Origin of the sequence: Caballeronia sordidicola (assembly GCF_001544455.2) — a bacterium.
In the GTDB taxonomy this organism is placed as follows: domain Bacteria; phylum Pseudomonadota; class Gammaproteobacteria; order Burkholderiales; family Burkholderiaceae; genus Caballeronia; species Caballeronia sordidicola.
In genome coordinates this window covers 287546-343647 of sequence record NZ_FCOC02000003.1, presented here as the reverse complement: position 1 = coordinate 343647, position 56102 = coordinate 287546, and the positions used below count along the sequence as shown (strand labels likewise).

The following is a 56102-nucleotide window of genomic DNA, read 5'->3' as shown; positions in this document are numbered from 1 at the left end:
AAATTAACTGCAATTAACCCGATGGTATTATCGGAAATAATCGCGCACTTCCTCTTATCTTCTCTTAGCCGATGGATACGAATCTTTTGAGCCCAGCCGGGCAATCGTCAACAGACCCCGGCCGCCGGTCGATGCCTTCGAGAAACAGCACGTGCCCGCATGACGTCGCAAGCAAACCGGCCGGCGGCTAAGCCTGCGCCCGTTTCCCCAACCTGACGCAACAACCACGAATTCCCATCAAGCTTATGTTGCGTCTGCGAGATATTCAGCGCGAATCGAGAAAGGTAGCAGGACGCCATTCCAAAGCGGCGTCCGGATTGCTCGACTTCGTCGCGCGCAATCGTCCTGTCTGGATGGTGTCGTTTGCGATGAACCAGGCGGATCTGTCGGAAGGGCTGCGCGCCGCTTTCGCATCCACCGTCATGCTTCTATTGGGCAATCTCCTGCATATGCCCGAGTTCTCATGGGCGGCCATCGGCGCATTCTGGACGTGTCTCGCGGATGCGGCGGGATCCAACCGGATGCGCTTTGCGTCCATGAGCGGGTTCGCGCTGTTATCGACAATATGCGGAGGACTGACCGCCTACGCGTCGGGTTCGACTATCGTTGCCGCGGCCGCCGCTGTTTTTGTATTTTCAGGCTTGGGCGCGCTCGCGCGGATCTGGGGTTCGGCGTCGGCGCAAGTCGGGATTCTTGCAGCAACGGCGTGCGTGGTGATGGTGGACCGGCCCATTCACGGCTCCTCTGGAAGCCTGCGGTTCCTCGCTTTGTATATGGTCGGATGCCTGTTTGCGACCGTGCTCAGCTTTACAGTCTGGCGCATCCATCCGTTCGGAGGGAGCCGCACCGCCATGCGTTCGACCTATGCGCGGCTCGCCGATATGGCAAGCGACGCCGCCCGCCTGATCAAAACCGAGCGCACCGGATTCCAGGAATGGGCATCGCACGCGTCGCGGTATCGAGGGCAGGCGCGCACCGCCATAGAGACAACCCGGAAAGCGCTTGCGCGGGTTCCTCCATCGAAGGCAGACAGGCGTGACACCTACAGCAACCTGCTCCTCGCGCTCGCCGACAGCGAACAGATCTTCGCATACCTCATTGCCGTCACCGATGCCTGCGAGCGCGGTCATCATCGTCTGCCGAATGCGAAACGCGCCGCGCGCGCACTGGAAGCTTTCGCCGAGGTCCTGTTGCGTCTTTCCCGCGCAATCGCCGACAAACCCTGGGAGCCAAACCGCCGCCAGCGCGACCGGCTCAACTCGCTTGCGCGGCAACTGGAAACCGCGCTGGGCGAGAAAATCGCACTTCGATTCGACGTCGACTTCAGCGAACTCGAACCCGCGCCAATCGCGCAGGTGTCCTGGTGGAACACAGCGGCATTGAACCTGAAGCGCGGCCTAGAAACCTTGAAGGCGAATGCGTCGAGCGGATCTATCGGCGCGCGGCACGCGGCGCGTGTTGCGACGGCCGCGACCATTGTGTTCATGACGGTGCGCCTGCTCCACCTTCCGTTCGGATACTGGGCGACCATGGCGACGCTGCTGACCTTGCAGCCGTCCATTGCAACGAGCTGGCCGCGCAGCATGGAGCGCGCGGCGGGCAGCATATTGGGCGGACTGCTCGCGGCCGCGATTGGTCTCGCGGTCCATTCGCCCGTGGCGATCTCGCTGGTCGTGTTCCCGCTGGTGTGCGCGACCATGGCGCTCAGACCCGTAAGCTATAGTCTCTTCGTGCTTTTCGTTACGCCCGCATTCGTATTGGTCGCGGACTTCGCGGCGCCCGACGGCGCTGAACTTGGCTTCGCAATCACGCGGCTCGCGAACAACATGCTTGGGTGTGTGGTGGCCTTGCTTGCGACCTTCCTGCTCTGGCCAAGCCGGGAACCGGCTCGCTTCAACCAGCACCTGAGCGAAGCGATCGCGGCGAATTTCGATTATCTCGCGGAGTCGCTCGGAAAGTCGAAAAGCGATGAACTCGAACTCGAGCGGCTCAGGCGCGCCGCCGGCCTCGCAAGCAACAATGCGGAAGAAGTGCTCGCACGTCTGCGGCTGGAGAAACTCGATACATCCAGCGGAGACCGCACCGGGTCGACCGCGCTTGCGCTGCTGCGCCGGGTAGCGGGAACAGCGACTCGCGCACGTTCGTTCGGCGCGGGCTTGACCGCAAATGCGCCGCTCGCGGAATGGATCAGGAAGGCAGCCGGGAGTATGGAGGCCGAATTGTCCGGTGATCCACAGCCTCATCCGGACGCGGCCTATCCGAAAGACGGCCTGTCGTTACTCGAAGCCGATGCGGTCAATCAGGTCATGTTGCTGCGGCGCCTGCTCAGCGAAGCTGGCCGGATGTGAAAGAGCGAATGGAGCGGCGCGGTGCCGTTCTATCAGCCACTTCCTTATAGACGATGACCCCTAAATGAGGGATTGCCTCGCGGAAATCGTCGGCTTATGTTTAGGTCATGCGCCTTTCTCGCCGCGCATCCGGACGCGCAAGCCGCCCGGGCAAAATTTGGTGCGGTGTTCCCGCATCGCGTTGCCGCCGCATGGTTGTCATTGTGCGGATAATTCAACGCCTTCAATAAAAGCACGGACTGTCGCGCGGAATGCGCACGATGCTCGGGATTCGTTTGCTCCGAAGAATCGCGGCATCCAGCGGTTGCCGCATATTGCGGGCACCGGCCATCGAGCATTATCGATCGGGGGCCAACGGCTTCGAGTACGTCTCACGGACGTCATGAAACACGTTGCAAGGGAGCGCATGATGCTAAGCAAACCGGTCCGCGCAAGCAGGCAAATCGACGGCATGTCGATGTCCGCGGAATTTAATCGCGATACTGGGCGCCTGCGTATCCTCGATGGCGGCACGGTGATAGCAGAATGGTCCCGCCTCATTCATGGTTCGCGATCGCTTCCGTTGCCGGATACAGCACGTGGGGAACACGCCCTAACGAGAAAGACCTTGCCATGGTGATCGAGGATTTCCTGCTGCAGCGAGGCGGCGCTCGCGCGCTCGTGTTCCGGTGAGCGCCCGTTCGTGGATCAATAACATGGCCAAGGTCATCGCGTGCCGGGCATTGTCCCTGTCCTGTTGGGCGGCCTGAGGTTGGAACTTTCCGTGGTCCTCGTGCCATTGCTTCTCATGCTGCTGATGACGCCGTCCGTCCCTTTGCTGAGACCCGTGCTGGTTTGCGAGCGGCTGCCCGTGACGCTCGGGCTCGGCATCGTTGAACCGGGAGCAGCGGGATTGGGCATGAGCGCCGGACTCGCGCCGTCGGCCAGATTGCCGCTCGCCTGCGCATGAACACCTGCTGACATGCCTGCAATCAGCATCGATACAAAAATCTTCGCCGCGACTTTCATCATTTACTCCACTAATGCCATGCAATGAATGGCCATCCACTCATTTTCTATGAGCCGTGGAGAATGACTATGTTCCCGACTAATTGCGTCCGGGCGGTTCGCGAACCCGATCCCGCGCGTTTTCCCTCGGATTCGTCAATGGCCGTTCCGCTGTAATATCGAACGAGCGTTGGGCGCCGAAGGTCGTACACCGGGAGCGCCTGCGTTTTTCCGAACGCGCCTAAACCGCGACTAAACCTATTGGAGACGCACATGGCAAAGCCCGAGTACAGCGACCCGTTCAGTCAGTTTGCCGCGATGTTCCAGCAATACAAACTCCCCGGATTCGATGTCCAGGCAATTCTCGATGCCCGTCGCAAGGACGTCGAGGCGCTTGCGGCCGCAAACCGGGTTGCATTCGGTGGCATGGAAGCGCTTCGGGACAAGCAGCTTGAAATCCTGCGTCGCGCACTGGGCGATTTCCAGACCATCGCGCAGCAGTTCGCCGCGTCGCCCGGCAAGGCCACGACTAACCCGACAGAGGTCGTGCAGAAGGCGCTGCATCAGGCGCTGGCCGACATGCAGGACATTGCGCAGAAAACGCAGCAGGCGCAAACCGAGGCTTACGCGATCGTGACGAAGCGGATTGAAGAAGCGGCCAAGGAACTGAAGTCGTCGATGGAGCAGCAGCAAAAGTAAGCAGGCCTTTGGCGCGATCTTTCACGGCCGCCATGAAAAACGCCTCCCGGATTTTCATCACGAGAGGCGTTTTTTATTCAGCAGACTTCAATTACAGTGCGGCGTCCTTCAGCTTCTTCAGCGGGCGCACCTTCAGGCGCACCGACGCCGGCTTGGCAGCAAACCACTTGTCTTCGCCCGTGAACGGGTCCTTGCCAAAGCGCTTCTTCTTCGCCGGCACGTCTTGTGCGACGACCTTCAACAGGCCCGGCAACGTGAATTCCTTAGCACCTTTCTTGTGAATCGATGCCAGCAGCGTTTCTTCAAGTGCTGCCATCAATGCCTTCGCTGCCTTCGGCTCGACGCCCGAACGTTCTGCCAGATGAACGGTCAGCGATGCCTTGGTGAACGAGTCCTTGATGGGTTTCAGCGGAGCGGCCACAACGGCTTTTTTCGCTGCAGGCGCCGCTGCCTTCTTCGCTACCGGCGCAGCTTTCTTGCTGGCTGCCGTTACTTTCTTGGTAGCCGGAGCTGCTGCTTTCTTCGCAGCCGGAGCTGCGGTCTTCTTCGTGGTTGTTGCCATGAGTTCCTCGCTTGTAGTCAAAAGTTGCCCAAGACCTTTGCCTTTGCGCCGTCACCGACTAACGCAAAGGTACAAATCCTCAGGTTGGGCGCCAGCGTAACAACACCGCCTTCAAGACGCAACATCCCGGACCATAAATTAAAGGGTTTTTTGCATGAAAGTCACGAAACCGGGCACCTGTACCTCACTTCGTGGACGCAGATCCAGCAAAACCCTATCGAAAAGCATAGGTGACGTCCTTCAACCAGTATTCAAGTTGTGAGCAAACGCGACCGCATTCGATCGCCAACCTTGCGGGTCCCACCGTAATGAATGGTTACGTCCGTCTCGCTGAACGCGATCAGCACTTTTGCAATTGAAGCGCGCGTGGCATAGTGCGGCCACGTTCACTACAGGAGGTCCCAATGCCTACGATCGACGAGCTTCGCGTGAAAATAACGAAGCTACAGACTCAGGCTGACGCGTTGATTGCAAAAAAGATGCAGGCGGCAGTCGATCAGATTCGAAAGATCATGCTGGAACACGGCCTGACCACCGACGATATCGAACAGAAAGCAAAGGCAAGACGCGAAGCGAAAACGGCTCATGGCAGCGTTGCCAAAGCACCGTTGAAAACAAGGCGGAAAGCCGCAGGCAGTCTGCCGGGCAAGAGTGCGCCGAAGTATCTTCATCCGAAGACGGGTGCAACCTGGACCGGTCATGGCCGTGCGCCGGCGTGGATCGCCCAGGTCAAGGACCGTTCGAAGTTCCTGATTTCAAACGCAGCCAGTGCGGCCGACGGCACCGATGCCACCGCTAAGCAAGTCCGCGCGCCGCGCAAGAACGCACAAGCGAAGCCCTCGGCAACGGGCAGCGCCGTAGCGAAGAAAGCGGTTGCAAAGAAAGGCGTGGCGAAGACAGTCAAAGCATCGAGCAAGAGCGCACCGGCGAAAAAAGCCGCGCGCAACCGCTCTGTCAAAACCCCGCGCGCAAGCCAGAAAGCAATCTAGGTAACGCCGGAAACGGTAATCGATGGGGGCCGCGTGTCACGTGCCGCCATCGGTTTTTCCATCAGCGATGTGCAATTCCGGTTGTTGGCCTTGTATCGTCTAATGCCTGAGGCCGCGCGAACCCGACATTGAATTGCATCCGCCGGAACGTGACGCGTTGTTTCAGGCACGGCGCTTTCAAACCCAAAACGAATTCCCAACGGAGCTTGGCATGGAAGCCGACGCAAAGGCATCCGGACACACCGCGCCGAACCTAAGACGCTCGGACGCAGCCGATAAAACCGCGTGGAAGATACTCGTCGCATCGGCGACCGGCTACGCCATGGATGGGTTCGACCTGCTCATTCTCGGCTTCATGCTGCCTGCCATCGCGCTTGAATTGCATCTCGGCGCGCAGCAATCCGGGGCGCTGGTTACGTGGACGCTGATCGGCGCCGTTGCGGGCGGCATTGTGTTCGGCTCGTTGAGCGACCGGTTTGGCCGCGTCCGCGTGCTGACGTGGACCATCATGCTGTTCGCGGTGTTCACGGGCCTATGCGCGTTCGCACGGAGCTTCTGGGATCTGCTCGCGTATCGGACCATCGCGGGTATCGGGCTTGGCGGCGAATTTGGTATCGGGATGGCATTGGCGGCCGAAGCGTGGCCGGCGAAGTATCGCGCGCGGGCGTCGTCGTATGTTGCGTTGGGCTGGCAGGCAGGCGTACTCGCGGCGTCTTTGCTGACGCCGCTGCTATTGCCGCACATTGGCTGGCGCGGCATGTTTTTACTCGGCGTGGCGCCGGCGATCATTGCCTGGATGGTTCGGCGCTCGCTGCACGAACCGGAAGTCTTTGTTCGAAGCGCGATGAAGCTCGAACGCAAGCCGAACGCTTTCAAACTGCTCGTCGCGAATGCCGCCACGACCCGCGCGAGTATCGGCATTGTGATCCTGTGTTCCGTCCAGAACTTCGGCTATTACGGCATCATGATCTGGCTGCCGACTTACCTCGGAAAGACGCTCGGCTTCGGTCTGACCAAGTCGGCGCTCTGGACCTCGGTCACCATTGTCGGGATGATGATCGGCGTCTGTCTCTTCGGTCAACTCGCTGACCGCATGGGCCGCAAGCCTGCGTTCCTGTTCTTCCAGGCAGGTTCCGTCGTGATGGTGATCTTCTACTCCACGCTGTCGACACCCGGCACCATGCTCTGGGCCGGCGCGGTAATGGGCCTCTTCATCAACGGGATGATCGGCGGCTATGGTGCGCTTATCTCCGAAGCGTATCCCACTGCGGCTCGCGCGACGGCACAAAACGTGTTGTTCAATATTGGACGGGCCGTCGGCGGATTCGGACCGGTTATCGTGGGCGGACTGGCTGCGTCGTATTCGTTGCACGTCGCGATTGCATCGCTCGCGGGCATTTATGTTCTCGACATGCTGGCGACGCTTTTTCTCATTCCCGAACTGAAGGGCGTGGATCTGAATTAATTCCGCGCCATTCATTTCGATACTCAATCGAACGCATAAGCGACGCCCGCGCCATAAGTGATCTGATTGCGGTTACCGCGCTGCGTCACAATAGGACTGTCCGCTGCCGAACCCGATATTCGCTGGTAATAGATCATCGCGCCGCCGAACCAGTGTTTATTGAACTGATAGATCGCGGCGAGCCATCCTGTCATCTGTTCGAGTCCGCCCGAAGGACTGAACGCGGGCAGTCCACTGCGCGCGGAGTCCTCCTGCGTGACCCCGAAGTAGACCTGGTTGAACCCCTGGCTGACCCAGCTCGCGCCCACTCCGGCGCCCGCGAAAACCCGCCGGTACACCGGCATCCAGAAGCTGCCATTCAGCGACACGCGCGCGCCTGTATAAACCACGCCCGCGTTGGTCACAACCGTCACCGACCCGCGCAGCCGATACGGCACGGTCCCCACATGCTCATACTCATAGCCGACAAACCCGCCGCCTTCCACTGTGGTGTGGACCTCGTGAATCTGCGAGACGACCGGGTCATCGACATGACTGCGTCCCAGCCGCAGCGAAACCGCAGGACCGTATTGCAACCCTGTAACCCCGCCAAGATCGAACTGTGCGTACGGTCCATACAATTCGAACAGGCGTCCGCCATCGGTCACGTATCGCACGCCCGGCACAGCGCCGACAAAGCGATCCTTGCCGCCCGCGTAATCGGTCGTGGAGCCAAGGCCGCCGCCCACCATGCTCGGCAGCATGCCTGGAAGATCCACGGCCGCGGCCCGGCTTGCCTGAGCCGAGATCAGGCAGCAGATCATGAGGAGGAACCGCGGGTCGTCGAGCTTCGAGTAAGCTTTCCGCTTATGCATTTGCGAACCGTTAAATGAGGATCAAGGGCGCAGAGACCCGGCATTTTTCTTGGAAGGATTTTCGGAAAATGCACCCGCGCCGTATTCGTTTCGCAACCGGAAACTCAAGCACAAGTCGATGTGCAGCCCAGCGCTCATTCAGCGCTCCGTCAGCACTAACCCCGCCCGATGCGGCGAACCCGGACGACCGATATCAGAAACCCGGGGCGAACGCAATCAGCGCAGGGCGCGCCATTGCAATGCGCGAGGTGCGTCAGCAAAGCAGAGATATGACGCTGCGGTCGAACGACCGCAGCAAATTGGAAGGGACAAGAAAGCCGCTGGCCGGAAGGTTCCGGCCATGTCGAAAATACCAAGGCAAATGAACCGATTCACGCTCGATGCAAAAAAGCGCCTTTGATTCTCGTCCAGAAGCCGGCAAATCGATGTGCTGAAGGAGCGAACTGAGACGATGCGGTATCGGGATAAGAAAGCCGTTCCTGACGATCCCGCACTTGCGAGACAAGCAAGCCGATGTACATGGCGATTCTCCCAGCGTAGTAGTTTTCAGCACACGGCAGGCAGACTGCCGCCCATGTGATCCGCACATCACGCGCGGCATCACAATACCGCGCGCTTACCTAAGCCTGTTCAACTCAGCATCCCAAACTACTACTGCCATGAAAATTAATTTACCTGTAGGCGATCAGCCCCGGGTACCTCGAGCGTGTTCCATCAGACGCGGGTGGAAACACGCACCAGCAGCCATCGTCATGACGAAAGAAAAGCAGCGCACGCGGCCCGCGCGGCAAAGCCGTTTCGACACATACATACCGTCGCCGGCCTACACGCGTACGGCTGAATTCAGTAACACGAACAGGAGTCGACAAACCCGGCGCAAGCCATTTTTCGACCTGGGTCCGCAGCGAGTGCTCATGCGTGGATTTCATATGCCGCTCCCACAAATGATTCTTGGCTCACCTTCATCAGCCGTATTTATGACGCCTGGCGTCTTGCGGCTGACGTCCTCAGGCGTGCTTTGCATCATCGTGCTACTGGCCGCCGCCGCTCTCAGTGCGCTACACCGCGCGAGATTCCTTAAATCCGCAAGTTGAACAACGAGTTGCTTTGCCGTTCTACGTTTCACAGGACCTCCCGCGACGCACCAAAAACTTGAGAAAGCACTTTAACTCTATGCTTCGATTGCTTGTCATGGTGCGGTCTTAGGCAAAATCGCAACAGTTTTTTACGATGATCCTCCGGAAGCGCCGCATAGACACCTACGGTGAACGCTGCCTTTGCTGGTTTATCGGCCAGACGGCCGGGAGACTTGAGGAGAGAAATCGCGACCTATGCGCCCACCGGGTTGAAGGGAGTTTGCAACCAATCGACAATAGCTCGACGCTGCCCGGCGCCAGGTTGAGGCGCGCAGGAAATCCACCCTGTCGAACCCGGAGTCCCTCATGAGACCACGCGTCGAAGCTTTTCACGATCCCGCGACTTCAACCATGACCTATGTGGTGTACGAAGCTCCGGGTTCGCCGTGCGCGATCATCGACGCGGTACTCGACTACGAACCGGCTTCCGGACGGATATCCAGCGGCTCGGCCGATCGCGTGATCCGCTTCGTGACCGCGCAAAACCTGCAAGCGCAATGGTTGCTGGAGACGCACGCGCACGCCGATCACATTTCGGCGGCCGCATACATCAGGAAGCAGCTAGGCGGCGCTATTGCCATCGGCGAGCATATTCGTTCTGTACAACGCGCGTTCGAGCGCATCTTCAATCTGGATGCACACGCGTCCTCGGGCGCCGCACCTTTCGATCACCTTTTCGTCGATGGCGACAGGTTCCAGGTCGGAACGCTGACGGGTAAGGTCATGCACGTGCCCGGCCACACGCCGGCAGATGTGGCTTATTTGTTCGACGGCATGGCATTCATGGGCGATACGCTTTTCATGCCGGACGTGGGCACCGCGCGATGCGATTTCCCCGGCGGCAATGCGCACACGCTTTACGAGTCGACTCGACGCTTGCTGAGCCTGCCACCGCAGACGCGTCTTTTTGCATGCCATGACTACCCCCCTGAGGGCCGCGGCACGCGTTGGGAGACCACGGTCGCCGAGCAGCGCGCGGACAACATTCATGTGCGCGATGGCATTACCGCCAGCGAATTCGTCGCCATGCGCACGGCACGCGACGCCACGCTGGCGCAACCGGCATTGATCATCCCGTCCATACAACTCAATATTCGCGCTGGCGAATTCCCGCCCGTCGAAACCAACGGGACACGCTATCTGAAGCTTCCAATCAACGTGTTCTGATGTGGGCTTGACGCGTGTGAGAAAGGAGTCGAATTCACTTCATTCAATTTCGTAGCTATCCGAAACATGTCTTGAGTAATGCAAGGAGACGGTTTTTTACCAAATTGGGAGACTGGCCCCTTATCCTCGGCGATCCTCAAGTGAAGCTTCACCAAACTCATTTATTCACCTCGCTTCAGATCGGGACGCCAGTATGAGAAAAAAACTTGCAACAATCCTTCCTATCGTCGCGACTGCGTCCATTGCACACGCACAAAGCTCGGTGACCCTGTACGGAATCGTGGAGGACGGGGTCGATATCGTCAGCAACGTTCGGGGCAACCGCCTGTTTCAACTCGCTTCCGGCGTGACGGCCGGCAGCCGTTGGGGCGTACGCGGCGCTGAAGACCTCGGCGGCGGCCTGTCGGCGATCTTCCGCCTGGAAAGCGGCTTTAACATCAACTCTGGCCGGCTCGGCAGCGGACTTGCGTTTTCGCGCAATACATACGCGGGTATCGAAAGCGCGCAAGCCGGTACGGTGACCCTTGGCCGCCAGTGGGATTCGATCGTGGATTTCGTCGAGCCTTATAGCCTCAACGGGAATGTCGGCGGCTATTACTTCGCGCACCCGAACGATATGGACAACACGGACAACGGCTTTCCTATTTCGAATGCCGTGAAATACCGCAGTCCAACCATCGCGGGTTTCACCTTCGGCGGACTCTATTCGCTAGGCGGCATCGCGGGACGGTTCTCCGACAACGCCACGTTCAGCGCGGGCGCAACCTACGCCGCCGGTCCGGTCAGCGCAGGCGTCGCCTATTTGCGCATCAATGATCCAGGGGTATCGACGCAGGGTTACCAGAACTATCCCGGCTTCACCAATGCAGTGTATGGCGATTATCTTGCGGCTGCGCGAGCACAACGCGTGTTTGGCGTGGGCGCTTCATATCAGGTGCTCGAATCGTTGCGACTGCTTGCCGATTTCACGAATACCCTCTTCCAGCAAGGCAGCGCAGGCCACGATGCAACCTTCCAGAACTACGAAGTATCGGGCATCTACATGCCAACGCCGGCAGTCACCATCAGCGCAGGTTACACGTATACGACCGGCCGCGATCACGCAAACGGCGCCCAGCCGAAATACAACCAGTTCAACCTGACCGCTGAATATGCGTTGTCGAAGCGGACATCGGTCTACGCGCTGGGCGTTTACCAAAAAGCAGCCGGCGACGCGAACGCCGCGCAGATTGCAGGCTTCAATCCTTCGAGCAACCAGAAGCAGGCGGTGGGCCGCGTGGGAATTCGCAGCACGTTCTGATCAATGCAAGCGGGCGCTTAAAAGCACCCGCGCTCGTCTAATCGTCCGATACGGGTTATCCCACCCCTACATTCCGTCTCCGCCATGCCGTAAATGAGTCAGGCATAGCGCTCGGCAGCGCCCAACGCCGCACATTCAACGCGGTTCAACATAGGCGACGGCGGTAGACATGAAAAAGATGAATTTGAATCAGAAGCTCGGATCGATGATCGCCGTGCTTTGGCTGGGACTTGTCGCGATCGGGTTTATCGGGGCATGGCAAAGCCGTTCCTCAACCATCGAGGATCGACGCGATCAACTGAAAGCGCTGGTTGCCCAAGGCGCCACCATGACCGCGCATTTCCAGAGTCTCGCCGCAAACAAGACCATGTCCGAAGACGACGCGAAAAAGCGTGCGCTCGAGGTCCTCGCGTCCATGCGATACGGCACTGATGGCTATATATCCGTCAACGACTCGCGCCCGGTCATGATCATGCATCCGATCAAACCGGCGTTGAACGGCCAGAATCTCGCCGGTTTCGCCGATCCGGCGGGCAACAAGCTCTTCGTCAACATCGTCAACGCCGGTAACTCGACGCCCGAAGGCGGCTTCATCAATTATTTATGGTCGAAGCCTGGCAGTGACAAACCCGTGCCGAAAATGAGCTTTGCCACACACTTCGTGCCGTGGGACTGGTACATCGTGACCGGCATGTACACCGACGATATCCAGAGTGCGTTCTACGCAAGCGCGTTGCGCTGGTTTGCGATTACCACAGTGCTCGGCGTGCTGGCGTCGCTTGCCATGCTGCTGGTGCTGCGCAGTATCAAGCGCGAACTCGGCGGGGACCCGTCAATTGCTGTCGGCGCGGCGCAACGCATTGCGCGCGGCGACCTGACCACGCACGTGCCGCTCGCCGCAGGCGACGCCCATAGCTTGATGTACGCGCTGAGCGAAATGCAAAGCGGCCTGGTCGAGACCGTCTCGCGGGTGCGCGCCGGGACCGAGAACATCAATGTGGGCGCATCGGAAATCGCCGCCGGCAATACGGATCTGTCGCAGCGCACGGAACAGCAGGCCGCCGCGCTCGTGCAAACGGCGTCGAGCATGGACGAGATGACCGCGAACGTGAAGCAGAACGCTGACAGCGCCACGCAAGCCGCCAAGCTCGCGGGCGAAGCCGCCGATGTCGCCCAGCGCGGCAGCGGCGTGGTGGAAGAAGTGATCCACACCATGACGCGCATTACCGAGAGTTCAAAGCAGATCGGCGACATCATCGGCGTGATCGATGGCATTGCATTCCAGACCAACATCCTTGCGTTGAACGCGGCCGTCGAAGCGGCCCGGGCAGGCGAACAAGGGCGCGGCTTTGCCGTCGTGGCGGCTGAAGTGCGCAGCCTCGCGCAGCGCTCGGCAACGGCTGCGAAGGAGATCAAGGCGCTGATTGGCACGTCGACCAATACGGTGAAAGAAGGCGCGTCGCTGGTCTCGAACGCGGGCGCAACGATGAGCGAGATCGTCAGTTCCGTGCGTCGCGTGAATGAGATCCTCGATGAAATCAGCCACGCGTCGAACGAGCAAAGCGCGGGGATCGAGCAGGTGAACCGAGCGGTTGGCGAGATGGATCAGGTCACCCAGCAGAACGCGGCGCTGGTTGAAGAGGCGGCGGCGGCAGCACATTCGCTGAAGGATCAGGTCGATGTCCTGCGCGAAGCAATCGGAAGTTTTTCGTTGCCGGCTTGAGCGTGGGATGCACATGGCAGGGTAACGTCATGTGCATCATTCCCGTTCCCAGAATCCCTCATGCACCACGGCCGCCTCATCCTCGATCAACGGCCCGACTACAGTCACCTTCCGCTGTCCGCGCGCAAATACTTCCCGGCACGGCAGCGAGAACGTCGGATTCTCGGGATGATCGCCGGTAATTTCAAGCAGACGCCGCTCCGACATCGCGTACACAACGCGGCCGATACTGCACCAATAGATCGCGCCCGAACACATGCAGCATGGTTCGGCGTTCGTGTAGAGCGTGCATTTGAGCAACTGCTCCGGCGAAAAGTCCTTCGCCGCCTGCGCTGCCACGCGCAACTCGGCGTGCTGCGTGGGATCGCCCAGTGGCGGCATTGAATTGTTCCCGGCTCGCGCGACAACATGGCCGTGTTCATCGGCTATAAGCGCGGCGAACGGATGCCTTCCTTCGTGCCTCGACTTTTCTGAAAGCGCGATCACTTCCCGCAGCAACGCCATGTCGCGTTCGTTCGCGTCGTTGTTCATGACCTTGTTTCCTTCAGCCGCGCATCGGATGATCGAGGAAAAAGCGCATCATGACCGCGCTTGCGTCGGGGCCGCCTGCGTCGGTGTAGGAGCCTCGCGCGCTTCCTCCCGCCCACGCGTGCGGCGCGCCGTGGATAAGCCACAGTTCGGCATCCACGCCGTCCGCCGATTTGACCCGCTCTACCGTGCTCTTTCGCTTGCCGGCTTCGTCGCGCGTGGCTTCATCGAATACGACGGCTTGCCCGCCGTACGCACGCAATAACTCGGCAGCGTTCGATGGATGCACGGTTTTATCGGCGTCGCCGTGAAACACGATCAGCGGCCGCTTCGGCGTTTCCGTATTCCGGGCGCGCGCTGTCTTGCCGCCACGCATGGCCGCAAGCGCCGACGGCAGATCGTGCGCGGAACCCGCCGCGAGCCCGGAGTGCACACAGGCTGCCGCGTAGAGTTCGGGATAGGCGCGAATCATGATGGCAGCCATCGCGCCGCCTGCCGATAAACCCGCCACGAATACACGCGCCGGATCGACGGTGTGCTTCGCCATCACGTCGCGCGTAATGCCCGCGATCAGCGACGGCTCTCCGGCATCACGCCGCTGATCCGCCGGCTTGAACCAGTTCCAGCACTTCGACGTGTTCGCTTGCTGCGGCTGCACCGGATACACAACGATGCAGCCCTCGCGCTCGGCCAATGCGTTCATTTGCGTGCCCGCGGCGAAGTCGTCGGCATCTTGCGTGCAGCCATGAAGCATCACGACAAGCGGCACTGGCTGGCCGTTGTACTTTTGCGGCACGTACAGCTTGTAGGTACGCTGACCCGCCGCGTTCGCATAGGAGTGCGTGCCGAACGTACCGGGTGCCTGCGCCGACTTAACTGGCGATACATCCGCCGTGGGCGCTTGCGGGACCTGTCCTTTCAGCGCGCGTTGCAGCGCCGCGGTCGCTTCTTGTGGACCGTGCGTGCGCAGCAGCTTCATTGTGTCCTGCATCGAGTGCAGGAATCCTTCATCGAGTTTCATCATCTTGTCCAGTTATAGAAAGAAGAGCGGTGTGTAGGGCGCTCAAGCGATCCGGCCAGCCAGCGCCGCTTTCACGGCGGGCGAAGCGTGGAACGCCCCGAGCACGACAATCGATGCGATCGTCTCCAGCGCAAGTTCCGGCGTGACATCGGAAGCAATGCTGGCGAGACCCAGCACCTGGATATCGAAACGCTCGCCCGCGTCACGCGCAGCTTCCAGATCGCGCTTTGAAAAGTGCTGCATGCCGAGCACCAGTGCGCGACGCGTGACCGTTTCGTTCACCACTTGCGCGTGGGTCGCCAACTGATTACGGATCGCAGTCCGAATCAGGTCTGTACGGTTTGAGTAAAACCCTTCTTCGACCAGCAAATCGATCTGCCCCAGGTCGATGGGACCCAGATTGATCGTGATCTTCTCGGTCTCGCCGCCTTTTGGCCGAACCACTTCAAGTTTTTGCATTACCTAAATCCATCCAGATACCATCCATATAGATGGTTATAGGCTGGTTTTTGCACCGCGTCAAATTTTTTCGGCTTTTTTAACGTAAACAGGCAGATACACCGTCCCGGGAACAGCCAATGCTGAAGTGAACCTCGTAGTCCCATTTTTCTTCGCGGCGAAGTCGCCGCAAGTCGCCAAAGCATTGCAAATGCTTTGAGATCCGGGCGCCCTTGGCTGGGTGTAACGCGTTCAATAGTGCGTTGCCGTCCGGAGCAACCAACATGTCCAATCTGGTTTTTTCATCGCGACGATTCGCGGGCGTGCGCACGCCTTTCGACAACGCGATGCGAAGCCTCGACCCTTTGCTAAGGAGATTTACCCATGTTCGTACATAACAAACGCCTGCAATACACCGTTCGCGTCGCAGCGCCAAATCCAGGCCTCGCGAATCTGATGCTCGAGCAGTTCGGTGGTGCACAAGGCGAACTCGCGGCCGCGTGCCGCTACTTCACGCAAGCAGTCAGTGAGGATGATCCGGCCCGCAAGGACCTTCTGTTCGATATCGCCACTGAAGAGTTGAGCCATCTCGAGATCATCGGCTCGATCGTGGCCATGCTGAACAAGGGCGCAAAGGGCCGCCTTGCCGAAGGTGTGGAAGAAGAAGCGGAGTTGTACCGGTCGCTGACGGCGAACGGCAACGATTCGCACATCACGTCCCTGCTTTATGGCGGCGGCCCGGCGCTGACGAGTTCGGCGGGCGTGCCATGGACGGCTGCCTATATAGATACGATTGGTGAGCCGACGGCCGATCTTCGCTCTAATATTGCGGCTGAAGCGCGGGCGAAGATTGTCTACGAACGCCTGATCAATCTCACCGACGACCCGGGCATCCAGGACACGCTCGGCTTTCTGATGACGCGGGAAATCGCGCATCAGAAATCGTTCGAGAAGGCGCTGCATTCCATCCAGCCGAATTTCCCGCAAGGAAAGTTGCCGGGCAATCCGGAATTTACAAGCGTGTACTACAACATGTCACAAGGCACGGAGCCGGCTTTGCGCGGACCGTGGAATGAAGGCGGCGACTGGAAGTTCGTCGAAGATCCGCAGCCGGCAGTCGATGGCGGTGATGGATTGGCGACCGTGGGTGTATCGGCGGAAGAAGTCGACGTGTTGCAGGCCATGGCCTCGCGCACTGCGTCGGATCTGAATTCGGATCCGACGACCGGTGCGGATCTCGGGGCGGGACAGGCGAAGGTGCTTTAAGCAGGAAGAGGCCCTTCCAGCGCTAGCTGGAAGGGCCTTTGAACATCTGCTGCATGACACGCGAATTCTCTGCGACGTCTGTTTCAGCTAAGAACACGATATCCATCCGCCATTTCACAGCCCGCAAGGCTCTCTCCCGGCAACAGGGTTTAGTATTACGCATACCGAAAATGCGCCGTCGCCGAACACGCATGCGCGCTTGGCGCAAATAGCCCGGGACAAATGCGATAATTCCAGGCTATGCCCAGCTTCGGAGAACCTCAATGAGCCGCCTCGACAACCCATTCCACGATCAGGAAGCCGGCCGTGCCGACGCGACCCAGGACACAACACGCATCGACGACGTCCGCATCGGCGCTGTACGTCCGCTGATCTCGCCTGCCCTGCTACAGGACGACTTGCCCGTCACGCCAGCCGTGCAGGCACTGGTTGAACAAAGCCGTGTCGAGATCGCCAATATCCTGCAAGGCCGCGACGACCGTCTGGTCATCGTGGTTGGTCCGTGTTCGATCCACGATCACGATCAGGCGATCGAATACGCACGCCACCTGAAAACGACCGCCGACGCGTTGCGCGACGATCTGCTGATCGTCATGCGCGTCTATTTCGAAAAGCCGCGTACAACCGTGGGCTGGAAGGGATATATCAACGACCCGCTGCTCGACGGCACATTCCGCATCAACGAAGGCCTGCGCCGTGCGCGCCAGTTGCTGCTCGATATCGGCAACATGGGCCTGCCCACCGGCACGGAATTCCTCGATCTGCTCAGCCCGCAATACATCGCGGATCTGATCGCGTGGGGCGCCATTGGCGCGCGTACGACGGAGAGCCAGAGTCATCGACAACTCGCGTCGGGCCTGAGCTGCCCGATCGGATTCAAGAACGGGACCGACGGCGGCGTGCAGATCGCGGCGGAGGCAATCGTGGCGGCAGCAGCAAGCCATGCGTTCATGGGCATGACCAAGATGGGCATGGCCGCCATCTTCGAAACGCGCGGCAACGCGGACGCGCACGTCATCCTGCGCGGCGGCAAGAAAGGCCCGAACTACGATCGCGAAAGCGTGGCTGCGGCATGCGCCGCGTTGAAAGACGTGGGCTTGCGCGAGCAGGTGATGATCGATTGCTCGCATGCGAATTCGGGCAAGTCGCATCTGCGCCAGGTTGATGTGAGCGAGGACATTGCACGGCAATTGACCGATGGCGACAAGCGGATTATTGGCGTGATGATCGAAAGCCATTTGGAAGAAGGACGGCAGGATCTGAAGCCGGGCGTACCATTGCGCCGTGGCGTTTCCATCACCGACGCATGTCTTGCGTGGACGCAGACCGAACCCGTCCTGCATGGTCTGGCTGCTGCGGTGCGTGAACGTCGCAAGCACTGATTGTTCGATGCGCCGAAGTGACCTTCGGCGCATTGCATACCGCAGCACAAGAGGCTGCGCACCGGTTCCGTGTGCCTCTCCTTCTCGAACCTTTGCTACGTATTTCGCGCGACGCGTTGTGAAAACACGGGCATATCTGCGACTTCACAAGCAAATTCATTCGGCATAGACTGGGCCGCATAGACCCGTCACATCGTCAATTCACCGCTCCTGGTTCAATCGCCAGGAACGGCGAGCCGCCTTGCATCAAGCATGTTTCGTAGTGGTGTGCAGATCGACCGGCCCGGCCGGTTGAGTTCGTATCCAACAACGTAAGCGAGGCGACACCGATGGCCGATACCAGTTACATGGCGCGCAAATCCGTCGAGGATATCGTCAAGAGTGCTGACGGCGGCGAACGTCCACTGGCAAAAACGTTAGGCGCGCTCAGTATCACGGCAATGGGCATAGGCGCGATCATCGGCGCTGGAATCTTTGTACTCACCGGCACGGCCGCCGCTCAGTTCGCAGGACCAAGCATTATTCTGTCGTTCGTACTTGGCGGTATTGCGTGTGCGTTCGTCGGGCTGTGCTACTCGGAACTCGCGGCCATGCTGCCCGTCTGCGGCAGCAGCTATACCTATACGTACGCCACGCTGGGCGAGGTGTTCGCATGGATCATCGGCTGGGACCTGATACTCGAATACGCGATGGGCGCCGCCACCGTCGCGGTCGGATGGTCGGGTTATATCGTGAGCTTGCTGCATAACGTCGGCTTAACCATACCGCCGCGCTTTGCCGCCGCGCCCGGAACGATGGTGAAACTCGCCGATGGCACGTCGGTCTCGGGCATGGTCAATTTGCCGGCCGTGTTCATTGTTGCCGCGCTCACGCTGATGCTGGTCATGGGCACCAAGGAGTCGGCACGGCTCAATAACGTGATGGTCGCCGTCAAGTTGATCGTGGTGGTGGCGTTCCTCGCGCTGGGCGTGTTCTTTGTGCATCCGGCGAACTGGCATCCGTTCATTCCGCCCAATACCGGCGAGTTCGGCAATTTCGGCATGAGCGGAATCCTCCGCGGCTCGGCGGTGGTGTTCTTCGCGTTCATCGGTTTCGATGCGGTTTCCACCGCTGCGCAGGAGGCACGCAAGCCGCAACGCGACATGCCTATTGGCATTCTCGGATCGCTCATCATCTGCACGATCCTGTATATCGCGGTAGCCGGCGTGTTGACGGGGCTCGTACCTTATGGCGAACTGAACGTGCCCGATCCAATCGCCAAGGGCGTCGACGTAATCGGACTCACGTGGTTCTCCATTCTCATCAAGATAGGCGCGCTGACAGGCTTGACGACCGTGATCCTCGTGCTGCTGTATGGCCAGAGCCGCATCTTTTTCACCATGTCGCAAGACGGCTTGTTGCCCGGGCTCTTCGCGCAGGTTCATCCGCGATTGAAGACGCCGTACCTGAGCCAGACCATGATTGGCGCGGCCGTTGCCGTTGTCGCGGCCTTTACGCCGATCAGCGTGCTCGGCGAGATGGTAAGCATCGGGACGCTGTTCGCGTTCGTACTAGTGTGCGGCGCGGTGATCTACCTGCGGCGCAGCGACTCGGACGCGAGCCGGCCATTTCGCGTGCCGGGCGTGCCTGTCGTGCCGATCCTCGGAATCCTGTTCTGCGTGTTGCTCATGACAGGCTTGCCGCTCGTCACGTGGATGCGTCTTGTCGTCTGGCTGGTGATTGGACTCGTAATCTATGTTTCTTACGGACGCAATCATTCGCGGCTACGCCATCCCGAAACCCACGTTCAATAACGCCGCACCGAAACGCTCAGGCAGGCAGGATATTCGATGCCTGCTTGCCCTTCGGACCCTGGCCAATGTCGAAGCTGACCTTCTGGTTCTCCAGCAGCGTCTTGAACCCTTCAGTCTTGATCTCCGAGAAATGCGCGAACAACTCTTCGCTGCCATCGTCCGGCGTAATGAACCCAAAACCCTTTGCGTCGCTAAACCACTTCACTCGTCCGGTCGGCATGGCCGTCTCCTGGCTGCAAAAAGGAGGAACGGTAGCACGCAATGCTCGCGCGGTTGCGTACGAATGCGGTTCAACCGGCGAAATTTTGCCAGTGCTTGTCTGATCGTTGCGCGCATCGACCGGGTTCAGACAGGTCCAATACCTTGCATCAGCAATGCGACGGCATGCGGCGAGACATTATCGCGCCTGGGCTTCCAGCCGCGCTCCTCGGCCCACTTGTAGTTCGCGGCGAGAGGCAACAAGGTGAGCCCGAACAATGAAACGAACAAGAGCGACGGCTCCAGGTGCGGGTTAAGCTTGCCCTCCTTCTGCCACTGTTCAATACGCTCGATCGACGCCTTCTGGTTTGCGTCACCGAAGCGCTCGGCTATGCGCTGGCGCAGCAAACCGCCTTCGCTGATCACCTCCCGGATCCACAGCGTCGCGAACCATGGATTTTGTTCCGCCACTGCCACGAGTCCTTCCACAAAAGCACGCAGCGCTTCTGCCGGTTCGGCATTCGAGTCGGCAAACGCCGAGCCGAGCCTCGCACGCAGCGGCACGAAACGCTCGTCGATAAGTACGTCCAACAATTGTTCACGGGTCTTGAAATAGTAATGGACCATCGCAGGCGTGACGCCCGCCTCCCGCGCGATTGCACCGAGCGTGGTTTCCATGATTCCGCGTCGCGCGAACAGTAACAATGCAACATCAAGTAGCAGCGCGCGCGGTTCACCATGGTGCACGCCAGTCGGCCGGCCGCGCCGGCGCACAGGCGTGTCGGCGTCGGCGGAGATATTACTTCGAGGAGTTTCGGTAACATTTTTAGTCATCGTCGCAATTGACCCAAGGAAAGACGTCGCCTAATATTAACTTCAATATTAATTAATTCAGGCACTCGAATGGAAACCATGCAACCTACTGTTGCGCTTCCCGCTGCTGAGCGGCCACCCATCCGGCTGCTTTTCACGGCGCTGCTGCTTGTCATGCTGCTCGGCGCACTCGACCAGACCATTGTGTCGACGGCGCTCCCGACTATCGTGGGCGAGCTCGGAGGACTTGAAAGCCTGTCGTGGGTGGTGACCTCGTATCTGCTGAGTTCCACTATCGTGGTCCCGCTGTACGGCAAGTTCGGCGATCTGTTCGGCCGCAAGATCGTGATCCAGGCGTCGATCCTGATCTTTCTGGCGGGCTCCATCCTGTGCGGCATGGCGCAGGACATGACCCAGCTGATCGTCCTGCGCGCGTTGCAGGGGCTTGGCGGCGGCGGCCTGATGGTAGTGACAATGGCAGCCATTGCCGATGTGATTCCGCCTGCGGAACGCGGCCGTTATCAGGGCTTGTTCGGCGGCGTGTTCGGCGTGGCTACGGTAATCGGGCCGCTGCTGGGCGGGTTTATCGTCGAGCATCTTTCATGGCGCTGGATCTTCTATATCAACGTGCCGCTGGGCGTTGTGGCGCTGATCGTGATCGGGCTGGTGTTCAAGCCGCATGTGGCGCATGTGAAGCATAAAATCGATTACATGGGCGCGGCCTTTCTGGCTACATCGCTCACTTGTATCATCCTTTTCACCAGTCAGGGCGGGACTTTGCTGCCCTGGAGTTCGCCGCAACTCTGGTTCACGCTGGCGCTTGGAATCATCACGCTGGGCGGGTTCATTCATGAAGAACGTCTCGCCGAAGAACCAATTATGCCGCTTGGCCTCTTCAAGGAGCGTACTTTTGTATTGAGTGGACTGATTGGTTTTATCGTGGGCTTCTCGTTGTTCGGCGCGACCACTTTCCTGCCGCTTTATCTTCAGGTGGCGAAGGGCTCGACACCGTCGCAAGCCGGCCTTCAGATCCTGCCCATGATGGCCGGCGTGCTTTCAACTTCCATCATCAGCGGGCGGGTGATCAGCAGGATTGGCAAGTACCGCTGGTTTCCGGTCTGCGGCACGGCGCTCGTGGCGCTTGCCATGTTCCTCCTGTCGCGGCTCGAACTGGCAACGCCGCTTCACACCATGTACCTGTATATGCTGCTGCTCGGACTCGGGCTTGGCATGGTCATGCAGGTTCTTGTCCTGGCGGTGCAGAACGCGGTGCCGTTCAAGCATATTGGGGTGGCGACATCTGGCGCCACGCTGTTCCGGTCGATCGGCGGGTCTGTCGGCGTCGCCACGTTTGGCGCGATTTTCTCGAACGGCCTGCAAACGCGGCTCGCCGATGCACTTCCGGCCGGAATGGAAATGCCCGGTTCAATGCGGCCAGCGATGGTCCAGCAGTTGCCCGCAATGGCCCGCGATATTTATCTCAACGCGTTTGCAGGATCCATGCACGTTGTGTTTCTGGTGGCGAGCGCCGTTGTGCTGCTGGCGTTTGCACTGTCGTGGTTCATGCAGGACAAGCCGCTGCGGAGATAATGGCAATGCCTTGAGTGCGCCGGCTTTCCTTCGATCCGAATTCATTTGGTTTAAGCTGACGCACTTTCAATAGAGGAATGCCTGCCACATGAAGCTCAAGCACATGATCGTTGTCTCGACGCTTAGCGCCTTCGCCGTCATTTCAGGCGAAGCGTTCGCCGAGACTTATCATTTTGGCGAAGGACAATCGTCCATGTCAGGCGGGGGAAATGCAACGCACCGCTCGTCCGCGCCCAAGCACAAAAAGCCACGCAAAACGCGCAATACCGCGTCCAGCGCCAAGGGCACGTACTCCCAGCCGTGACCCGATGAGGGATGCGTACCTCCGCATTCCACGCCATCGATGACGGGAAAGCATGCTCATGAGCTTCGATGAAAAAATACTGAACGGCATGGGCGTCTTGAGCGCAATCGTCAACAGCGGCAGTTTCGCCGCGGCGGGCGAAGCGCTCGACATGTCGCAATCCGGTGTCAGCCGATCCGTTGCGCGGCTCGAAGCGCGGCTCGGCATCAGGCTCTTCGAGCGGACCACGCGCTCCGTGACACTCACCGACGAAGGCCGCCGTTTCTACGAGCAGGTCGTGCCGTTGCTCAGCGGGCTTGAAGAAGCGGCGGCATCGGCGTCGCGTGGCGCGAACGCTGTGCGCGGACGCTTGCGTGTGAATGTCGATCCGTTTTTTTCGCGCCTGTTTCTAGGGCCGCGGCTTGGCGCGTTTGTCGAGAAGTATCCTGAACTCCAGCTAGACCTGATCACGCGAGACCAGCTCGGCGACATGATCGCAGACGGTTTCGATCTCGCCGTCCGGTTCGGTGAACCGCGCGAGTCGACCTTAATTGCGCGCAAACTGCTGGATACGCGGATTATCACGGTGGCGTCGCCCGCGTATATCAAGAAACATGGCCGGCCTCTCGCGCCTGCTGATCTCGAACGCGAGCCGCATGCATGCATCAATTTTCGCGATCCGGAAACGGGCCGGCCGTTTCCGTGGGAGTTTCATCGCGGCAAGAACAAGGTCGTCATCAAGGCGCGCGGGCGTCTATGCGTAAACGACGTCGGCACCATGCACGGCGTGTGTCTTGCAGGTCACGGGATTGCCCAGGTGCTGGCGCTCGGTGTCGAGCAGTTGCTTGCCAGCGGCCGGCTGGTCGACCTCTTTCCCGATTGGGCCGACGAAACCTTTCCGCTTTATGCGGCGTATCCGTCGCGCCATCATCTGCCCGCGAAAGTGCGCGCGTTCTTTGATTTTCTTGTGTCGATGACCGGAGCGCCGCTCGGAGATCACGCGTAGGCGCGCCCTCAATAAGCTTGCAAAACGACGCCATCCTCAAGCGCCTGAACGGGCCGAATCATGAGTCGGTCACCGCCCTTTGACCTGCCTGCATTCACAGTAAACACCGACACGGTCCCGCTCAGGCGTATCGCCTGTTCATCGAGCGACTGCGCCGCGGCCGCCGCTTCTTCGACCAGCGCCGCGTTCTGCTGCGTGGCTTCGTCGATTTGGCCGATCGCCTGATTCACCTGCTCGATCCCATGGCCCTGTTCGTCAGACGCCGCCGCAATCTCGCCGACGATTTCAGCCACGCGCTTGATCGCGCGCTGCACCTCGGCCGTCGATCGCCCAACCTCTTCAGCCTGCAACGAACCCGAATGAATCGTTGCAACCGAGCGCTCGATCAGATCCTTGATCTCCTTCGCCGCGACCGATGATCGTTGCGCGAGGCTGCGCACTTCCGAGGCTACCACCGCGAAACCGCGTCCCTGCTCGCCCGCCCGCGCCGCTTCGACTGCGGCATTGAGCGCGAGGATATTCGTCTGGAATGCAATGCCTTCAATCAACGTGGTGATCTCGGCGATCCGCGCGGAACTCGACGCAATCTCGCTCATGGTGCCGACCATGCGCTCCACGGCGACGTTACCTTCGTCCGAGATGCGCGTGGTGCTCACCGCCAGCGCGCTTGCCTGCTTCGCGCTGTCGGCGTTGCCCTGTACCGTGGCCGTCAGTTCATCGAGGCTTGCGGCGGTTTCCTGCAAGGAAGCCGCTTGTTGTTCGGTGCGGGCCGACAAATCGATGTTGCCCGCGGCAATCTGCTTCGATGCAACGCCGACCGCATCGCTCGACACTCTCACTTCGCTGACAACGCCGGCCATGCGCTCGAGCAGGCTGTTCAGCGCGGCCGCCGTATGTCCGATCTCGTCCATGTGATCCACCTCCGCCTGCTGCGAGAGATCCAGCGAGGTGCTGATGCGCTGCAGCGTTCCTTGCAATCGGCCAAGTCCGTGGCTGATCAACCGGTAAAGCTGGCTGCCGAACAAGCCCGTCACCACCAGCGCGCCAATCACGATCGCGAGCATCAGGCCAAAGGCTGTCTTGTAGGCCGCAGCGTTCTCGTCGCGTATTGTCTGTCCTCGTTCGATGTTGTAGTTCAGGTGCGCATGCAAGCCGCCATTGAGCGCAACCGCCGCTGTATGCACCGCGCCGCCGTCGTGCAGCATGGCGAGCGCGCCATCTTTATCGCCGCCTCTGACCTTGTCGAAGAACGCGGTGCGCGCAGTCCGGTATGCGTTGATGTTCGCCCTGTCCGCGTTCAGCATTTGCTGATCGCGAGCGTCGGATATTCCGCGCGATTGATACTCGGCCACGTGTGCGTCGAAGCGCTTGTCCGCATCGGCGATTTCACCCTGGATCTCGCTGCGGCTCACGTCATCGATGCCGTCCACCACATAGCGATACACGTTCAGACGCATGTCGGCGACGTCATCGAGCGTCATCGATATGGATTTCAAACCCGGGATCGTATGCGTCTCCAGTCCTTCTATGCGCTGATAAGACCCATGAAGCTGCGAAAGCCCGTAGCCGCCCACGAACGCCAGAGCCAGTAACGCTACCCCGAGCGTCAACACCAGCCGTCGAACGATAGTCATGTCGTTTTTCTCGTTGAGTTGTGACCATGCAGACTCGTGACGCGCTGTCACGGGCCATGCCTCACGTGTGTTTACGGGCCTTGTTTTAAAAACTTGAGGCTTTTTTCACCCGCTGGATTGAAGCGATGCACGACCTTTTGAAGTCCTTTCCGCGCTAACGTATTTGAGCGCCGATTTATTCCATCGCCCAGGAAATAAAAAGCAGGCCGGAAACTATTTTTGGGCGCATGGAATAACCCCGCGGCGCTGGCTGTTAAAGCGCCTCTCAAGGCTGACAAGATCGCCTTTTAGTTAGGAATCTATAAGAAAAATTTCTACCCTGTTTCCACGGAAATATTTTGGAATAAATAGTTTTATACGCGCGTTCAGAGTGAGACGTTCGGACGCTTGAAGGAGACAGGCAAGCCGCTGCGGAGGCAGCGGTCGCTCATCTCCGGCGAATCCATGTCGTCGGTTGGCCGCGCTTCAAGACGATGAAGCAAGCCGGCGAACACCACTCATACCGCGAGAGGAAAATTCCAATGAAACTGAAGCAGAAGCTTGCCTTGTCCATGATGCTGGGACTCACCGTTGCGACGCTGGCGGCATGTGGCGGCAGCGATTCAAATTCGAACAACAACAGCACCACGCTGACGGCGCCGTTCAAGACCACGCTGCTCGTATCCGACGGCAGCACGCCCGCGGCGCACGCCGACGCCAACCTGCAAAACGGCTGGGGCATCGCGTTCAATCCGACCGGTGTGATGTGGGTGTCGGACAACACCACGAGCAAGTCCACGCTGTATGACGGCAATGGCGTTCCGCAGTCGCTGGTCGTGACGATTCCGCCGGCGGCAAACGGACGCCCAGGCGGTCCGACGGGCATCGTATTCAACACGACCACCGACTTCCAGATCAGCGCCAGCGGCAACACGAGCAACGCGCTGTTCTTGTGGGCGACGGAAGCCGGCACGATCGCTGGCTGGTCGCCCAAGGTGTTGCCGACCACGGCCGTCATCGCTTTCGACGACGCCGCTGGCGCCGCGGTCTACAAGGGTCTCGCGATCGGCAACAACGCGACGGGTAATTTCCTGTACGCGACCGACTTCCACAACAACAAGGTCGATGTCTTCGACAAGAACTTCGCCAAGGTCCAGCTTGCCGGCAGCTTCCAGGACCCGGCGTTGCCTGCGGGCTTTGCGCCGTTCGGCATCAACGTGACGGGCACGACAGTCACGGTGACGTACGCGAAGCAAGGCACGGATGGCCGCAAGCAGGTCAACGGCGCGGGCAACGGCGTGATCGATACCTTCGATACCGATGGCCGGTTCATCAAGCGCATTGCCTCGGGCGGCGCGCTGAACTCGCCGTGGGGTATCGCGATGGCGCCCGCCAACTTCGGCGCGGCCAGCAACGACCTGCTGATCGGCAACTTTGGCGACGGCACCATCAATGCGTTCAATCCGACGACTGGCGCGTTCATTGGCGCGTTGACGCAGGCAGACGGCACGCCGATCAAGCAAACCGGCATCTGGGGCATGTCGTTCGGCAATAACGCCGCGAGCCAGCCGACCAACACGCTGTTCTTCGCTGCAGGTCCGAGCCCGACGACCGGCATTTATGGCCGTATCGATGCGCAGTAAGCAGGTGATATAGAGAGAAGCGCCCGCCGCTACCTGACCCGTGGCGGCGGGCGTGCGTGCATGTGTGTGAAACTTCACGAAAATCGCACCGCACAAATAAGCACCAATTTATCCGCACAGGCTGAACAAGCCCGCCAATCAACGCTCTTGAGATTTACTATCGGGGCTTTCACTAACTCCCAGATTTTTTTGGCTTGGTAATCTGCTGCGATTCTATTGCGGACACAATCCGCGGAATGTAAGCCGTCCGGCGAGAGACTTCGCGCCGGACAAACCCGGGCACCATCTGTCCGGGATGTACCGACCACCTTTGGAGTAAAAACAGTGAAAAAACTGCTCGCGGCTTTGACGATCTCTCTGCTTGCCGTCACATCGATCACCTCCGTCACCGCCAATGCGAAGGATTACTCGACCATCCGTTTCGGCGTCGACGCCAGCTACGCCCCTTTCGAATCGAAAGGTCCGGATGGCAAGCTGGTTGGTTTCGATATCGATCTCGGCAATGAAATCTGTGCGCGCCTGAAGGCGAAGTGCGTATGGGTGGAAAACGATTTCGACGGCATGATTCCGGCTTTGAAGGCCAAGAAGTTCGACGGCGTGCTCTCGTCTATGTCCATGACGCCGCAGCGCGCGGAACAAATCGCGTTCTCGAGCAAGCTTTTCAACACCCCGACGCGCCTGATCGCCAAGAAGGGCAGCGGCATCTTGCCGACGCCTGAAGGCCTGAAGGGCAAGACCGTTGGCGTGGAACAAGGCACCATCCAGGAAACCTACGCCAAGACCTACTGGGCGTCGAAGGGCGTAACGGTTACGCCGTACCAGAACCAGGACGGCGTGTACGCCGACTTGCTGGCCGGCCGCCTTGACGCAGCGCTGCAGGACGCGGTGCAAGCCGATGTGGGCTTCCTCAAGACCCCGCGCGGTGCGGGTTATGACTTTGTCGGCAAGGATCTGGTCGACGAAAAGATTCTTGGCAATGGCGCGGGTATTGGCCTGCGCAAGGAAGACACCGACCTGAAGGCGCAGATCGACAAGGCGATCGCCGCGATCATCAAGGACGGCACGTACAAGAAGCTCGAAAAGAAATACTTCGATTTCGACGTGTACGGCGGCTGATCGATACCTGAGCAGCGTGTAAAAACGGGCTCCGCAACACTGCGGAGCCCGTTTTGTTTTAGCGGCACATATGCGCCGCATGCGGCAACCCGTCTTTTTTCGGCTAAGATCGAACGTCTGGAGCAGGCGATGCCGAGTTGCACAGCCTTGGCTTGCGCGTCGCCCCGCTCTCCTGAACATGCCGACACCACTCATCGAAGCGCAAAGCCTTAAAAGCGCCTTGCGCGTCCGACCACCATGCAAACCAAAACGCACACTCTGATTTCGCCATCGCTTGGCACCACCCGCAATATCCTGAGCTTTCACTATGGCGCGGGCGGCGGCGAGAAAATCTACATTCAGTCCTCGCTGCACGCCGACGAACTGCCGGGCATGCTGGTCGCGTGGCGCTTGCGCCGTCAACTCGCCGAACTGGAAGCCGCGGGCAAGCTGCGCGGCGAAGTGGTGATCGTGCCGGTGCCGAATCCTATCGGGCTGAACCAGAACATGCATGGCACCTTGCTTGGCCGGTTCGAGCTCAATAGCGGCCATAACTTCAACCGCAATTTCCATGATCTGGGTGCGCTGATTGCATCGCGTATTGAAGGCCGGCTTTCGGGCGATATTCAGGAGAACAAGCTTGCCGTACGCGAGGCGATGCGCGCCGCGCTTGACGAGCAACATCCGCAGACCGAACTCGAATCGCAGCGTCTTGCACTGCAAAAGCTATCGTATGACGCCGATGTCGTGCTCGACCTGCATTGTGATCTCGACGCCGCGCTGCACATTTACACCAATCCGGACATCTGGGATGAAGTCGAACCGCTCGCGCGTTATCTGGACTCGAAGGCGTCGCTGCTCGCGTTGAATTCGGTGGGCAATCCCTTCGATGAAATCCACAGCTTTTGCTGGTCGGACTTGCGCGCGAAGTTTGGTGATCGTTTTCCGATCCCGAACGGCGGCATTTCGGTGACAGTGGAATTGCGCAGCCAGCACGACGTATCGTATGAATTCGCCGATGCCGACGCGCAGGGGATCATCAATTACCTGATGCATCGTGGTGTGATTGATGCGCCCGCGCCTGCCATGCCGGTTCTGTCTTATCCTGCTACGCCGCTTGCCGGCGCTGAGCCGATTGTGGCGCCGGCGAGTGGCGTGCTGGTGTTTCGCGCCAACGTGGGCGCTATGGTGAATGCCGGCGAGGCCGTGGCGGATGTTGTCGATCCGTTGAGCGATAGCGTGACCACGCTCTACAGCACGGTCAGTGGTGTTTTGTATGCGCGACAAATTGCGCGGTTTACGACCGCCGGGATGGAGGTGGCGCGGATTGCCAGTGCTACCGCGTTTCGGACGGGGTCGTTGTTGTCGGCGTAGGGGGATGCTGGCGCGGAGGTTTTTTGGGCAGATGGGTCCTGCTTTTTAGATCTTCGCGCGGTTTGTCTTAGTTGATCTTTCTAGCACTATTAGCCACTGTCCGTGGCGGGACTTCATTTCTTTTTCCAACGGCGAAAAAGAAACGAAGCAAAGAAAACGCCTTCCAACCGCTAATTCTTAAAGAGACCAAGCGTGCAATTACATCTGCTTGGGACTTCAAAAGAACGCTCAGCGCATAACCCCGCACAGTCGAAACCCTCCCGCTCCGTCCACGGTTACCCACACGCTTCGCCACCAGTGTAAGTAGCCTTCAACAGGAAAGCGCGGCGCGCGACGGGGTGTTCGACCGAACTGGTTCTGTGGGGTTGTGTGCTTGCCCGAGGGCGCTGGTGGCGAAGCGTGTGGATGTCGGGATATGGAGGGGAAGGGTTTCAGGTGTTGGTGGTTATGGCGGCGAGGGTTCTTTTGAAGTCCCAAGCAGATATCAGTGCACGCTTGGTCCACTTAAGAATTAGCGGTTGGAAGGCGTTTTCTTTGCTTCGTTTCTTTTTCGCCGTTGGAAAAAGAAATGAAGTCCCGCCACGGATAGTGGCTAACAGTGCTAAAAAGATCGGCTAAAACGAAACGCGCGAAGCCCTAAAAAGCAGCAACCCGGCATTGATTCCCGGCCAACACCATCTGCTCCAAATAACGAACAACGAGCAACGAGCGCTCAGCAATAAAACCACCCAACCCCAAGACACTCCGCGAAACAAACCCACCCCACCCCGCTCCCGCTGGAACGCCCCTTGCGCGCGTCACATTGTCACTCACAAAAGGAGTCCCGACATGACCGCAAACCCGACCAATACAAACTACGCCGGCCGATCCCAGGAAGAACGCCGCGCCCAGCGCAAGGGCGAAAAGCAGCGCGCTCAAGAGCAACCCGGCGGCCCCATGGCCGAACCAGGCACCGAACCCGACCAGCACAACAGTTCCGGCAAGCTATCGAACGAAGGAAAAAGAACCTGGCAAACCGGTTCAGGCATCGACGGCGGCGGCAAAACCGGTACACCCTGAAAAGAGAACCCGACATTGCGCCGGGGTCTTGTCAAAGGAAAAACGTGGAACAATGACGGCTTCATGACTTTGCTACAAGCATCTGGAGCCTTCAATGAGCGCCACGCGCAACAAACCCGACGCGTCCCCAGACATCCACGCTGATGAACTCAGCCACGCCGATCGTCCGAGCCGCGAAGAAGCCGAAGCCGCCGTTCGCGTGCTGATCCGCTGGGCCGGCGACAACCCTTCCCGCGAAGGCCTCGTCGATACCCCCGCACGCGTGATCCGGTCCTACGAAGAGTTCTTCGCGGGCTACGCGCAAAATCCAAAGGACATCCTCGCGCGCACGTTCTCGGAAGTGCAGGGCTACGACGAAATGATCGTGCTCAAGGACATTCGCTTCGAAAGCTACTGCGAACACCACATGGTGCCAATCATCGGCCGGGCACACGTGGCCTATCTTCCACGCGAGCGCGTGGTCGGCATCTCCAAGCTGGCGCGGCTCGTGGACGCATTCGCGAAACGCCTGCAGATACAGGAAAAGATGACCGCACAAATCGCCGATACGCTAGAAGAAGTCCTTCAACCGCTAGGCGTGGGCGTGATCCTGGAAGCCACGCATCAATGCATGTCCACGCGCGGCGTGCATAAGGCAGGTGCGTCGATGGTCACATCGCGCATGTTGGGCACCTTCCGTGACGACCCGTCCACGCGTCGCGAATTTCTCTCGATCGTCGGGCATTCGAGCGGCTTCAGCGTATCGAATACCTGAAGCCCCGAGGCGCAAAACGGGTCTCCAAACCTCAGGCGCTGCGACCTTCATCGGGCGCAATGCCCTCGCCCACTTCGCGGATTTTCCCCTGCGAGACGCTGCTGCCTGGCGGCACGCTATGGGTCAGCCAAACATTGCCGCCAATCACCGATCCACGCCCGATGGTCACGCGCCCAAGAATGGTCGCGCCCGCATAGATGACCACGTGGTCTTCCACGACCGGATGCCGCGCGTTGCCCTTTACAAGCACGCCGTCATTGCCAGCCGGAAAGCTCTTCGCGCCCAGTGTAACGGCCTGATACACGCGAACATGTTCGCCAATCACCGCGGTCTCGCCAATCACGACGCCCGTCCCGTGATCGATAAAAAAGCTCGGTCCAATGGTCGCGCCCGGATGAATGTCGATACCTGTCGCCGAGTGCGCAATCTCGTTGATAAAACGCGCGAGCAGCGGCACGCCGAGTTTATGCAATGCATGCGCCAGACGATGATGCGTCATGGCCCAGATACCCGGATAGCAAAGCAGGATTTCGGTAATGTGCTGCGCGGCCGGATCGCCGGTGAACGCCGCCTGGATGTCGCTCACGAGCAGCGCACGGATGCCGGGCAACTGCGTGCCGAATTCGCGCGCGAGTTCGAACGCGTGCGTGCCAAGCTCGGCGTCGCTGAGGTCGTGATTTTCAGGCAGGAAACGCAATGCGCGCCGGATCTGTTCGGCAAGCAGGCGCAAGGTGCTTTCAAGCGTATGCCCGACGTAGTAATCCACGCTTTCCGCGGTCAGGTCGGCGGCTCCGTAATGCGTCGGAAACAGCGCGGAGCGCAAGCCGTTGACAATCTTGACAATGGCTTCACGCGAAGGCAATTCGCGAATGCCAAGCGGATGCCGCGTGCGATGCAATTGTTCGCGCGACGCGCGCAAGTCGGCCACGATCTTGTCGAGGCCCCATTCGTGGGAAGAAGCCAAGGCTTCGGGGGAAACGGTTTTGGGCATGTCTTGGGGCTTGAGCGGAGTACGCCATGACGGCACGTTCTAATGAATGCCCCGAGATTAACCGTTTTTTCGCCAATACGCCGGACCTGCGGCACGCGGAATTCCGCCACAACGGGCCGGTCTGTCCCGCACGTTCAGGACGGCGGGTCCACTTTTACGTGACTGGCGTCGATCCATCGGACGGCCCAGTCGCGGGCATGGGCGATGGCTTCATCGGCATTGCCAAAGCGCAGATCCGCTGGAAAAAAACGGTTCGCGACGAGTTCGCCATCGCTTGACCGGGAGATGACGACGTACGGCTGAAAACAACCGTCGCCCTGGCGGGCCGGCGCGCAATTGAGTAGATATCCACGATGTGAAAATGCATCGTCATATTGCATGAATCACCCCCATCTTTTAAATGCCCCGCTGGATTCGCGATGGTCGTCTCCTGCTCGCTCATGCGCACAAGCCGTTACGGCGGTGGCCGTCCGGAAACGCGCGCTGGCCCGGCGAACAACAAATCATACTCTTGCGAAATGGCATGTTCGACTGAAAAAAATCGATCAGGCTTAGAACATTTACTGATGATTTATCCCGTTGTTTATTCCCCGCGATAATCAGCGCTCTGGCGCGGCACATTACGAGGCTTCCGGAATACTTCTTGCGTCCTATACTCGGGTTAATCAATTCGAGGCGGAGCGAAACATGAACAACGCACAGAACAATGAGTCGCAGGACAAGCAAACCCAGCGCGCCGCGGACAGCCCACTGAAAAAGCCGGAGACGGAGACCGCGCACGCCAAGACGGGTGACGTGGCTGCCGCAGCGGACAGTAATCAGGCGGGGCCGCGCAGCGACGGCGAGGCGCGGGGTGCATCGAAGGAAGAAGGCGGACCGATCGAGCAACTCGATCTCACACATCAAGCAATCGACGTACTCAACGACGACACACTGGACGATACCGTCGACGCCGACAGCAAAAGCCACGACGCGGCAAAGGACGAATTCCTGATCGGACAGAATCCGGATGCGTTTGTTGGCGTGAACGCATCGCTTGTCAATTCACGCTTCGAACAAGGCGACGGCCTCGGCGGTTTCGACAGCCGTCCCGCGCGTAATGGCCTGGCGCTGAAGCTGGCAAGCGGCTTCAGCGTAGTCGACAAAGGCATGATCGCACCTGATGCGGAAGAGGTGGAGCGGCAATACGACTTCGTGGATCGCGACGCACGCGGCGATACGCTGCGCGGACGCAAACATTATGCGGTCAACCACGTGCGCCCTTCGAGGCTGATCGAAATTCAGCGGCGCGACAAATCCTGAGCGCGGCACAATTCGGCTGATCATGGAAAAACCGCGCTGCTCAGCGCGGTTTTTCTTATTTAGCTTTCGACTTTTCCTTGTCTTCGTCTGATTCGATCCGCGTCACACCGCCTGTCGACGGCGGATCGCTTGCCGGAAACGTGTCTTCCACGGCTTTATCGACGTCGTCTTCCCCGCGTTCCGAGTGTGGGCGTTGTTCTTTGGGTTCATTACCTTGCGTCGCGCTCATAAGGGTTCCTTTTTTCGTTTGATCCGGATAGTCAGTCGGTCAACGTGTAAAGCCTGCCATCGCGAAGAGAGACCCTTGCAATGCAGCCGCGCCGCCACTGGCGGTTTCTCGTCGATAAAACCTCAACGGCGCCACGCTTTCTTCAGGCAAATCCGCGTCCAGCGGGCCTGAAGAGTTTGAAAGCAAGCGATGTTCCCAGCATTTGGCATGGCCTGGCACGTCTCGTGCATAAAAGGTTGCCGGGCGGGTTGCCAGTCAGACAAAAGCATCAGGAATCCAGCGGGAATGCAGAACGTACGGATCCAGAAAAAAGTAAGCCACGGGACCAGAAATGACAACGACCAATACCTATACGAACGAAGCTGCAACACAAGGCACGTCACGTTCGTTCGATCTGCGCGCGCCCTGGACAACACAGGCGCTTTCGACTGCTATCGCATGCCTGGGTGTCGCCTACGTCCTCTCGTGGGCTGAAATGGGCCTTGCATTGATGGTGGGACCGAACGAGCCTCTTGCACCGCTGATCGCGTCGCGGGTATTAATCGGCGGCCTGTACGTCTGCGTCGCGCTGCGGCTGCAATGGGCGCGCTGGCTCACCGTCGCGCTTGGCGTAGCGTCAGTCGTGCTGGTCGGTCCCATGCTCGGCGTGGAGTGGAGAATGTTCCCAACGGCCGCAATCGTGACCGGCATTGTGCTGGTGAGCAAGCTGGCAGCGGCGATCTTCCTGCTGTCGCCGGATGCATCGCACGAGCAAAATTTGCAGCGGAAATAAAGCCGCCGTCAAACGCCGCATCTTGTTCAAGCGGCGGTGAAAACGCACAATGAGGGCCCATTTCCTCTTCGATGAGTTCCTCATGAAAATTGCCGTTATCGGTGCCACGGGCACAGTCGGCCGGGCCGTTCTGGCCGAGTTCGCGCCACGTCACGAAGTGTTCGAGATCGGCGCGACGCGCGGCACGCATCGCGTGGACCTGACCGATCTCAACAGCGTTCATGCGCTTTTCAAATCGATTGGCCAGGTCGATGCCATTGTGGCCACCGCCGGCCATGTGCATTTCGGCGAACTCTCGCAAATGACCTCGGAACAGTTCCGTATCGGCCTAGATGACAAGCTCATGGGCCAGGTCAATCTCGTGCTTCATGCGCAGCGTTATCTAAACGATGGCGGCTCGTTCACGCTGACAAGCGGAATCGTTGGAGACGAACCGATCAAGTATGGCGCGAGCGCCGCAGCGGTGAACGGCGCAATAGAAGGTTTTGTACGGGGCGCCGCGATCGAGCTACCGCGCGGACTGCGCATCAACGTGGTCAATGCAACCATGCTGGAAGAAGCGCGCGAAGCGTTCGGCCCGTACTTCCGCGGCTTTGAAGCGGCATCCGGCGCACGCGTGGCGCTGGCTTACAGCCGCAGCGTGGAAGGACTCGAAACCGGCCGCGTCTACAAGGTGCGTTGAATGGCGATCGAATGGCTGCGCGACGATTATCGCGTAACAACGGATATTGCCGAATTCGACTTCGATGTCGTGCATCGGTACTTGAGCGAAGTCGCGTACTGGTCGCCGGGGATCTCGCGCGAGAAGGTCGAACGCGCGGCGCGCCATTCGCTCGCGTTCGGGCTGTTTCATCGCGGCGTCCAGATTGGTTATGCACGCGCGATCACGGACACGGTGAGCTTCGCGTATCTCGCCGATGTCTTCGTGCTGCCCGAACATCAGGGCAACGGCCTCGGCGTCTGGCTCGTGCGATGCGTACTGACGCATCCGGATTTGCAGGGTTTGCGAAAGATGATGCTGACTACGTCGAGCGCACACACGCTGTACGCGCGCTTCGGGTTTGCGGCCCCAGCGGAACCGGCCAAGCTGATGGAAAAGCGCGCGGCCGGATAAATCCCCAGGCACTCTTCAGCCGCCCTTCACGCCTTGTGTATTGACGTACAGCGCGTAGAGCCCGTGACTCGCGGCCATGAACAAGCGGTTGCGGTGCCGGCCGCCAAAACACACGTTCGCGCAGCGTTCGGGCAACGCGATATGCCCGATCGCTTCACCGCGCGGCGTAAATATGCGCACCCCGTCAAGCTCGTCGCTCCCCATGCCCCAGCCGCACCAGAGGTTGCCGTGGATATCGACGCGAAAACCATCCGGCGTGCCATCGCGAGCGTCGATCACCACGCGCGAATCGTTGAACGAACAGCCATCCGGCGCCATTTCGTATGCAAGGATTTCACGCGGCGACGCGCGCGAATCGACTACATAAAGCACGGATTCATCCGGCGAAAATGCGAGTCCGTTCGGACCGGCCAGATCGGAAATCATCAACGTGATCTCGCCGCTTTTCGCATCGACCCGATACACACCCGGCGTCAATTCCGGCGGCTTCTGCTCGCCTTCGTAGAATCCATCGATGCCGAATGTTGGATCGCTGAACCAGATGGAGCCATCGGATTTGACGATCACGTCGTTGGGAGAATTGAGCGGCTTGCCCTGGTATTGATCGGCGATCACCGTGATCGACCCGTCGTATTCCGTGCGCGTCACGCGGCGCGTCAGATGCTCGCATGTCACAAGCCGCCCTTCGCGGTCGCGCGTGTTGCCGTTCGCGTTGTTCGAGGGCTTCCGGAACGTGCTGACGACGCCGGTTTCCTCGTCCCATCGGAGCATGCGGTTGTTTGGAATGTCGCTCCACAGAAGCGAGCGCGTGTCGCCGAACCAGACTGGTCCTTCCGACCATCGAGCGCCTTGGTACAGACATTCCACCGATGCCGCCGTCACGCGCAGCGCGTTGAATCGCTCGTCCAGTACGCGGACGGCAGGATCGGGATAACGGCGCTCCATCAAGATAAGGTCTCCTTGCTGTGTGGTTGGGTCAATTGGGTCCAAGCTCGCCATCGCGCAGACGCCACAGGCTCAGCGGATTGTCGTCCTGAAGCGCGAGCGGCAACAAGGCCGCCGGCAGATCCTGATAGCACACCGGCCGCAGGAACCGCTCGATAGCCATTGCGCCCACCGAAGTCGCGCGGCTGTCGGAGGTCGCCGGATATGGGCCGCCATGCACCATGGCATACGATACTTCGACGCCCGTTGGAAAGCCGTTCGCGAGAATCCGCCCGGCCTTGCGCTCGAGGATCGGCATGAGGCGGCGGGCGAACGGCACGTCATCGTTTTCAAGCTGAAGCGTGGCGGTCAACTGACCTTCGATACGCCGCGCGAGGTCCAGCATCTCGTCCTCGTCGCGGCAAATCACGATCAGCGCCGCCGGACCGAAAATCTCGTCCGCGAGATGCGGCGTGTCCGCAAAACGCTCGGCGCTGACGGTAAAAAGCGCTGGCAGCGCGGCGAAAGGCACATCGGTTTCGGCGCCGGTTGCAACGCGCTCGACACCGGATTGATCGCGTTGCGCGATCCCTTTCTGATAGGCCGCGGCAATCCCTGACGTCAGCATGGTCTGAGCGCTCTTCTTCTCCAGCGCGCTCACCGCATAGTCGATAAACCCCTGCAAATGCGGCCCTTCCAGCGCGAGTACGAGACCCGGATTCGTGCAGAACTGGCCGACGCCAAGGGTGAGCGAATCCACGAATCCGCTTGCAAGCGTTTCAGCGCGCGCGGCCAGCGCGCCCGGCAGCACGAAGAACGGATTGATGCTGCTCATTTCGGCGAACACGGGAATCGGCTCGCGCCGTTTCGATGCAATCTCCATCAAGGCAAGGCCGCCACGCCGGGAACCCGTGAAGCCGACCGACTTGATGGCCGGATGCGCGACCAGCGCCTCGCCGATCCCGTTGCCCTCGCCCACCACGAGCGAGAACACGCCCTCGGGCAAGCCCATGTCCGATACCGCTTTCTGGATCGCGCGTCCGACCATTTCGGACGTTCCCAGATGCGCAGGATGCGACTTGACGACAACCGGACAACCGGCGGCAAGCGCTGCGGCGGTATCGCCCCCGGCTACCGAAAACGCCAGCGGAAAATTACTCGCGCCGAACACCGCAACCGGGCCGACCGGTATCTTCTGCAGGCGCAGATCGGGACGTGGCAACGGCTTGCGATCGGGCTGCGGCGAATCGAGCGTGGCGCTCAACCATCGCCCTTCCCGCACGAGCGAGGCAAACAGCTTCAACTGCCCAACCGTACGGGCGCGCTCGCCTTCGAGACGCGCTTTCGGCAGAGCGGATTCGGCGTGCGCGCGATCGATAAGCGCATCGCCGATTTCCACGATGTTGTCCGCAATCGCTTCGAGAAACTGCGCGCGTGTTTCGAGCGGCGCGAGGCGGTAGGTATCGAAGGCCTGTTCGGCCAGCTCCGCCGCGCGCGCGACTTCCTTCGCGCCGCCGCCGCCGAACGCCGGCTCGAGCTTGAGATTGCGCGCGGGATCGAAGGCGTGCAGCGTTGCATCTGTTCCGCGCACGGCCGTTTTACCGATCAGCATTTCACCCGTGATCTGCATGTCAATTCTCCTGATAACCGCGAATGGCACGTTATGTTGGAAAGTTAGGGAACCGCCCACTCGACGGTGGACCGCGCCGTCGCGCGGAAAGTTCGCTGCGCCGTTATCCTGCAGAAACGCTCGTTCCAGCCCTCTGCTTCCACCGATGATATTCCTCGCCCTCGCCATCGCACTGGTGACGGCCGGCAAAACCCCTCGCAAGAAGGCGCTTCAAGTGGAAAGCGTTTTGTCGATGAGCGCAAACGCATCGCGTATTTCCGTCACGTCCCTTGGCCGAACCAGCCGCGCGACTTCCCGTCCGCTGTCCATGAAAATCAGCGTCGGCCAGAGCTTGACGCGAAAAGACCGGCCAAGCGGCCTGCCGCTGCCATCTTCGATCTTCAGATGCCGCACGCCAGGGTGATTGTTGAACGCCTGTGCAATCAGCGGCTGGGCCGCCTTGCAATAACCGCACCACGCGGTGCCGAACTCAACCACCGTTGGCCCCGCAAGATCATCGATATCCGCACGCGGCGGCTCGGCTGTTGCGTAATCGGTTGTCATCGCCATGAAGGGTGCTCCTTTTATCGGATCATCGTACATTCTAGTGAGCAACGATCCAGCCCGCTTGCAGCCGCTCTTTTATGGCGGGAGGGCCGCGAGGCAGGTTTCTTGCTGAACCGATGCATCTCGTTCTCCGCCGTTCGCGAACGGCGACTGACTTTATTGGAGCGCTCATGCATTGGATCGATCCCGCCTGCCTGCCGGAAACGCGCGGCAAGGTAACGCAATTCCTGTTGAATCCCCACGGTGAGCTTGACGGCCTGATCCTGAACACGCCGGGCAGCACGCTGCAAGTTCACTTCCCGCCGCATATGACAAGGCAAGTGACGAAGCACATTGCGCCCGGCAATACCATTCGCGTGCGCGGCGTGAAACCGCGTACCGCCAACGTCATTGCGGCTGTTTCCTTGGCGAGCCAGAACGGCGTCGAGATCATCGACGAAGGGCCGCAACATCATGTGCCAGGTACTGCAAGACTTGAAGGCAAGCCAATGGATGTACAGGGAGAAGTGACCATGTCGTTGTATGGTCCAAGGGGCGAATTGCGCGGCGCGCTGCTGGACGAAGGCACGTCGCTGCGCATGCCGCCTCACGCCGCTGCCGAACTTGCCCGCTATCTGAGTCCGGGCGCGTTTGTTCAGGCGTGGGGCCGCGGCGTGAAGAACAAACATGGCCGCACCATCGATGTTGACGATATTGCCGAACTCATCGATGCCGCTTAAGGCTTGGCGCATACATATCAGGCACGTTCCCCACCCGCGACCCAGCGCGGCCTAGAACTGCCCGAATCCCGTCAGCCCGACCAGACTTCCCAAAGCCAGCAACCATAGCGGATGCACCTTTGTCTTGAACGACAACAGCGCGACCGCCGCCGTAATCCCGCCCAGCACCCATTGCGTATCCGACGCCTCCGCAATCAGCGCGGCGCTTGCTGCCAGCAACCCCGCCGTCATAGGCACGAGGCCGAGTTGCACGTAGCGGCGCCACGAATGGTGCTTGAAGCGCTCCCACGCATGCATGGCGGCGACAGTGACGAATGACGACGGCCCGAACTTCGCAATCGATGTCACGATCACTCCCGGCCAACCCGCCACGTGCCAGCCGACCAGCGTCACGACCATCATGTTCGGTCCCGGCGCGGCTTGCGCGAGCGCGAACAGCGCGGAAAAATCCGCCTTCGACATCCACTGATGCACCTCGACCACTTGCCGCTGCATCTCGGGCAGGATGGAATTGCCGCCGCCGAACGCGAGCAACGAAAGCTGGCTGAAAATCGCGGCGAGCGAGACGAGATCGTGATTCATTGGTTAGCCCCGCGGTTCGTCTCACCGCTGAATTTCGACGCGATGAAAATCGATATCGGCGTGAGGACGAGCATCACGGGCAACAGCGGCAAGCGCACCAATGCGATTGCCGCGAAGGCCAGCACGGCGATGACCGCCATCGACAATTTCCTGCGCAATGGCCACGCGACTTTGACGGCCATCGATACCAGCAGACCCGCCGCAGCCGCAGCCAATCCCGCGAAGAGATGGCGAATGTGCGCGTCGTTGTGCGTGCGCTGATAGAGCACGCCGAGCGCGATCACGATCAGCGACGGTCCCACAATCAAGCCAAGCAGGCCCGCGAGCGCACCGGGAACGCCGCGAAACTTCATTCCGATCGCCACCGATAAATTGATGACATTGCCGCCGGGGAGAAACTGGCACAGCCCGAGCAGATCCGTGAATTCATCGGCGTTGAGCCATTTGCGGCGCTCGACCACTTCGCGGCGTGCAAGCGGCAGTGCACCGCCGAAGGCGGTCAGCCCAAGCGTCAGGAAGCCGATGAAAATTTCCGCGATGGTCGGCGGCGCGAGTGGCTGATCGTGAGCGTCTTCGTGCATTGATGGCGATAAGTGCTTTGGAAAAGCGCAGAGGGTAACGCTTTATTTGCGCGGATTCAAAGCACTGACGCGGACAACTGACGAATTTCCCGTGTTTTCACCGCATGCCTTACAAGGCTTTCGCGCTTCGGTCCCGGCGCGATTCGTATGCCTTCAGGTGGGTGTACGCGGTCGAGAAAATCGGCGAGTGCTGCTCGTGCCCGGGCACATTCCCACGCGCGATCAGATCGCCCACCACGTGATCCGCCTCGATGCGCGCGCCATTTTCCAGGTCGCGCAGCATCGACGCGGTGATGCCGGAACCCGCTTCGGTCAACATGGAATGCGTGCGGGTGACCGCGGCCTCGCCGGGCGCAAAGCCGTTTGCCGCGGCAATGGCGCGGGCTTCATCGAAGAGATCGAGCAGCAGTTTCTGACCGCCCGGCGCCGCGATGATGTCGCCAACGGGTGCGCGCATCAAGCACGTGCCGGCCGCGAGCGTCGCGAGGAAAGTCCATTTTTCCCACATGGACTGAAGGATATTCGGGCTCGCGGCGGCGTCGAATTGCGCGCCCGAGAATTCGGCGGCGATGGCCTCGATACGCGCCGATGTGCCGCCTGCAAGCTCGCCGAAGGTCATCGAATGCATCTTGTTCAAATGCACGATGGTCCCCTCGGCGTCGAGCGTCACGGCAGCGACGCACTGGCCGCCGAGTACATGGTCGGGACCAAACTGCGTTTCGAGCACGTCCAGATGCCGCATGCCGTTGAGCAGCGGCAGGATGGCAGTGTCCGGACCCACCGAGGTCTTGATCGACTCGATGGCACCGTCGAGGTCGTAAGCCTTGCAGCTCAGCAGGATCAGGTCGAAGGGCTCGGCGACGTCTTTTGCCAGCACGACGGGCGGATTGGGTATCGATAAATCGCCGTTCGGGCTGCGCAGGTTGAGACCCGTTCGCGCCAGTTGCGCGGCGCGCCGTCCGCGCACGAGAAACGTTACGTCGCGTCCGGCATTGAGCAGCCGTCCGCCAAAATATCCGCCAATTGCGCCTGCGCCCACCACCAGTATCCGCATATGTGCTGCTCCCGATTAGTCTGATCGATGCGCCCGGAATCCGCGCGCTGTCTTCACGCCTGCCATACGCCGTATCCCGCTTCCCGCAAGCCGATTGCCAGTTCCACTTCCATCTCTCGCGCGCCTTCGTACGGCATGGGGTTGTACAACTCGTACAGTTGTGGCAACAGGCGCAGCCCGAACTCGCGCACATACCGGTTCGACTGGATGCCGGCCTTGTGTTTATCGAAACGAACGTCCGGGTCGATGCCCGTCATGCCTACATAAACAAACGGCTTGCCCAGCACATAATCCGGATTGGCGCGCCGGAACCGCGCTTCGTTCCACACCGTATCGGCGAGTTCGATCACGTAGACGTGGTAGTGGTGAGCCTTCCTTCTAAGGGCCATGCATTTGCCTTGTGCGCTTTTTCCGGCGCGCGGATCGGTCCTGGAACGGGCTGGGACGCTCATTCTAGACCGCCGCCGAAAGGGGCGCTTGCTGGCCCGTTTTCGACCCGCGCACGCCCCGCGCGCCATGCCTGCGCCGCGCGCGATGTCTGCCGGTTGCGTGTCAAAGTGGTAATCTCGCTCGGTCTGCGCGTTCCGCGCGGCGTTCGGCGGCGCGGGGCCGCGTTGGGCGGCACATCCCGCGCGTCTCGCTCCGGCGCGACGCGCTAGATGGCGCGAAAACCCGGCCGAACGCCATCGCGGACACCGCCCCCATTGACACAAACGTATCCGCAGCGTGCGCGGCCACGAACCGCAAGCGCTCCGGTCATTCGGAGAGAAACATGAGCAAACAAGCAATCGGCGTTGTCGGCCTCGCCGTCATGGGACGCAATCTGGCATTGAATATCGAGAGCCGCGGGCACGCAGTATCGGTCTATAACCGCAGCCGCGAAAAAACCGACGACCTGATGGCCGAGCATCCCGACAAGAAGCTCGTCCCCTCTTACACGCTGGAAGAATTCGTCGGGTCGCTGGAAAAGCCGCGCCGCATCCTGCTCATGGTCAAGGCCGGCCAGGGCACCGACGCCACCATCGACTCGCTGCGCCCGCTGCTTGAAAAAGGCGACATCCTGATCGACGGCGGCAACACCCATTTCACCGATACCATCCGCCGCAACACGGATCTGGCGAAGTCGGGCCTGCATTTCATCGGCACGGGTGTATCGGGCGGCGAGGAAGGCGCGCTCAAGGGCCCGTCGATCATGCCCGGCGGCCAGAAGGAAGCGTATGACCTCGTGGCTCCGATCCTTACCGAGATCGCCGCGAAGGCGCCGGACGGCGAGCCGTGCGTGGCGTACATGGGTCCGGACGGCGCGGGGCACTACGTGAAGATGGTGCACAACGGGATCGAGTATGGCGACATGCAACTGATCGCCGAAAGCTACGACGTGCTGAAGCGCGTGGCGGGTTTGTCGAATGAAGAACTGGGCAAGGTTTATGTCGAGTGGAACAAGGGCGAGCTGGATAGCTACCTGATTGAAATCACCTCGAAGATCTTCTCGAAGAAAGACGAAGAAACAGGCAAGGATCTCGTCGATGTGATTCTTGACCGCGCCGCGCAAAAGGGCACGGGCAAGTGGACAAGCCAGAATGCGCTCGATCTCGGCGCGCCGCTACCGCTGATCACCGAGGCCGTGTTTGCGCGCGTGCTGTCGTCGCTCAAGGATCAGCGCGTGGAAGCGAGCAAGCAACTGAAGGGACCGTCGCCCAAGTTCGACGGCGACCGTAACGCGTTCGTGGAATCCGTGCGGCGCGCCTTGTTCCTGAGCAAGATTGTTTCGTATGCACAGGGCTTCGCGCAGTTGCGCGCGGCTTCGGAAGAGTACAAGTGGGATCTGCAATACGGTCAGATCGCGAAAATCTTCCGGGCCGGCTGCATTATCCGAGCGGGGTTCCTGCAGAAGATCACGGACGCCTACAAGACCAACGCAGACTTGCACAACCTGCTGCTCGATCCGTACTTCAGCGACATTGCAGCGAAGTATCAGGACGCGTTGCGCGAGGTCGTGGTCGCCGCGGTGAAGGCAGGCGTGCCGGTACCGGCGTTTTCATCGGCGGTGGCTTATTACGACAGCTACCGCTCCGAAACGCTGCCGGCGAACCTGGTGCAGGCGCAACGCGACTTCTTCGGCGCGCATACGTTCGAGCGCGTGGACAAGAAGGGGAGTTTTCACGCGGATTGGGCGTAAGCTTCAAGGCGTCATGACCTGACGCCGAAGCAGGAAACGTTGTGATTGACTGCGCCGTTGCACGATCATTTTCGGTGATCGGCAACGGCGCTTTCTTTTACGATCCCGCGCGATTATGGCTGTTGTCCACGAATCCCCAACACTTCCCGTAAAGCCTCACCGTTCACGCCGCTTCCGGCGAAGTCATCGAAGGCACGATCCGCCACGCGGATAATATGCTCGCGGATAAAACCCGCGCCTTCACGCGCGCCGTCTTCCGGGTGCTTCAATGCGCATTCCCATTCAAGCACCGCCCAGCCGGGAAAATTATATTGCGCCATCTTCGAGAAGATCGCGCCGAAGTCGATCTGCCCGTCGCCAAGAGACCGGAAGCGCCCCGCCCGGTCCACCCAGCCCGAGTACCCGCCGTACACGCCCTGTCGACCGTTGGGCCGGAACTCCGCGTCCTTGACGTGAAACGCCTTGATACGGTCGTGATAGATATCGACGAACTGAAGATAGTCCAGCTGCTGCAGCAGGAAGTGGCTCGGATCGAAGAGAATGTTGGCGCGCGGATGATGATCGACGGCATCGAGAAAACGATCGAACGTTACGCCGTCATGCAAGTCTTCGCCCGGATGCAATTCGTAGCACACGTCCACGCCTGCCTGATCGAAGGCGTCTAGCAGCGGACGCCAGCGTTGAGCCAGTTCATCGAACGCCGTTTCGATCAACCCTTGCGGGCGCTGCGGCCATGGATACACATATGGCCACGCCAGAGCGCCCGAAAAGGTGACATGCGCGCTCAAACCCAAACGCCTGGACGCGGCCGCGGCGAATCCCACTTGCTCGACCGCCCACGCGGTGCGTGCCCGCGGATCGCCGCGAACGTGCGCCGCGGCGAAGCCATCGAAAAGCGTGTCGTAGGCGGGATGAACCGCCACGAGTTGCCCTTGCAGATGCGTCGATAATTCCGTGATGCATACACCCGCATCCTCCACGACGCGGCGCAGGTCGTCGCAATAGGCGTCGCTTTTCGCCGCCTGTTCGAGATCGATCAGCCGCGGATCACACGGAACCTGAATGCCTTCATAACCCAGCCCCTTCGCCCAGCCTGCAAGATGCGCGAGATTGTCAAAAGGCAATTCATCGCCAAGAAACTGCGCCAGGAAAATCGCCGGGCCTTTGATGGTTTTCATGATCGTGGATCCACAGACGTCTGTTCATCATCGATAAACTCAGAACGGCGAGTTCGGATAGTAGAACTGCTTGGCGTTGTCCTTCGTGATCAGCACCGAGGGAATGATGGTTGTCGCGGGCAGCTTTTCACCCTTCAAACGTGCTTCGGCGGTGAGCTTGATCGCGTCGTAGATGAACTTGGGCGAGTATGAAACGTCGGCCTTCACCAGCTTGTCGCCATCGATGATCCGCTTGACCGCTTCCTTCGATCCCGCGCCGCCGAACACTTCCTTGATGTCCGTGCGCTTCGCCTGATCGATGGCCTTCAGCACGCCGACCATCATGTCGTCGTCGGCGGCCCAGACTGCATCGATATGCTTGAAGCGCGTGAGGTAATCCTGCATCACCTTGAACGCGTCGTCGCGATTCCAGTTGGCGTACTTGGCGTCCAGCACCTTCATGTCCGGATGCTGCTTGATCACCGATTCAAACGCGGTCCAGCGTTCGTTATCGAGCGTGGTCGGAATGCCGCGCAACGCGACAATGTCGCCTTTGCCATCCAGCGTCTTCGCCAGATATTCGGCGGGCAGCTTGCCGAACGCGGTGTTGTCGCCGGCTACATAGGCATCCTGAGCGCTGGTATCGGTCAGACCTCGATCCACCACTGTCACATATACGCCCTTCTTTTTGACCTGCGCCACGGGTTGCGTCAACGACGCCGATTCGAACGGGAAAATCACCAGTGCATTGATCTTGTTCACGGTCACCAGATCCTGCAATTGATTAGCTTGTTCGGGCGCGCCGCCCGCCGTCTTGACGATGATCTTCAGATCCGGATGCGCTTTTTCCAGCTCCTTTTTCGCTTCGTTGGCCCACCACACAATGCCGCCGGTGAAGCCGTGCGTGGCCGTCGGAATGGCGACGCCGAGCGTGACCTTGTCGGCGGCGATGGCCGAGACCGCGCTTGCCGCCAGCGTCAATGCGCCGAGTGCGCGAAGAATGTTTTTCATTGCTGTGTCTCCATTGTTGTGACAGTCACCTGAGCGGATGTCAGGGCACGGTGCGAACAGACTTCAACGACGTCCACGCTGTAAAAACGCTACGAAAATAATCACGGCGCCCTGCACTGCCGCGTTGAGATACACGCTGATGATGCTGGTGAGATTCAGTATGTTCGCGATCACCGAGAGCAGGATCGCGCCGATCACCGTTCCGATCACGCGCCCTTCGCCGCCTCTCAACGCGGTCCCGCCTACAACCACGGCCGCGATGGCTTCGAGTTCCCAGAGAAGACCGGTGGTTGGCGTCGCGGAACCCAGGCGCGGCACATACAGCACGGTTGCCACGCCAACGCACAAACCGAGCAGCACATACGTGACAATCTTTACGGTATCCACGCGAATGGCCGCATAACGCGCGACCTGTTCGTTCGATCCGATCGCCTGAACATGGCGGCCGAACACGGTGCGGTTCAGCACGACCGCGCCGCCGGCCGCGACGATCAGGAACACCCATATCGGCACAGGGATGCCGAAGAGACTCGCGTAATACACGGGACCGTAAAGATCGGACAGGGTATTGTCGAGCGTGAGCGCGCCGCCATCCGCAAGCCACGTCAGCACGGCGCGAAAAATCCCGAGTGTCCCAAGCGTTACGATGAATGGCTCGATGCGCCCCTTGGTCACGAGCAGACCATGCGCCAAGCCGAAAATACCCCCTAAAACAAGGGCTAAAACAATGCCGATGGCGATTATCGTCAGCGGTGCGAAGCTATGGCCGCCCACGCCGCGCGCAAGCGTGTTCATGGTCCAGATCATGCTGCCGGCAATCAGCGCGGCCATCGATCCAACCGACAAATCGATACCGCCCGAGATGATCACGAACGTCATGCCCACCGCAATGATGCCAATGAACGACGTTCGCGTGAGCACGTTCATGGCGTTATCGAAGGTGGCGAAATCGGGATTGAGCAGCGTCCCGCCAATACACAGCGCGATCAGTCCAAGTAGCGGTCCGACGCCGTGCAGCCGCCGCGCGAGTGCGCCCAGGCGACTGCGTTTTGATACTTCCACGCCTTCAGTGTGTGCCGGTCGCATGCGCGATCAACCTCTCTTCGGTGAGTTGCCCGGACCCAAGCGTGGCGACGAGCTGGCCGCCGCGCATCACCGCCACGCGATGACACAGGCCAATCAGTTCGATAAGTTCGGAAGATATGACGATCACGGCGCGGCCCTCGGCGGCGAGCGCATGAATCAGGAAATAGATGTCGCGTTTAGCACCCACGTCCACGCCGCGCGTGGGTTCATCGAGCACGACTACACGCGGATCGGGATGCAGGAACTTTGCGAGCGCGAGCTTTTGCTGATTGCCACCCGACAGCATGCGCGCGCGACTCGCGAGATTGCCCGTGCGGATGCCGAAATCCTCCACGGCTTTTTTCAACGCGTCACGTTCGGCTTGACCATCGAGCAAGGGATGTGCGTAGCGCTCGAGCGTCATCATGGTGAGGTTGTCCTTGAGCGCCATGTCCACATGCAGGCCGCGGCCCTTGCGGTCTTCGCTCAAGTAGGTGATGCCGTATTTCATTGCCGCGCGCGGGCTGCGCGGATTGATCGGAGCGCCGTTCAGTTCGATGTTCCCCGCCGTGCGCGCCCGCAAGCCAATGAGTCCTTCGAAGAGTTCCGTGCGCCCCGCGCCTACGAGTCCCGCGAAGCCAAATACCTCTCCCGCACGCACCGCGAAGCTGATGTTTTCGGCCCAGCCAGGGACGAACGCGTGATCGACCTTGAAGGCGACGGGCGCATCCGCTGCAAGCGCGGGTTTGTCGGGAAACATGTCCGATACTTCTCGGCCGACCATCTGGTTCGCCATCTGCTGGCGCGAGGTCTGCGCCGTCAGACTGCGTGTGACGAAGCGGCCGTCGCGCATCACGATCACTTCGTCCGTCACGCGTTCCACTTCGTCGAGCTTGTGCGAGATGTAGACGATCGTCACGCCGTCCTCTTTCAGACGCGCCATCAAGGTAAATAGACGCTGCGTTTCCGCGGGCGTGAGCGTCGCGGTTGGCTCGTCCATGATCAGGAGACGGGTCTCGCGCAGCATGGCCTTCGCAATTTCGACCAGCTGCTTTTCCGCGACGATCAGATCGCGCACGCGCGTGTCAGGGTGCCGATGCAGGCCGACATCAGTCAAGCGTGCGCGGGCTTCATCCCGCATGGCGGGTTCATCGAGGAAAAAACCGCGCCGCTTCTCGTGGCCGAGAAACATGTTCTGCACGATGCTCAAATGATCCGCGAGATTCAGTTCCTGATGGATCAGCACTATGCCGGCGGCTTCGGCATCGCGAGAACTATCGAATGACTGCACGACGCCGTTGATCGATAACGCGCCGGAGCTTGCCTGTTCGTAGCCTGCGAGGATCTTCATGAGCGTCGACTTGCCCGCGCCGTTCTCGCCGAGGAGGCCGTAGACGCGGCCGGGCGCGAGATCGAAGCTGACGCCATGCAGCACGCGCACAGGCCCGAACTGCTTGGCGATATTATCGAAGCCGACTGCGAGGCTCATGTCACGCACTCCTTCGTATCATCAGCTTGTGCGGCAGCAGTACGCCAGGGACTTCCGCATGCGGATCGCGCAGGCGCTTGAGCAGCAGATTCGCCGCAGTTTCGCCAAGCTCGCGCATGGGTTGTGCGACGGTTGTCAACGGCGGATCGATCTGCGCGGCGACGGCGATGTCATCGAAACCCACTACGGCCACCTCGTCCGGCACCCGCAGGCCCGCGCCGCGCAAGCCATTGATAACGCCAATGGCGAGCGTGTCGGACACGGCGAACACGGCCGTCGGACGGTTGTTTTGCAGACATGCGAGCGTATGCGCGGCCGCTTCGCCCGCGGCGTAATCGAGCGTATCGAGATCGATGTGCCACGCCGGATCGGCTTCAATACCCGCTGCGCTCAACGCATCGCGATAACCTTCCGCGCGCTGCCGGCCGTAGAGATAGCCGTGGCCTGAATTGATCAGCGCAATCTTCTTGTGGCCGCGGCCGAGCAGATGACGCACGGCGTCACCGGCTGCCTGGTGGTTATCAATGCCTACGTAGGGGACGCCCGCCGCTGGATCGAATTCGCAGCAGGCGACCCACGGGAGCGCGGACGCTTCTTCGGCGAGGGCCTTTTGTACGGCTGCAGGGTCCAGGCAGATCGCGCCATCAGCGCGGCGCCCGCGCAAGAGGTCGAAGTAGCTTCGCTCACGGCCCGGGTCCGCGCCGGTGTCGCAGAGCAGCATGAAGTAGCCGTTCTGACGCGCGACACTGTCGATGCCGCGCACTATCGCCGAGTAGAACGGATTGCCGAAGTCAGGGACCATGGTGAGCAGCAAGCGGCTTTCAGCAGTGCGCAAGTTGCGCGCAAGTTCGTTGACGCGGTAGCCACTAGCCGCGATCGCAGCGAGGACCTTTTCACGCGTCGGTTCGCGGACGTTGGTGTGGCCGTTGAGAACGCGGGAAACGGTTGCGACCGAAACGCCCGCCGTTTGTGCGACATCGGAGATAGATATTTCATCGGGGATGCGAAACGATTCGGACATGGGTTTTGGTTTTCTCGGTCGTCGGGCGTTTCGTATGCCATTCGATGTAATGGATTACATTATTGGACGCGGGGTGGGGGTTTGCGATAGGGACAAACGCCAAGGGAAGTCGTTGGCACTTGGAGTGAGTGGTTAGTGGGATGGGTTTGCTGCTTTTTGCGCCTGCGCGCGGTCCCTGTGCGTTGTTCCTCTTTAGCACTGTTGGCCACTGTCCGTGGCGGGACTTCATTTCTTTTTCCAACGGCGAAAAAGAAACGAAGCAAAGAAAACGCCTTTCAACCGCCAGTTCTTAAGTGTCCCGAGCGTGCACGTATATCTGCTTGGGACTTCAAAAGAACACTCAGCGCATAACCTCGGACAGTTGAAACCCTCCCCCTCCGTTCACAGATACCCACACGCTTCGCCACCAGTGTGAGTAGCCTCAAACCGGAAAGCGCGGCGCGCACTAACAAAATGTTAGTTAAACGTACTGATTTTGGGGCGCTCTGCTATTTACTTTTCTAAAGTTATCGTGCCGCCCAGCCGGTATCGCTGTTCCGAACGAAGGAAATCGTTTTTCCTTATCGCACAAGGCTCGGTTTCTTGTTGTCGAATTTCCAGTTCGGAATCAGAAACTGCATCGCAACACCATCATCTCGCGCTCCAAGTCCATGTTGCTCATAAAGCGCATTCGCCTTCGCCAGTTCATCCATATCAAGCTCTACGCCCAAACCCGGCTGCTCCGGCACCTTCACCTTTCCACCAATAATCTGTAACGGCCGACGAGTCAGGCGCTGGCCATCCTGCCAGATCCAATGAGTATCAATCGCAGTAGTCCTGCCAGGCGCCGCCGCCGCGACGTGAGTAAACATCGCAAGCGAAATGTCGAAGTGGTTGTTCGAGTGCGATCCCCACGTAAGACCCCATTCATTGCACATCTGCGCCACACGCACGGAACCCTGCATCGTCCAGAAATGCGGGTCGGCCAACGGAATGTCCACCGACTGCAACTGAATGGCATGGCCCATCTGACGCCAGTCCGTAGCAATCATGTTGGTCGCCGTTGGCAAGCCAGTCGCTCGGCGGAATTCCGCCATGACCTCACGCCCCGAATAACCGTTCTCCGCCCCGCACGGATCTTCTGCATAAGCTAGTACATGGTGCTGATCGCGGCAGAGACGGATTGCTTCTGCCAATGACCACGCGCCGTTCGGATCTAGCGTTACGCGCGCCTTCGGGAAACGCTCCGCCAACGCAGTCACGGCTTCAATTTCCGCATCGCCCGAAAGAACACCGCCCTTTAGCTTGAAATCGTTGAAGCCATAATGCGCCTGAGCCGCTTCAGCCAGCCGCACAACAGCTTCAGGCGTCAGCGCTTCTTCCGTACGTAAGCGCTCCCAGTCATCGTTGCCGCCAGCGCCACTCGCGTAAGGCAATTCAGTCTTCCCGCGATCGCCGATGTAAAACAGATAGCCAAGCATCTCGACTTCATCACGTTGCTGGCCTTCACCCAAAAGCGCCGCAACCGGTACGCCCAAGTGCTGGCCCAGCAGGTCAAGAAGCGCAGCCTCGAGCGCCGTGACGGCATGGATGGTCGTGCGCAAGTCAAAGGTCTGCAAACCACGGCCACCTGCATCGCGGTCAGCGAATTGCGTGCGCGCTCCGTTGAGAATCGCCTGCAGATTGCCAATGGATTGGCCAACCACCAGCGGGCGGGCGTCATCGATCGTCCTGCGGATCGCCTCGCCACCCGGCACTTCACCTACACCGGTATTGCCCGCGCTATCGGTCAGGATCACGACATTGCGCGTAAAGAACGGCCCGTGCGCGCCGCTCAGATTCAACAGCATGCTGTCACGGCCAGCAACAGGAACGACGCGCAATCCCGTGACAGTAGGGGTGGCGTTGGGCTTGACTGACGTCATGGGCATGATCTTGGAACTCAGGGAAAATTAATGTATGTTGTCTGACGACACTATACGATTTTTTCCCAGACTTCCTCAACGGTGCGTTTACCCTATCTATGGCAGACCGGCGGCTTGGCGATATCGAACAGGATTTTTGATGGACTGATACAGGGATCTATGAAAACCAAGATGTCTGATGACTAATCGAACCCTTTGCTCGCACAAACCACGCGAGGACTCGAAACCGGCGCATACTACGTCCCCCTCCCCTCCGCGCGGCAATCAAATCCGCGCCGCCTGAATGTCCGGTTACCTGACCAAGCAGCAAAACATCGCCGTCACCGGCGTTGACAATCTCATCATTCGTTCACTGCTCGACCTGCAGCAATTCTCCGACCCTTCGGGCGACGCCGAACGCATCGGCATTTCGTCCGCCATGTGGCCGCTATTCGGCATGCTGTGGCCATCGGGCGCGCATCTCGCGGCGCGGCTCGCGCTGCGGCCCGTGCTCGCCACTGAACGAATCCTCGAGATCGGCTGCGGCCTGGCGCTTGCGAGTCTCGTCGGGCACCGGCGGGGAGCGGATGTCACGGCAAGCGATTGCCATCCGCTGACGTCGGCGTTCCTCGACGAAAACCTGCGCCTGAACGACCTCCCGCCGATGAAATATCTCCACGGCAACTGGTCCGTCCCGGAACTGGAAGGCACGCTCGAAGACACGGCGGGACGCAGCATCGTCAACGGCCGATACGACCTGATCATGGGCAGCGACCTGCTCTATGAACGCGACGCCAACGCTTCACTCGCAGCGTTTATCGGCTTGCACGCGTCGCCCGAAGCCGAGGTCTGGATTGTGGACCCGGACCGCGGCAATCGCGCGGCATTCAATCGCCAAATGGGCGACCGCGGCTTTCAAATGCGCGAAGAACGGCTCGACCGCGTTGCGTTCGACGACACTGCCGCGTACAAAGGGCGTTTGCTGGTTTATCGATTCAACGAAGTCTGAACGAACCGCCGCCGATCAACCGAACGTGAACGCATAAGCCTGCACGCCCGGCTCCAGGAATTCGATGCTGAACGTGCGGTCTTTCACGTCGCCCGGCTGCCGCACGAGCTGATAAAGCCGCTCGTCCGTCACCGTGCCCGTGCCGTCGGCGGCGACATCCGTGCCGTGCGCATCGCCGGGAGCCGCGCCGTCTATCGTCACGCGGAATTTCACGGGCTTGCCGTCCTTGCCCGGTCCCAGCACGAGATGCAAATCCCGCGCGTGGAATCGATACACAATCGTTCCCTTCGATCCCGCCAGCGACGCTTCCTCAGCGCCCACTTTCCACGCGCCGCCCAATCCCCAATCATTCAACGAAAGCGTGGCCGGCGCGGCGTAGGTGTGAACCGCATCATGCGACTCGCCACCGCGCCCGGCGAAATTCTCGGCGCGTTCGTAACCCACGTAGGTCTCCGGCGACCTCATGTCGGCATTGTCGGCGGCTTGCTGCACGCCTTTGGCGTCGGTCGCGCTTGTCGCCGGGCCAACATCCGTATGGCCGGCTTCTTTCAATAGCTGCTGGATCACTTCTTCGGAGTGCGCATAATCGCCTTCGCCAAAGTGGTGGAAGCGGACCTGCCCTTTTGCATCGATAAAATAATGCGCCGGCCAGTACTGGTTGCCAAACGCGCGCCAGATGGCGTAGTCGTTGTCGATAGCCACCGGATAGTCAATACCGAGATCATGCACGGAACGCTTGACGTTATCGACGTTGCGCTCGAACGCAAACTCGGGCGCGTGCACGCCGATCACGACGAGCCCCTTATCGCGGTATTTCTGCGCCCACGCCTTCACGTACGGCAGCGAACGCAGGCAGTTGATGCACGAGTACGTCCAGAAGTCGACAAGCACGACCTTGCCGCGCAAGTCCTGCGCGTCAAGCGGCTTCGAGTTGAGCCATTGAACCGCCCCCGACAGCGGCGGCAACTGGCCTTCCACAGGCAGCGGGACGTCGAACGTGGCGGCTGCGCGCATCATGGCGGGCGGATTTGCGCTCGTGCCTGCTGCGTCGGCGGATTTGTCGGTATCGGCGGATGCTGGTCTGGTTGCCGATGCCGGCGAAAAACGATCGACCAGCTTTTGCTCAAGTCCGCCCGTTGCGACGGTCGAGACACGCGCGAGCACGCCGGTATCGAGTCCCAGCGTTATAGCGACCACGCCAAGCAGCATCGCAGCGCCGATACCGCGGCGAATCCACTCGCCCGCGCCCAGCGACCGCTTCATGGCGGCGAACACGCGGCCGCCGATCAGCAACGCGACCGCAAGCGACGTTGCCGCGCCTGCCGCATAGGCTGCGAGCAGCAAGGTCGTACCGACGCTTGCGCCACGCAACGCCGCGCCGGTCAGGACCAGTCCGAGAATCGGGCCGGCACAGGGCGCCCACAGCAATCCGGTCGCGATGCCAAGCAAGAACGATGACCCTGCGCGGACCTGTTGCCCGTCGGCCTGTGCAAATTCAGTGAGACGGTTGCCCGCGCTCACGAAGGGGCGCATCACGCGCTCGGCGAAGCTTGGCAGCAGCAAGGTCAGGCCGAAGACGCCAAGCAACGCGACCGCAAGCCAGCGGCCGTACTGGTTGGCTTGTGTCACCCAGCCGCCGCCGACCGCCGCGAGCGTTGCCACGGCCGCGAAAGTCAGCGCCATGCCGGCCAGCAACGGCAGGCCACTGCGCACGAAGGGCTGATCCGCCCGCGAGAAGACGAACGGCAAGACAGGCAAGATACACGGGCTCAGGATAGTGAGCGCGCCGCCAAGATAAGCAAGGATGATGAGCAGCATGAGCTGGAGGATCTCGAAGTTCAGGGGTTTTGCGGCAATCAGGCCGCAATCAGGCCGCGCTCGAAGCACTCAGGCAGAACCCGGTTTGAAGTTCATCGCTACGCCGTTCATGCAATAGCGAAGTCCGGTAGGTTTAGGACCGTCCTCGAAGACATGGCCAAGATGGCCGCCACAGCGCTGGCAATGAACTTCCGTCCGCGACACGCCGAACGACAGATCCTCGCGGGTCGCGACCGCATGATCGAGCGGCGCCCAGAAGCTCGGCCAGCCTGTGTGGCTTTCGAACTTCGTGCGTGACGAAAAAACGTCGAGCTGGCATCCCGCACACGAAAACATGCCGCTGCGATGCTCGCCATTCAGCGCGCTGCTGTAAGGCCGCTCCGTGCCCTCGCGCCGCAGCACGTCGTATTGCGCCGATGTAAGCAGGTCGCGCCACTGATCGCTGGTATGCACAACTTCGAAGGATTCGGCTGTATTTCCCGCGTCAGCCGCGCTCGCGCCCAGCACGTTGCGTTGCCTCAGCGTGGCGAACGTAGCAGCGGCCAACACGCTGCCTGCAAATAAAAACCGGCGTCTGGTGGTCATGATGTGCTCCTTAACAAGACTCACTGCCAAGCATTCCCGTCCGGCTATGGACGGATTCGTGTCGATCTGGATACCCGAACGTGCTAACAAACACGCAAACACCTCTGACGCGGGTTTAATCCCTGGCGGAGTGAAAATGTTTTTGTGCATGAAAACCGCATTCAAGCGCTTCTATTAGCTAGTTCGTCGTGAAGGCTTGGCGGGTTACATCACGCTGATCGAATTTATCGATCGTTACGCTATATCTTATGAAATATAGCGTAACGCGTGATCAGGCGAAGTGAAGTGCTTAATGACGGGAAATGAGTGGGGGAAAATGAATTGCGCCCGGAGACGGGCGCAATGAAAGGCATTCGAGAACCCAGGTTTTATACCACTGCTTACTTGACCATGTACCCACGCTCGGTCATGCACTCGCTATACGCGCGCCAGTACTGAACCATCGGCGGTTCGGGCGGAGGCAGCGCAGGCATGGGTGCGTCGGTGGATGAGGAACTCGCACTGGCGACCGCGCGTGCATCGGAGGCGACGCCCGGCCTTGCGGCGGAGGCTGCGGGAGATACAGAAGCGGAGGCCGGCGTGGAAGCCATCGACTTCGCTGTGCCGGAAGCGGCGGAAGCAGGGTAAGCGGCAGAAGCCGCGTAGGCAGCCGACGCCCCAACCGGCCCGGACCCGGGCGACATTGCCGACGGCAACGGCGCCGCCACTGCAACCGGGTGCACCGCGCCGGGCTTCGTGGCCTGCGGTTTTTGAGGCACTTGCGACTGCTTCGCCATGATCACGCCCGTGTGTTGATTGGCGTAGCTGTAGCACATGGCGTTGTCGATACTCATTTGCGCCGGATTTTGGCTGCGCATTGGAAACGCAGGCGGCTGCTGGGCGAGCGCGCTTGCGCTCACGCACAGCATGGCAACACCGGCAGACAGGGGAATTCTCATAGCTATTGCACTCCGAAAACGGGATCGGCTACGCCCGGGCCGAATAGCGGTTGCGGGCGCAATCAAACGAGCTTTCACCATACTGTTGGTGCGCTGGGCTCGTGCGAAAGACTATCGCAATAATCCGCCAAGTCTTCGCGTTTATGTCCATTTTGGAGTGCTGGACCGCTTTTCCACGCATCTTTCTCGACGGTCCATTGCGTGGAAACCCTAGGGGGAAGGAAACTTCGCTCGCGTGAAATCGATGCATTCCTGATCTGGCAGCATACAGCGCGCGTTGAAGTTCGTACCCGTCATGCGGCCAAGCTCACGGCTCCCGATCAATGGGCTGGCGCCAGATAAGCAGGCGTTGCCGACGACAGCGACTGCTTGACGTTGCGGCCAACGCCATCGACGAGAATTTCTTCCTTGCCCTGT

Annotated in this window: 55 protein-coding genes (1 of these 55 cut by a window edge); 25 read left to right on the top strand and 30 right to left on the bottom strand. The window is 60.0% G+C overall.

Going from position 1 to position 56102, the window contains the following annotated elements; translation table 11 throughout:
* Positions 1-245: 245 nt before the first annotated feature.
* Both AWB64_RS07895 and AWB64_RS32215 read left to right on the top strand, forming a co-directional pair.
* On the top strand, positions 246-2348 hold the full coding sequence (locus AWB64_RS07895; RefSeq protein WP_082850394.1) for an FUSC family protein: 2103 nt from the start codon (positions 246-248) through the stop codon (positions 2346-2348).
* A gap of 525 nt (positions 2349-2873) precedes the next feature.
* Positions 2874-3020, top strand: a complete 147-nt coding sequence (locus AWB64_RS32215; RefSeq protein WP_244163976.1) for a hypothetical protein — start codon at positions 2874-2876, stop codon at positions 3018-3020.
* Between the two features lie 33 nt (positions 3021-3053).
* Here the strand turns inward: AWB64_RS32215 and AWB64_RS07885 are convergent, their stop codons facing one another.
* Positions 3054-3359 carry a hypothetical protein gene (locus AWB64_RS07885; protein ID WP_157766597.1) on the bottom strand — a complete coding sequence of 102 codons (306 nt, stop codon included), beginning with the start codon at positions 3357-3359 and terminating at the stop codon, positions 3054-3056.
* 249 nt (positions 3360-3608) lie between these two features.
* Here AWB64_RS07885 and AWB64_RS07880 point away from each other — a divergent pair, with 249 nt between their 5' ends.
* Complete coding sequence (locus tag AWB64_RS07880; protein ID WP_060818134.1) at positions 3609-4034, top strand: phasin family protein; 426 nt, start codon at positions 3609-3611, stop codon at positions 4032-4034.
* 91 nt (positions 4035-4125) lie between these two features.
* On the opposite strand, the gene AWB64_RS07875 is transcribed toward AWB64_RS07880, so the two are convergent.
* Positions 4126-4596 (bottom strand): HU family DNA-binding protein, encoded by a 471-nt coding sequence (locus AWB64_RS07875; protein WP_060818133.1) that lies wholly within the window; start codon positions 4594-4596, stop codon positions 4126-4128.
* A gap of 404 nt (positions 4597-5000) precedes the next feature.
* Here AWB64_RS07875 and AWB64_RS07870 point away from each other — a divergent pair, with 404 nt between their 5' ends.
* Positions 5001-5585, top strand: coding sequence for an H-NS histone family protein (locus tag AWB64_RS07870; RefSeq protein ID WP_060818132.1), 585 nt, complete (start codon positions 5001-5003; stop codon positions 5583-5585).
* Between the two features lie 211 nt (positions 5586-5796).
* Positions 5797-7050: an MFS transporter gene (locus AWB64_RS07865; RefSeq protein WP_060818131.1), complete on the top strand. Its 1254-nt coding sequence runs from the start codon at positions 5797-5799 to the stop codon at positions 7048-7050.
* 23 nt (positions 7051-7073) lie between these two features.
* On the opposite strand, the gene AWB64_RS07860 is transcribed toward AWB64_RS07865, so the two are convergent.
* Entirely contained in the window at positions 7074-7904 is an 831-nt protein-coding gene (locus AWB64_RS07860; protein WP_244163975.1) for a MipA/OmpV family protein, read from the bottom strand.
* Between the two features lie 671 nt (positions 7905-8575).
* Entirely contained in the window at positions 8576-8833 is a 258-nt protein-coding gene (locus tag AWB64_RS32210; protein ID WP_075643257.1) for a hypothetical protein, read from the bottom strand.
* A 513-nt stretch (positions 8834-9346) separates the two neighbouring features.
* Between AWB64_RS32210 and AWB64_RS07855 the strand changes: the two genes are divergently transcribed.
* The 3 genes from AWB64_RS07855 to AWB64_RS07845 all read left to right on the top strand — a co-directional run bounded on the left by AWB64_RS07855 (position 9347) and on the right by AWB64_RS07845 (position 13230).
* A complete protein-coding gene (locus tag AWB64_RS07855) occupies positions 9347-10207 on the top strand; it encodes an MBL fold metallo-hydrolase (RefSeq protein ID WP_060818130.1) in 861 nt (286 codons plus the stop codon).
* 193 nt (positions 10208-10400) lie between these two features.
* On the top strand, positions 10401-11507 hold the full coding sequence (locus AWB64_RS07850) for a porin (RefSeq protein ID WP_060818129.1): 1107 nt from the start codon (positions 10401-10403) through the stop codon (positions 11505-11507).
* 178 nt (positions 11508-11685) lie between these two features.
* The gene (locus AWB64_RS07845; RefSeq protein WP_060818408.1) at positions 11686-13230 is read left to right on the top strand and encodes a methyl-accepting chemotaxis protein; all 1545 of its coding nucleotides are present in this window, start codon (positions 11686-11688) and stop codon (positions 13228-13230) included.
* 36 nt (positions 13231-13266) lie between these two features.
* On the opposite strand, the gene AWB64_RS07840 is transcribed toward AWB64_RS07845, so the two are convergent.
* The 3 genes from AWB64_RS07840 to AWB64_RS07830 are packed head-to-tail and all read right to left on the bottom strand — an operon-like array spanning position 13267 to position 15238.
* Positions 13267-13761 (bottom strand): nucleoside deaminase, encoded by a 495-nt coding sequence (locus AWB64_RS07840; protein ID WP_060818128.1) that lies wholly within the window; start codon positions 13759-13761, stop codon positions 13267-13269.
* A gap of 13 nt (positions 13762-13774) precedes the next feature.
* Positions 13775-14779, bottom strand: a complete 1005-nt coding sequence (locus AWB64_RS07835) for an extracellular catalytic domain type 1 short-chain-length polyhydroxyalkanoate depolymerase (RefSeq protein WP_060818127.1) — start codon at positions 14777-14779, stop codon at positions 13775-13777.
* A 42-nt stretch (positions 14780-14821) separates the two neighbouring features.
* Positions 14822-15238, bottom strand: coding sequence for a ribbon-helix-helix domain-containing protein (locus AWB64_RS07830; protein ID WP_060818126.1), 417 nt, complete (start codon positions 15236-15238; stop codon positions 14822-14824).
* Between the two features lie 363 nt (positions 15239-15601).
* Between AWB64_RS07830 and AWB64_RS07825 the strand changes: the two genes are divergently transcribed.
* The 3 genes from AWB64_RS07825 to AWB64_RS07815 all read left to right on the top strand — a co-directional run bounded on the left by AWB64_RS07825 (position 15602) and on the right by AWB64_RS07815 (position 19658).
* Entirely contained in the window at positions 15602-16483 is an 882-nt protein-coding gene (locus tag AWB64_RS07825) for a manganese catalase family protein (RefSeq protein WP_060818125.1), read from the top strand.
* A 263-nt stretch (positions 16484-16746) separates the two neighbouring features.
* A complete protein-coding gene (locus AWB64_RS07820; RefSeq protein WP_060818124.1) occupies positions 16747-17865 on the top strand; it encodes a 3-deoxy-7-phosphoheptulonate synthase in 1119 nt (372 codons plus the stop codon).
* A gap of 329 nt (positions 17866-18194) precedes the next feature.
* Positions 18195-19658 carry an amino acid permease gene (locus tag AWB64_RS07815; protein ID WP_060818123.1) on the top strand — a complete coding sequence of 488 codons (1464 nt, stop codon included), beginning with the start codon at positions 18195-18197 and terminating at the stop codon, positions 19656-19658.
* Between the two features lie 16 nt (positions 19659-19674).
* Here the strand turns inward: AWB64_RS07815 and AWB64_RS07810 are convergent, their stop codons facing one another.
* Both AWB64_RS07810 and AWB64_RS07805 read right to left on the bottom strand, forming a co-directional pair.
* Entirely contained in the window at positions 19675-19878 is a 204-nt protein-coding gene (locus tag AWB64_RS07810) for a cold-shock protein (RefSeq protein ID WP_060818122.1), read from the bottom strand.
* A gap of 125 nt (positions 19879-20003) precedes the next feature.
* Complete coding sequence (locus AWB64_RS07805; protein WP_060818121.1) at positions 20004-20690, bottom strand: TetR/AcrR family transcriptional regulator; 687 nt, start codon at positions 20688-20690, stop codon at positions 20004-20006.
* 69 nt (positions 20691-20759) lie between these two features.
* Between AWB64_RS07805 and AWB64_RS07800 the strand changes: the two genes are divergently transcribed.
* Both AWB64_RS07800 and AWB64_RS07790 read left to right on the top strand, forming a co-directional pair.
* The gene (locus AWB64_RS07800) at positions 20760-22259 is read left to right on the top strand and encodes an MDR family MFS transporter (protein ID WP_060818120.1); all 1500 of its coding nucleotides are present in this window, start codon (positions 20760-20762) and stop codon (positions 22257-22259) included.
* Between the two features lie 362 nt (positions 22260-22621).
* A complete protein-coding gene (locus tag AWB64_RS07790; protein WP_060818407.1) occupies positions 22622-23548 on the top strand; it encodes a LysR family transcriptional regulator in 927 nt (308 codons plus the stop codon).
* A gap of 8 nt (positions 23549-23556) precedes the next feature.
* Here the strand turns inward: AWB64_RS07790 and AWB64_RS07785 are convergent, their stop codons facing one another.
* The gene (locus tag AWB64_RS07785; RefSeq protein WP_063493171.1) at positions 23557-25182 is read right to left on the bottom strand and encodes a methyl-accepting chemotaxis protein; all 1626 of its coding nucleotides are present in this window, start codon (positions 25180-25182) and stop codon (positions 23557-23559) included.
* Positions 25183-25703: 521 nt separating this feature from the next.
* Between AWB64_RS07785 and AWB64_RS07780 the strand changes: the two genes are divergently transcribed.
* The 5 genes from AWB64_RS07780 (at position 25704) to folE (ending at position 31086) form a co-directional block, all read left to right on the top strand.
* A complete protein-coding gene (locus tag AWB64_RS07780; RefSeq protein WP_082850393.1) occupies positions 25704-26804 on the top strand; it encodes a TIGR03118 family protein in 1101 nt (366 codons plus the stop codon).
* 324 nt (positions 26805-27128) lie between these two features.
* Positions 27129-27920 carry an ABC transporter substrate-binding protein gene (locus AWB64_RS07775; RefSeq protein WP_060818118.1) on the top strand — a complete coding sequence of 264 codons (792 nt, stop codon included), beginning with the start codon at positions 27129-27131 and terminating at the stop codon, positions 27918-27920.
* Between the two features lie 237 nt (positions 27921-28157).
* Entirely contained in the window at positions 28158-29273 is a 1116-nt protein-coding gene (locus AWB64_RS07770; protein ID WP_060818117.1) for a succinylglutamate desuccinylase/aspartoacylase family protein, read from the top strand.
* 828 nt (positions 29274-30101) lie between these two features.
* Positions 30102-30332, top strand: coding sequence for a hypothetical protein (locus AWB64_RS07765; RefSeq protein ID WP_060818116.1), 231 nt, complete (start codon positions 30102-30104; stop codon positions 30330-30332).
* A 94-nt stretch (positions 30333-30426) separates the two neighbouring features.
* On the top strand, positions 30427-31086 hold the full coding sequence (gene folE / locus AWB64_RS07760; RefSeq protein WP_060818115.1) for a GTP cyclohydrolase I FolE: 660 nt from the start codon (positions 30427-30429) through the stop codon (positions 31084-31086).
* Positions 31087-31117: 31 nt separating this feature from the next.
* Here the strand turns inward: folE and epsC are convergent, their stop codons facing one another.
* Both epsC and AWB64_RS32205 read right to left on the bottom strand, forming a co-directional pair.
* Positions 31118-32077, bottom strand: a complete 960-nt coding sequence (gene epsC, locus AWB64_RS07755; RefSeq protein ID WP_060818114.1) for a serine O-acetyltransferase EpsC — start codon at positions 32075-32077, stop codon at positions 31118-31120.
* 134 nt (positions 32078-32211) lie between these two features.
* Positions 32212-32457, bottom strand: a complete 246-nt coding sequence (locus AWB64_RS32205; RefSeq protein WP_075643256.1) for a hypothetical protein — start codon at positions 32455-32457, stop codon at positions 32212-32214.
* Positions 32458-32764: 307 nt separating this feature from the next.
* Here AWB64_RS32205 and AWB64_RS07745 point away from each other — a divergent pair, with 307 nt between their 5' ends.
* Complete coding sequence (locus AWB64_RS07745; protein ID WP_060818112.1) at positions 32765-33379, top strand: DUF3005 domain-containing protein; 615 nt, start codon at positions 32765-32767, stop codon at positions 33377-33379.
* 55 nt (positions 33380-33434) lie between these two features.
* Here AWB64_RS07745 and AWB64_RS31890 read toward each other — a convergent pair whose 3' ends face one another.
* Positions 33435-33608: a hypothetical protein gene (locus tag AWB64_RS31890; RefSeq protein ID WP_167353907.1), complete on the bottom strand. Its 174-nt coding sequence runs from the start codon at positions 33606-33608 to the stop codon at positions 33435-33437.
* Positions 33609-33939: 331 nt separating this feature from the next.
* Between AWB64_RS31890 and AWB64_RS07740 the strand changes: the two genes are divergently transcribed.
* The 3 genes from AWB64_RS07740 to AWB64_RS07730 all read left to right on the top strand — a co-directional run bounded on the left by AWB64_RS07740 (position 33940) and on the right by AWB64_RS07730 (position 35494).
* Positions 33940-34380, top strand: a complete 441-nt coding sequence (locus AWB64_RS07740) for a hypothetical protein (RefSeq protein WP_060818111.1) — start codon at positions 33940-33942, stop codon at positions 34378-34380.
* Between the two features lie 82 nt (positions 34381-34462).
* Positions 34463-35062, top strand: coding sequence for a short chain dehydrogenase (locus tag AWB64_RS07735; RefSeq protein WP_060818110.1), 600 nt, complete (start codon positions 34463-34465; stop codon positions 35060-35062).
* Complete coding sequence (locus AWB64_RS07730) at positions 35063-35494, top strand: GNAT family N-acetyltransferase (RefSeq protein WP_060818109.1); 432 nt, start codon at positions 35063-35065, stop codon at positions 35492-35494.
* A 15-nt stretch (positions 35495-35509) separates the two neighbouring features.
* Here AWB64_RS07730 and AWB64_RS07725 read toward each other — a convergent pair whose 3' ends face one another.
* The 3 genes from AWB64_RS07725 to AWB64_RS07715 form a co-directional block, all read right to left on the bottom strand.
* Positions 35510-36439: an SMP-30/gluconolactonase/LRE family protein gene (locus AWB64_RS07725; protein WP_060818108.1), complete on the bottom strand. Its 930-nt coding sequence runs from the start codon at positions 36437-36439 to the stop codon at positions 35510-35512.
* 31 nt (positions 36440-36470) lie between these two features.
* Complete coding sequence (locus tag AWB64_RS07720) at positions 36471-38048, bottom strand: aldehyde dehydrogenase (NADP(+)) (RefSeq protein WP_060818107.1); 1578 nt, start codon at positions 38046-38048, stop codon at positions 36471-36473.
* Between the two features lie 210 nt (positions 38049-38258).
* Complete coding sequence (locus tag AWB64_RS07715; protein ID WP_060818106.1) at positions 38259-38597, bottom strand: thioredoxin family protein; 339 nt, start codon at positions 38595-38597, stop codon at positions 38259-38261.
* Between the two features lie 167 nt (positions 38598-38764).
* Between AWB64_RS07715 and AWB64_RS07710 the strand changes: the two genes are divergently transcribed.
* Positions 38765-39313: a hypothetical protein gene (locus AWB64_RS07710; RefSeq protein WP_060818405.1), complete on the top strand. Its 549-nt coding sequence runs from the start codon at positions 38765-38767 to the stop codon at positions 39311-39313.
* A 51-nt stretch (positions 39314-39364) separates the two neighbouring features.
* On the opposite strand, the gene AWB64_RS07705 is transcribed toward AWB64_RS07710, so the two are convergent.
* From AWB64_RS07705 to AWB64_RS07690, 4 genes are all read right to left on the bottom strand, one after another.
* On the bottom strand, positions 39365-39895 hold the full coding sequence (locus tag AWB64_RS07705) for a chromate transporter (RefSeq protein ID WP_060818105.1): 531 nt from the start codon (positions 39893-39895) through the stop codon (positions 39365-39367).
* Positions 39892-40476 (bottom strand): chromate transporter, encoded by a 585-nt coding sequence (locus AWB64_RS07700; RefSeq protein WP_060818104.1) that lies wholly within the window; start codon positions 40474-40476, stop codon positions 39892-39894. Before AWB64_RS07700 ends, AWB64_RS07705 begins: the two co-directional genes overlap by 4 nt.
* 109 nt (positions 40477-40585) lie before the next feature.
* A complete protein-coding gene (gene panE / locus AWB64_RS07695; RefSeq protein ID WP_060818103.1) occupies positions 40586-41530 on the bottom strand; it encodes a 2-dehydropantoate 2-reductase in 945 nt (314 codons plus the stop codon).
* A 53-nt stretch (positions 41531-41583) separates the two neighbouring features.
* A complete protein-coding gene (locus AWB64_RS07690) occupies positions 41584-41919 on the bottom strand; it encodes a hypothetical protein (RefSeq protein WP_060818102.1) in 336 nt (111 codons plus the stop codon).
* 383 nt (positions 41920-42302) lie between these two features.
* Between AWB64_RS07690 and gnd the strand changes: the two genes are divergently transcribed.
* Positions 42303-43709 carry an NADP-dependent phosphogluconate dehydrogenase gene (gene gnd, locus AWB64_RS07685; RefSeq protein ID WP_060818101.1) on the top strand — a complete coding sequence of 469 codons (1407 nt, stop codon included), beginning with the start codon at positions 42303-42305 and terminating at the stop codon, positions 43707-43709.
* 113 nt (positions 43710-43822) lie between these two features.
* On the opposite strand, the gene AWB64_RS07680 is transcribed toward gnd, so the two are convergent.
* The 6 genes from AWB64_RS07680 to gudD all read right to left on the bottom strand — a co-directional run bounded on the left by AWB64_RS07680 (position 43823) and on the right by gudD (position 51362).
* A complete protein-coding gene (locus AWB64_RS07680; RefSeq protein ID WP_060818100.1) occupies positions 43823-44887 on the bottom strand; it encodes a sugar phosphate isomerase/epimerase family protein in 1065 nt (354 codons plus the stop codon).
* Positions 44888-44926: 39 nt separating this feature from the next.
* Positions 44927-45877: a substrate-binding domain-containing protein gene (locus tag AWB64_RS07675; RefSeq protein ID WP_060818099.1), complete on the bottom strand. Its 951-nt coding sequence runs from the start codon at positions 45875-45877 to the stop codon at positions 44927-44929.
* Between the two features lie 63 nt (positions 45878-45940).
* Positions 45941-46963 carry an ABC transporter permease gene (locus tag AWB64_RS07670; RefSeq protein WP_060818098.1) on the bottom strand — a complete coding sequence of 341 codons (1023 nt, stop codon included), beginning with the start codon at positions 46961-46963 and terminating at the stop codon, positions 45941-45943.
* A complete protein-coding gene (locus AWB64_RS07665; protein ID WP_060818097.1) occupies positions 46944-48431 on the bottom strand; it encodes a sugar ABC transporter ATP-binding protein in 1488 nt (495 codons plus the stop codon). The genes AWB64_RS07670 and AWB64_RS07665 overlap by 20 nt, the downstream gene beginning before the upstream one ends.
* A 1-nt stretch (position 48432) precedes the next feature.
* Positions 48433-49452: a LacI family DNA-binding transcriptional regulator gene (locus AWB64_RS07660; RefSeq protein WP_060818096.1), complete on the bottom strand. Its 1020-nt coding sequence runs from the start codon at positions 49450-49452 to the stop codon at positions 48433-48435.
* A 560-nt stretch (positions 49453-50012) separates the two neighbouring features.
* Complete coding sequence (gudD, locus tag AWB64_RS07655) at positions 50013-51362, bottom strand: glucarate dehydratase (RefSeq protein WP_208603250.1); 1350 nt, start codon at positions 51360-51362, stop codon at positions 50013-50015.
* A 277-nt stretch (positions 51363-51639) separates the two neighbouring features.
* Between gudD and AWB64_RS07650 the strand changes: the two genes are divergently transcribed.
* On the top strand, positions 51640-52344 hold the full coding sequence (locus AWB64_RS07650) for a class I SAM-dependent methyltransferase (RefSeq protein ID WP_060818095.1): 705 nt from the start codon (positions 51640-51642) through the stop codon (positions 52342-52344).
* Between the two features lie 15 nt (positions 52345-52359).
* Here AWB64_RS07650 and AWB64_RS07645 read toward each other — a convergent pair whose 3' ends face one another.
* From AWB64_RS07645 to AWB64_RS07630, 4 genes are all read right to left on the bottom strand, one after another.
* Positions 52360-54162, bottom strand: a complete 1803-nt coding sequence (locus AWB64_RS07645; protein WP_060818403.1) for a cytochrome c biogenesis protein DipZ — start codon at positions 54160-54162, stop codon at positions 52360-52362.
* 69 nt (positions 54163-54231) lie between these two features.
* Positions 54232-54747 carry a peptide-methionine (R)-S-oxide reductase MsrB gene (gene msrB, locus AWB64_RS07640; RefSeq protein WP_060818094.1) on the bottom strand — a complete coding sequence of 172 codons (516 nt, stop codon included), beginning with the start codon at positions 54745-54747 and terminating at the stop codon, positions 54232-54234.
* Positions 54748-55127: 380 nt separating this feature from the next.
* Positions 55128-55685: a hypothetical protein gene (locus tag AWB64_RS07635; RefSeq protein ID WP_063493170.1), complete on the bottom strand. Its 558-nt coding sequence runs from the start codon at positions 55683-55685 to the stop codon at positions 55128-55130.
* 320 nt (positions 55686-56005) lie between these two features.
* On the bottom strand, positions 56006-56102 hold the 3' end of the coding sequence (locus AWB64_RS07630; RefSeq protein ID WP_060818092.1) for an SDR family oxidoreductase. 608 nt of this gene lie beyond the right edge of the window; 97 of the gene's 705 nt are visible here — the last part of the coding sequence; its start codon lies off the right edge, out of view — the gene reads right to left on this strand; its stop codon occupies positions 56006-56008.

Excerpts from the sequence above, each read along its gene's own strand:
- AWB64_RS07895 (WP_082850394.1), top strand. The coding sequence starts at position 246 with ATGTTGCGTCTGCGAGATATTCAGCGCGAATCGAGAAAGGTAGCAGGA.
- AWB64_RS32215 (WP_244163976.1), top strand. The coding sequence starts at position 2,874 with ATGGTCCCGCCTCATTCATGGTTCGCGATCGCTTCCGTTGCCGGATAC.
- AWB64_RS07885 (WP_157766597.1), bottom strand. The coding sequence starts at position 3,359 with ATGATGAAAGTCGCGGCGAAGATTTTTGTATCGATGCTGATTGCAGGC.
- AWB64_RS07880 (WP_060818134.1), top strand. The coding sequence starts at position 3,609 with ATGGCAAAGCCCGAGTACAGCGACCCGTTCAGTCAGTTTGCCGCGATG.
- AWB64_RS07875 (WP_060818133.1), bottom strand. The coding sequence starts at position 4,596 with ATGGCAACAACCACGAAGAAGACCGCAGCTCCGGCTGCGAAGAAAGCA.
- AWB64_RS07870 (WP_060818132.1), top strand. The coding sequence starts at position 5,001 with ATGCCTACGATCGACGAGCTTCGCGTGAAAATAACGAAGCTACAGACT.
- AWB64_RS07865 (WP_060818131.1), top strand. The coding sequence starts at position 5,797 with ATGGAAGCCGACGCAAAGGCATCCGGACACACCGCGCCGAACCTAAGA.
- AWB64_RS07860 (WP_244163975.1), bottom strand. The coding sequence starts at position 7,904 with ATGCATAAGCGGAAAGCTTACTCGAAGCTCGACGACCCGCGGTTCCTC.
- AWB64_RS32210 (WP_075643257.1), bottom strand. The coding sequence starts at position 8,833 with ATGAAATCCACGCATGAGCACTCGCTGCGGACCCAGGTCGAAAAATGG.
- AWB64_RS07855 (WP_060818130.1), top strand. The coding sequence starts at position 9,347 with ATGAGACCACGCGTCGAAGCTTTTCACGATCCCGCGACTTCAACCATG.
- AWB64_RS07850 (WP_060818129.1), top strand. The coding sequence starts at position 10,401 with ATGAGAAAAAAACTTGCAACAATCCTTCCTATCGTCGCGACTGCGTCC.
- AWB64_RS07845 (WP_060818408.1), top strand. The coding sequence starts at position 11,686 with ATGAATTTGAATCAGAAGCTCGGATCGATGATCGCCGTGCTTTGGCTG.
- AWB64_RS07840 (WP_060818128.1), bottom strand. The coding sequence starts at position 13,761 with ATGAACAACGACGCGAACGAACGCGACATGGCGTTGCTGCGGGAAGTG.
- AWB64_RS07835 (WP_060818127.1), bottom strand. The coding sequence starts at position 14,779 with ATGAAACTCGATGAAGGATTCCTGCACTCGATGCAGGACACAATGAAG.
- AWB64_RS07830 (WP_060818126.1), bottom strand. The coding sequence starts at position 15,238 with ATGCAAAAACTTGAAGTGGTTCGGCCAAAAGGCGGCGAGACCGAGAAG.
- AWB64_RS07825 (WP_060818125.1), top strand. The coding sequence starts at position 15,602 with ATGTTCGTACATAACAAACGCCTGCAATACACCGTTCGCGTCGCAGCG.
- AWB64_RS07820 (WP_060818124.1), top strand. The coding sequence starts at position 16,747 with ATGAGCCGCCTCGACAACCCATTCCACGATCAGGAAGCCGGCCGTGCC.
- AWB64_RS07815 (WP_060818123.1), top strand. The coding sequence starts at position 18,195 with ATGGCCGATACCAGTTACATGGCGCGCAAATCCGTCGAGGATATCGTC.
- AWB64_RS07810 (WP_060818122.1), bottom strand. The coding sequence starts at position 19,878 with ATGCCGACCGGACGAGTGAAGTGGTTTAGCGACGCAAAGGGTTTTGGG.
- AWB64_RS07805 (WP_060818121.1), bottom strand. The coding sequence starts at position 20,690 with ATGACTAAAAATGTTACCGAAACTCCTCGAAGTAATATCTCCGCCGAC.
- AWB64_RS07800 (WP_060818120.1), top strand. The coding sequence starts at position 20,760 with ATGGAAACCATGCAACCTACTGTTGCGCTTCCCGCTGCTGAGCGGCCA.
- AWB64_RS07790 (WP_060818407.1), top strand. The coding sequence starts at position 22,622 with ATGAGCTTCGATGAAAAAATACTGAACGGCATGGGCGTCTTGAGCGCA.
- AWB64_RS07785 (WP_063493171.1), bottom strand. The coding sequence starts at position 25,182 with ATGACTATCGTTCGACGGCTGGTGTTGACGCTCGGGGTAGCGTTACTG.
- AWB64_RS07780 (WP_082850393.1), top strand. The coding sequence starts at position 25,704 with ATGAAACTGAAGCAGAAGCTTGCCTTGTCCATGATGCTGGGACTCACC.
- AWB64_RS07770 (WP_060818117.1), top strand. The coding sequence starts at position 28,158 with ATGCAAACCAAAACGCACACTCTGATTTCGCCATCGCTTGGCACCACC.
- AWB64_RS07765 (WP_060818116.1), top strand. The coding sequence starts at position 30,102 with ATGACCGCAAACCCGACCAATACAAACTACGCCGGCCGATCCCAGGAA.
- folE (WP_060818115.1), top strand. The coding sequence starts at position 30,427 with ATGAGCGCCACGCGCAACAAACCCGACGCGTCCCCAGACATCCACGCT.
- epsC (WP_060818114.1), bottom strand. The coding sequence starts at position 32,077 with ATGCCCAAAACCGTTTCCCCCGAAGCCTTGGCTTCTTCCCACGAATGG.
- AWB64_RS32205 (WP_075643256.1), bottom strand. The coding sequence starts at position 32,457 with ATGCAATATGACGATGCATTTTCACATCGTGGATATCTACTCAATTGC.
- AWB64_RS07745 (WP_060818112.1), top strand. The coding sequence starts at position 32,765 with ATGAACAACGCACAGAACAATGAGTCGCAGGACAAGCAAACCCAGCGC.
- AWB64_RS31890 (WP_167353907.1), bottom strand. The coding sequence starts at position 33,608 with ATGAGCGCGACGCAAGGTAATGAACCCAAAGAACAACGCCCACACTCG.
- AWB64_RS07740 (WP_060818111.1), top strand. The coding sequence starts at position 33,940 with ATGACAACGACCAATACCTATACGAACGAAGCTGCAACACAAGGCACG.
- AWB64_RS07735 (WP_060818110.1), top strand. The coding sequence starts at position 34,463 with ATGAAAATTGCCGTTATCGGTGCCACGGGCACAGTCGGCCGGGCCGTT.
- AWB64_RS07730 (WP_060818109.1), top strand. The coding sequence starts at position 35,063 with ATGGCGATCGAATGGCTGCGCGACGATTATCGCGTAACAACGGATATT.
- AWB64_RS07725 (WP_060818108.1), bottom strand. The coding sequence starts at position 36,439 with ATGGAGCGCCGTTATCCCGATCCTGCCGTCCGCGTACTGGACGAGCGA.
- AWB64_RS07720 (WP_060818107.1), bottom strand. The coding sequence starts at position 38,048 with ATGCAGATCACGGGTGAAATGCTGATCGGTAAAACGGCCGTGCGCGGA.
- AWB64_RS07715 (WP_060818106.1), bottom strand. The coding sequence starts at position 38,597 with ATGGCGATGACAACCGATTACGCAACAGCCGAGCCGCCGCGTGCGGAT.
- AWB64_RS07710 (WP_060818405.1), top strand. The coding sequence starts at position 38,765 with ATGCATTGGATCGATCCCGCCTGCCTGCCGGAAACGCGCGGCAAGGTA.
- AWB64_RS07705 (WP_060818105.1), bottom strand. The coding sequence starts at position 39,895 with ATGAATCACGATCTCGTCTCGCTCGCCGCGATTTTCAGCCAGCTTTCG.
- AWB64_RS07700 (WP_060818104.1), bottom strand. The coding sequence starts at position 40,476 with ATGCACGAAGACGCTCACGATCAGCCACTCGCGCCGCCGACCATCGCG.
- panE (WP_060818103.1), bottom strand. The coding sequence starts at position 41,530 with ATGCGGATACTGGTGGTGGGCGCAGGCGCAATTGGCGGATATTTTGGC.
- AWB64_RS07690 (WP_060818102.1), bottom strand. The coding sequence starts at position 41,919 with ATGGCCCTTAGAAGGAAGGCTCACCACTACCACGTCTACGTGATCGAA.
- gnd (WP_060818101.1), top strand. The coding sequence starts at position 42,303 with ATGAGCAAACAAGCAATCGGCGTTGTCGGCCTCGCCGTCATGGGACGC.
- AWB64_RS07680 (WP_060818100.1), bottom strand. The coding sequence starts at position 44,887 with ATGAAAACCATCAAAGGCCCGGCGATTTTCCTGGCGCAGTTTCTTGGC.
- AWB64_RS07675 (WP_060818099.1), bottom strand. The coding sequence starts at position 45,877 with ATGAAAAACATTCTTCGCGCACTCGGCGCATTGACGCTGGCGGCAAGC.
- AWB64_RS07670 (WP_060818098.1), bottom strand. The coding sequence starts at position 46,963 with ATGCGACCGGCACACACTGAAGGCGTGGAAGTATCAAAACGCAGTCGC.
- AWB64_RS07665 (WP_060818097.1), bottom strand. The coding sequence starts at position 48,431 with ATGAGCCTCGCAGTCGGCTTCGATAATATCGCCAAGCAGTTCGGGCCT.
- AWB64_RS07660 (WP_060818096.1), bottom strand. The coding sequence starts at position 49,452 with ATGTCCGAATCGTTTCGCATCCCCGATGAAATATCTATCTCCGATGTC.
- gudD (WP_208603250.1), bottom strand. The coding sequence starts at position 51,362 with ATGCCCATGACGTCAGTCAAGCCCAACGCCACCCCTACTGTCACGGGA.
- AWB64_RS07650 (WP_060818095.1), top strand. The coding sequence starts at position 51,640 with ATGTCCGGTTACCTGACCAAGCAGCAAAACATCGCCGTCACCGGCGTT.
- AWB64_RS07645 (WP_060818403.1), bottom strand. The coding sequence starts at position 54,162 with ATGCTGCTCATCATCCTTGCTTATCTTGGCGGCGCGCTCACTATCCTG.
- msrB (WP_060818094.1), bottom strand. The coding sequence starts at position 54,747 with ATGACCACCAGACGCCGGTTTTTATTTGCAGGCAGCGTGTTGGCCGCT.
- AWB64_RS07635 (WP_063493170.1), bottom strand. The coding sequence starts at position 55,685 with ATGAGAATTCCCCTGTCTGCCGGTGTTGCCATGCTGTGCGTGAGCGCA.